Annotated in this window: 55 protein-coding genes and 1 pseudogene (1 of these 56 running past the window's edge); 27 read left to right on the top strand and 29 right to left on the bottom strand. The window is 61.3% G+C overall.

Going from position 1 to position 54,377, the window contains the following annotated elements; translation table 11 throughout:
- Positions 1-177: 177 nt before the first annotated feature.
- Positions 178-1,029: an SDR family oxidoreductase gene (locus PspCFBP13509_RS06655; protein ID WP_065926716.1), complete on the top strand. Its 852-nt coding sequence runs from the start codon at positions 178-180 to the stop codon at positions 1,027-1,029.
- A 64-nt stretch (positions 1,030-1,093) separates the two neighbouring features.
- Here the strand turns inward: PspCFBP13509_RS06655 and PspCFBP13509_RS06650 are convergent, their stop codons facing one another.
- The 6 genes from PspCFBP13509_RS06650 to PspCFBP13509_RS06625 form a co-directional block, all read right to left on the bottom strand.
- A complete protein-coding gene (locus tag PspCFBP13509_RS06650; RefSeq protein WP_065926715.1) occupies positions 1,094-1,837 on the bottom strand; it encodes a hypothetical protein in 744 nt (247 codons plus the stop codon).
- Positions 1,838-1,893: 56 nt separating this feature from the next.
- Positions 1,894-2,274 carry a RidA family protein gene (locus tag PspCFBP13509_RS06645; protein WP_003176922.1) on the bottom strand — a complete coding sequence of 127 codons (381 nt, stop codon included), beginning with the start codon at positions 2,272-2,274 and terminating at the stop codon, positions 1,894-1,896.
- A 24-nt stretch (positions 2,275-2,298) separates the two neighbouring features.
- Complete coding sequence (gene spoT, locus PspCFBP13509_RS06640; protein WP_005792489.1) at positions 2,299-4,404, bottom strand: bifunctional GTP diphosphokinase/guanosine-3',5'-bis pyrophosphate 3'-pyrophosphohydrolase; 2,106 nt, start codon at positions 4,402-4,404, stop codon at positions 2,299-2,301.
- A 60-nt stretch (positions 4,405-4,464) separates the two neighbouring features.
- Complete coding sequence (rpoZ, locus tag PspCFBP13509_RS06635; protein ID WP_017735757.1) at positions 4,465-4,728, bottom strand: DNA-directed RNA polymerase subunit omega; 264 nt, start codon at positions 4,726-4,728, stop codon at positions 4,465-4,467.
- Positions 4,729-4,895: 167 nt separating this feature from the next.
- On the bottom strand, positions 4,896-5,516 hold the full coding sequence (gene gmk / locus PspCFBP13509_RS06630; protein WP_027608284.1) for a guanylate kinase: 621 nt from the start codon (positions 5,514-5,516) through the stop codon (positions 4,896-4,898).
- 10 nt (positions 5,517-5,526) lie between these two features.
- Positions 5,527-6,390 (bottom strand): YicC/YloC family endoribonuclease, encoded by an 864-nt coding sequence (locus PspCFBP13509_RS06625; protein ID WP_065926714.1) that lies wholly within the window; start codon positions 6,388-6,390, stop codon positions 5,527-5,529.
- 204 nt (positions 6,391-6,594) lie between these two features.
- On the opposite strand from PspCFBP13509_RS06625, the gene rph reads away from it, so the two are divergent.
- Both rph and PspCFBP13509_RS06615 read left to right on the top strand, forming a co-directional pair.
- Entirely contained in the window at positions 6,595-7,317 is a 723-nt protein-coding gene (gene rph, locus PspCFBP13509_RS06620) for a ribonuclease PH (protein WP_027608286.1), read from the top strand.
- Between the two features lie 22 nt (positions 7,318-7,339).
- Positions 7,340-7,708, top strand: coding sequence for a DUF4870 domain-containing protein (locus PspCFBP13509_RS06615; RefSeq protein ID WP_027608287.1), 369 nt, complete (start codon positions 7,340-7,342; stop codon positions 7,706-7,708).
- 58 nt (positions 7,709-7,766) lie between these two features.
- Here PspCFBP13509_RS06615 and PspCFBP13509_RS06610 read toward each other — a convergent pair whose 3' ends face one another.
- Entirely contained in the window at positions 7,767-8,546 is a 780-nt protein-coding gene (locus PspCFBP13509_RS06610; RefSeq protein WP_003195493.1) for an exodeoxyribonuclease III, read from the bottom strand.
- 82 nt (positions 8,547-8,628) lie between these two features.
- On the opposite strand from PspCFBP13509_RS06610, the gene pyrE reads away from it, so the two are divergent.
- The gene (pyrE, locus tag PspCFBP13509_RS06605; protein ID WP_074847982.1) at positions 8,629-9,276 is read left to right on the top strand and encodes an orotate phosphoribosyltransferase; all 648 of its coding nucleotides are present in this window, start codon (positions 8,629-8,631) and stop codon (positions 9,274-9,276) included.
- 62 nt (positions 9,277-9,338) lie between these two features.
- Here the strand turns inward: pyrE and argB are convergent, their stop codons facing one another.
- The 4 genes and pseudogenes from argB to coaBC all read right to left on the bottom strand — a co-directional run bounded on the left by argB (position 9,339) and on the right by coaBC (position 13,595).
- Positions 9,339-10,244 (bottom strand): acetylglutamate kinase, encoded by a 906-nt coding sequence (argB, locus tag PspCFBP13509_RS06600; protein ID WP_015886532.1) that lies wholly within the window; start codon positions 10,242-10,244, stop codon positions 9,339-9,341.
- A gap of 18 nt (positions 10,245-10,262) precedes the next feature.
- Positions 10,263-11,684 (bottom strand): annotated as a pseudogene (locus PspCFBP13509_RS06595) (phosphomannomutase/phosphoglucomutase); the annotation flags it as partial.
- A 241-nt stretch (positions 11,685-11,925) separates the two neighbouring features.
- A complete protein-coding gene (gene dut, locus PspCFBP13509_RS06590) occupies positions 11,926-12,381 on the bottom strand; it encodes a dUTP diphosphatase (RefSeq protein WP_065926712.1) in 456 nt (151 codons plus the stop codon).
- 5 nt (positions 12,382-12,386) lie between these two features.
- Positions 12,387-13,595 (bottom strand): bifunctional phosphopantothenoylcysteine decarboxylase/phosphopantothenate--cysteine ligase CoaBC, encoded by a 1,209-nt coding sequence (gene coaBC, locus PspCFBP13509_RS06585; RefSeq protein ID WP_027608291.1) that lies wholly within the window; start codon positions 13,593-13,595, stop codon positions 12,387-12,389.
- A gap of 143 nt (positions 13,596-13,738) precedes the next feature.
- Here coaBC and radC point away from each other — a divergent pair, with 143 nt between their 5' ends.
- Positions 13,739-14,413: a RadC family protein gene (radC, locus tag PspCFBP13509_RS06580; protein WP_065926711.1), complete on the top strand. Its 675-nt coding sequence runs from the start codon at positions 13,739-13,741 to the stop codon at positions 14,411-14,413.
- Positions 14,414-14,441: 28 nt separating this feature from the next.
- Here the strand turns inward: radC and PspCFBP13509_RS06575 are convergent, their stop codons facing one another.
- Positions 14,442-16,034, bottom strand: coding sequence for an ABC transporter substrate-binding protein (locus PspCFBP13509_RS06575; protein ID WP_065926710.1), 1,593 nt, complete (start codon positions 16,032-16,034; stop codon positions 14,442-14,444).
- A 458-nt stretch (positions 16,035-16,492) separates the two neighbouring features.
- On the opposite strand from PspCFBP13509_RS06575, the gene rpmB reads away from it, so the two are divergent.
- Together rpmB and rpmG are read left to right on the top strand one after the other, a co-directional pair.
- On the top strand, positions 16,493-16,726 hold the full coding sequence (gene rpmB, locus PspCFBP13509_RS06570; RefSeq protein ID WP_003176907.1) for a 50S ribosomal protein L28: 234 nt from the start codon (positions 16,493-16,495) through the stop codon (positions 16,724-16,726).
- An 11-nt stretch (positions 16,727-16,737) separates the two neighbouring features.
- Positions 16,738-16,893 (top strand): 50S ribosomal protein L33, encoded by a 156-nt coding sequence (rpmG, locus tag PspCFBP13509_RS06565; RefSeq protein WP_003176906.1) that lies wholly within the window; start codon positions 16,738-16,740, stop codon positions 16,891-16,893.
- 70 nt (positions 16,894-16,963) lie between these two features.
- On the opposite strand, the gene PspCFBP13509_RS06560 is transcribed toward rpmG, so the two are convergent.
- Positions 16,964-17,326 (bottom strand): cupin domain-containing protein, encoded by a 363-nt coding sequence (locus PspCFBP13509_RS06560; protein WP_027608294.1) that lies wholly within the window; start codon positions 17,324-17,326, stop codon positions 16,964-16,966.
- A gap of 230 nt (positions 17,327-17,556) precedes the next feature.
- On the opposite strand from PspCFBP13509_RS06560, the gene PspCFBP13509_RS06555 reads away from it, so the two are divergent.
- Positions 17,557-19,050 (top strand): aldehyde dehydrogenase, encoded by a 1,494-nt coding sequence (locus tag PspCFBP13509_RS06555; RefSeq protein ID WP_027608295.1) that lies wholly within the window; start codon positions 17,557-17,559, stop codon positions 19,048-19,050.
- Between the two features lie 147 nt (positions 19,051-19,197).
- Positions 19,198-20,340, top strand: coding sequence for an MFS transporter (locus PspCFBP13509_RS06550; RefSeq protein WP_137211716.1), 1,143 nt, complete (start codon positions 19,198-19,200; stop codon positions 20,338-20,340).
- Between the two features lie 12 nt (positions 20,341-20,352).
- Here the strand turns inward: PspCFBP13509_RS06550 and PspCFBP13509_RS06545 are convergent, their stop codons facing one another.
- Positions 20,353-21,918 (bottom strand): phospholipase D family protein, encoded by a 1,566-nt coding sequence (locus tag PspCFBP13509_RS06545; RefSeq protein WP_065926708.1) that lies wholly within the window; start codon positions 21,916-21,918, stop codon positions 20,353-20,355.
- Between the two features lie 62 nt (positions 21,919-21,980).
- Positions 21,981-23,405, bottom strand: a complete 1,425-nt coding sequence (locus PspCFBP13509_RS06540) for an aminotransferase-like domain-containing protein (RefSeq protein ID WP_065926707.1) — start codon at positions 23,403-23,405, stop codon at positions 21,981-21,983.
- A 166-nt stretch (positions 23,406-23,571) separates the two neighbouring features.
- Between PspCFBP13509_RS06540 and PspCFBP13509_RS06535 the strand changes: the two genes are divergently transcribed.
- Entirely contained in the window at positions 23,572-23,796 is a 225-nt protein-coding gene (locus tag PspCFBP13509_RS06535; RefSeq protein ID WP_137211715.1) for a DUF1127 domain-containing protein, read from the top strand.
- Here PspCFBP13509_RS06535 and PspCFBP13509_RS06530 read toward each other — a convergent pair whose 3' ends face one another.
- Positions 23,797-25,089, bottom strand: coding sequence for an NAD(P)/FAD-dependent oxidoreductase (locus PspCFBP13509_RS06530; protein WP_137211714.1), 1,293 nt, complete (start codon positions 25,087-25,089; stop codon positions 23,797-23,799).
- A gap of 115 nt (positions 25,090-25,204) precedes the next feature.
- Here PspCFBP13509_RS06530 and PspCFBP13509_RS06525 point away from each other — a divergent pair, with 115 nt between their 5' ends.
- Entirely contained in the window at positions 25,205-25,558 is a 354-nt protein-coding gene (locus tag PspCFBP13509_RS06525) for a YkgJ family cysteine cluster protein (protein ID WP_065926704.1), read from the top strand.
- Here PspCFBP13509_RS06525 and PspCFBP13509_RS06520 read toward each other — a convergent pair.
- Positions 25,555-26,043, bottom strand: coding sequence for an Lrp/AsnC ligand binding domain-containing protein (locus tag PspCFBP13509_RS06520; protein WP_003176896.1), 489 nt, complete (start codon positions 26,041-26,043; stop codon positions 25,555-25,557). The two genes, PspCFBP13509_RS06525 and PspCFBP13509_RS06520, sit on opposite strands and share 4 nt — an antisense overlap.
- 156 nt (positions 26,044-26,199) lie before the next feature.
- Here PspCFBP13509_RS06520 and dadA point away from each other — a divergent pair, with 156 nt between their 5' ends.
- The 6 genes from dadA to PspCFBP13509_RS06490 all read left to right on the top strand — a co-directional run bounded on the left by dadA (position 26,200) and on the right by PspCFBP13509_RS06490 (position 32,296).
- A complete protein-coding gene (gene dadA / locus PspCFBP13509_RS06515) occupies positions 26,200-27,501 on the top strand; it encodes a D-amino acid dehydrogenase (protein ID WP_137211713.1) in 1,302 nt (433 codons plus the stop codon).
- Positions 27,473-27,826, top strand: a complete 354-nt coding sequence (locus PspCFBP13509_RS06510; protein ID WP_065926702.1) for a RidA family protein — start codon at positions 27,473-27,475, stop codon at positions 27,824-27,826. Before dadA ends, PspCFBP13509_RS06510 begins: the two co-directional genes overlap by 29 nt.
- Before the next feature lie 79 nt (positions 27,827-27,905).
- Positions 27,906-28,979, top strand: a complete 1,074-nt coding sequence (gene alr / locus PspCFBP13509_RS06505) for an alanine racemase (RefSeq protein ID WP_065926701.1) — start codon at positions 27,906-27,908, stop codon at positions 28,977-28,979.
- 116 nt (positions 28,980-29,095) lie between these two features.
- A complete protein-coding gene (locus PspCFBP13509_RS06500; RefSeq protein ID WP_003176893.1) occupies positions 29,096-29,644 on the top strand; it encodes a cupin domain-containing protein in 549 nt (182 codons plus the stop codon).
- 182 nt (positions 29,645-29,826) lie between these two features.
- The gene (locus PspCFBP13509_RS06495; protein ID WP_043293857.1) at positions 29,827-30,237 is read left to right on the top strand and encodes a c-type cytochrome; all 411 of its coding nucleotides are present in this window, start codon (positions 29,827-29,829) and stop codon (positions 30,235-30,237) included.
- 136 nt (positions 30,238-30,373) lie between these two features.
- On the top strand, positions 30,374-32,296 hold the full coding sequence (locus tag PspCFBP13509_RS06490) for an acetyl-CoA hydrolase/transferase C-terminal domain-containing protein (RefSeq protein ID WP_137211712.1): 1,923 nt from the start codon (positions 30,374-30,376) through the stop codon (positions 32,294-32,296).
- A gap of 131 nt (positions 32,297-32,427) precedes the next feature.
- Here PspCFBP13509_RS06490 and PspCFBP13509_RS06485 read toward each other — a convergent pair whose 3' ends face one another.
- Together PspCFBP13509_RS06485 and rep are read right to left on the bottom strand one after the other, a co-directional pair.
- On the bottom strand, positions 32,428-33,000 hold the full coding sequence (locus PspCFBP13509_RS06485) for a xanthine phosphoribosyltransferase (RefSeq protein ID WP_053258645.1): 573 nt from the start codon (positions 32,998-33,000) through the stop codon (positions 32,428-32,430).
- Positions 33,001-33,058: 58 nt separating this feature from the next.
- Positions 33,059-35,068, bottom strand: a complete 2,010-nt coding sequence (gene rep, locus PspCFBP13509_RS06480) for a DNA helicase Rep (protein WP_027608306.1) — start codon at positions 35,066-35,068, stop codon at positions 33,059-33,061.
- Positions 35,069-35,323: 255 nt separating this feature from the next.
- On the opposite strand from rep, the gene PspCFBP13509_RS06475 reads away from it, so the two are divergent.
- On the top strand, positions 35,324-36,997 hold the full coding sequence (locus PspCFBP13509_RS06475; protein ID WP_065926694.1) for a putative bifunctional diguanylate cyclase/phosphodiesterase: 1,674 nt from the start codon (positions 35,324-35,326) through the stop codon (positions 36,995-36,997).
- Here the strand turns inward: PspCFBP13509_RS06475 and PspCFBP13509_RS06470 are convergent.
- Positions 36,994-38,406 carry a NorM family multidrug efflux MATE transporter gene (locus PspCFBP13509_RS06470; protein ID WP_065926693.1) on the bottom strand — a complete coding sequence of 471 codons (1,413 nt, stop codon included), beginning with the start codon at positions 38,404-38,406 and terminating at the stop codon, positions 36,994-36,996. The two genes, PspCFBP13509_RS06475 and PspCFBP13509_RS06470, sit on opposite strands and share 4 nt — an antisense overlap.
- A gap of 152 nt (positions 38,407-38,558) precedes the next feature.
- Here PspCFBP13509_RS06470 and PspCFBP13509_RS06465 point away from each other — a divergent pair, with 152 nt between their 5' ends.
- Together PspCFBP13509_RS06465 and PspCFBP13509_RS06460 are read left to right on the top strand one after the other, a co-directional pair.
- Positions 38,559-39,479 (top strand): LysR substrate-binding domain-containing protein, encoded by a 921-nt coding sequence (locus PspCFBP13509_RS06465; RefSeq protein ID WP_065926692.1) that lies wholly within the window; start codon positions 38,559-38,561, stop codon positions 39,477-39,479.
- A 177-nt stretch (positions 39,480-39,656) separates the two neighbouring features.
- The gene (locus PspCFBP13509_RS06460) at positions 39,657-41,633 is read left to right on the top strand and encodes a methyl-accepting chemotaxis protein (protein WP_137211711.1); all 1,977 of its coding nucleotides are present in this window, start codon (positions 39,657-39,659) and stop codon (positions 41,631-41,633) included.
- Between the two features lie 60 nt (positions 41,634-41,693).
- On the opposite strand, the gene PspCFBP13509_RS06455 is transcribed toward PspCFBP13509_RS06460, so the two are convergent.
- Positions 41,694-43,190: a YifB family Mg chelatase-like AAA ATPase gene (locus tag PspCFBP13509_RS06455; RefSeq protein WP_074847967.1), complete on the bottom strand. Its 1,497-nt coding sequence runs from the start codon at positions 43,188-43,190 to the stop codon at positions 41,694-41,696.
- Between the two features lie 215 nt (positions 43,191-43,405).
- Positions 43,406-43,666, bottom strand: coding sequence for an accessory factor UbiK family protein (locus PspCFBP13509_RS06450; protein WP_027608312.1), 261 nt, complete (start codon positions 43,664-43,666; stop codon positions 43,406-43,408).
- A 422-nt stretch (positions 43,667-44,088) separates the two neighbouring features.
- Here PspCFBP13509_RS06450 and glnK point away from each other — a divergent pair, with 422 nt between their 5' ends.
- The 4 genes from glnK (at position 44,089) to sutA (ending at position 46,852) form a co-directional block, all read left to right on the top strand.
- The gene (glnK, locus tag PspCFBP13509_RS06445; protein WP_002555808.1) at positions 44,089-44,427 is read left to right on the top strand and encodes a P-II family nitrogen regulator; all 339 of its coding nucleotides are present in this window, start codon (positions 44,089-44,091) and stop codon (positions 44,425-44,427) included.
- Between the two features lie 34 nt (positions 44,428-44,461).
- The gene (locus tag PspCFBP13509_RS06440) at positions 44,462-45,799 is read left to right on the top strand and encodes an ammonium transporter (protein ID WP_027608313.1); all 1,338 of its coding nucleotides are present in this window, start codon (positions 44,462-44,464) and stop codon (positions 45,797-45,799) included.
- A gap of 199 nt (positions 45,800-45,998) precedes the next feature.
- Positions 45,999-46,424 carry a secondary thiamine-phosphate synthase enzyme YjbQ gene (locus PspCFBP13509_RS06435; protein ID WP_065926688.1) on the top strand — a complete coding sequence of 142 codons (426 nt, stop codon included), beginning with the start codon at positions 45,999-46,001 and terminating at the stop codon, positions 46,422-46,424.
- 101 nt (positions 46,425-46,525) lie between these two features.
- Complete coding sequence (gene sutA, locus PspCFBP13509_RS06430) at positions 46,526-46,852, top strand: transcriptional regulator SutA (RefSeq protein WP_027608315.1); 327 nt, start codon at positions 46,526-46,528, stop codon at positions 46,850-46,852.
- A gap of 195 nt (positions 46,853-47,047) precedes the next feature.
- Here the strand turns inward: sutA and PspCFBP13509_RS06425 are convergent, their stop codons facing one another.
- From PspCFBP13509_RS06425 to lptM, 6 genes are read right to left on the bottom strand one after another with little or no spacing between them, the layout of a single operon-like run.
- On the bottom strand, positions 47,048-47,743 hold the full coding sequence (locus PspCFBP13509_RS06425) for an HAD family hydrolase (RefSeq protein WP_074847965.1): 696 nt from the start codon (positions 47,741-47,743) through the stop codon (positions 47,048-47,050).
- The gene (gene xerC / locus PspCFBP13509_RS06420; RefSeq protein WP_065926686.1) at positions 47,740-48,639 is read right to left on the bottom strand and encodes a tyrosine recombinase XerC; all 900 of its coding nucleotides are present in this window, start codon (positions 48,637-48,639) and stop codon (positions 47,740-47,742) included. The genes PspCFBP13509_RS06425 and xerC overlap by 4 nt, the downstream gene beginning before the upstream one ends.
- 2 nt (positions 48,640-48,641) lie before the next feature.
- Entirely contained in the window at positions 48,642-49,361 is a 720-nt protein-coding gene (locus PspCFBP13509_RS06415; RefSeq protein WP_027608318.1) for a DUF484 family protein, read from the bottom strand.
- Between the two features lie 13 nt (positions 49,362-49,374).
- Entirely contained in the window at positions 49,375-50,205 is an 831-nt protein-coding gene (gene dapF / locus PspCFBP13509_RS06410) for a diaminopimelate epimerase (protein WP_065926685.1), read from the bottom strand.
- Between the two features lie 3 nt (positions 50,206-50,208).
- Entirely contained in the window at positions 50,209-51,456 is a 1,248-nt protein-coding gene (lysA, locus tag PspCFBP13509_RS06405; RefSeq protein ID WP_065926684.1) for a diaminopimelate decarboxylase, read from the bottom strand.
- Positions 51,457-51,465: 9 nt separating this feature from the next.
- On the bottom strand, positions 51,466-51,636 hold the full coding sequence (lptM, locus tag PspCFBP13509_RS06400; RefSeq protein WP_010207449.1) for an LPS translocon maturation chaperone LptM: 171 nt from the start codon (positions 51,634-51,636) through the stop codon (positions 51,466-51,468).
- Positions 51,637-51,874: 238 nt separating this feature from the next.
- On the opposite strand from lptM, the gene cyaY reads away from it, so the two are divergent.
- The 3 genes from cyaY (at position 51,875) to rnk (ending at position 52,970) form a co-directional block, all read left to right on the top strand.
- Entirely contained in the window at positions 51,875-52,207 is a 333-nt protein-coding gene (gene cyaY / locus PspCFBP13509_RS06395) for an iron donor protein CyaY (RefSeq protein ID WP_065926683.1), read from the top strand.
- A gap of 2 nt (positions 52,208-52,209) precedes the next feature.
- Complete coding sequence (locus PspCFBP13509_RS06390) at positions 52,210-52,428, top strand: DUF1289 domain-containing protein (protein WP_027608322.1); 219 nt, start codon at positions 52,210-52,212, stop codon at positions 52,426-52,428.
- 131 nt (positions 52,429-52,559) lie between these two features.
- Positions 52,560-52,970 (top strand): nucleoside diphosphate kinase regulator, encoded by a 411-nt coding sequence (rnk, locus tag PspCFBP13509_RS06385; protein WP_053127715.1) that lies wholly within the window; start codon positions 52,560-52,562, stop codon positions 52,968-52,970.
- Here rnk and PspCFBP13509_RS06380 read toward each other — a convergent pair.
- On the bottom strand, positions 52,967-54,377 hold the 3' end of the coding sequence (locus tag PspCFBP13509_RS06380) for a class I adenylate cyclase (RefSeq protein ID WP_137211710.1). The gene runs 1,430 nt beyond the window's last position; only the last 1,411 of its 2,841 coding nucleotides appear in the window; its start codon lies off the right edge, out of view; its stop codon occupies positions 52,967-52,969. The two genes, rnk and PspCFBP13509_RS06380, sit on opposite strands and share 4 nt — an antisense overlap.

Here is a 54,377-nt window from a genome sequence, read left to right as displayed (position 1 = left end):
TGAGAGAAGAAAATGACTGATCGTCCTTCCAGACCCAAAGGGGTCGAGGACAAATGGGCGGTTATTATTGCAAGTAATTCTTGTTAACAGAAGTAATACAGTAACTTTATTTGCCCTTTTTCTGGCCGCCGGTCTGCTGCGAGGGCTAATCTAGACCTTTAAGAACGGAGTTTTATGATGTCTGTGCCTTCGGTTGTGATTGCCGGATGTGGCGATGTGGGTAGTCGGCTGGCTAGCCAATTGCTGGCCTCGGAATGGGAGGTTCATGGCCTGCGGCGCGATATTTCACGCCTGCCCGACGGGGTGATCGGCATTGCCGGCGACCTGTTCAACAAGGATTGCCCTGACACCTGGCCGATCGGCGGGGTGGATTACCTGGTGTACTGCGCCGCCGCCACCGACCACGATGAGGCCGGTTATCGCGCCGCTTACGTGCAAGGGTTGCAGCATGTGCTGGAGTGGCTGAAGGATTATGGCCAGGAGCCCAGGCACCTGCTGTTTGTGTCCAGCAGCAGCGTATACGGGCAGCAGAATGGCGAGTGGGTCGACGAAACCTCCGAAACCCAGGCCAAGGGTTATTCCGGGCAAGTCATGCTGGAGGCCGAGCAGGTGGCACTTAACAGTGGCATTCCTGCGAGCGTCGTGCGGTTGACCGGTATTTACGGTCCTGGTCGCGAATGGCTGCTGACCCAGGTGCGCCAGGGGTACCGTGTAGCGCTTGATCCACCTTTATACGGCAACCGTATACACGCCGATGATGCGGCGGGCTTGCTGGCATTTTTGCTACGCCACGTGGAGCAGGGCGGTTCGCTGGATAAGGTCTATATCGGCGTCGACGATGCACCGGCGCCCTTGGCCGAGGTGGTGGCCTGGCTGCGTGACTACCTGGGCGTCACTGAGTGGTCCGAGGACGCGAGTGTGCGGCGTGCGGGCAGCAAGCAATGCAGCAATGCCCGGATAAAGGCGCTGGGGTGGACGCCCACGTATGCGAGCTACCGCGAAGGGTACGCAGCCATTCTTAAAGGCTGAAATGCGGTTAAAGATGTGGGAGGGGGTAAGTCCCTCTCCCACATTTGGAGCTGGGTGATGACTGCTATTGTTTTTCAAGCAGCCATTGGCGCGGCCCGGGAGTGAACTGAGGCACTTCATCCGCTTGAGCGGTGTTGACCGCCTGGAAGATCTCCAACTGCTTGCCCTTGCGCACGAAGATCCACGGGTTACCCACGCCGTTGAGCTGCAGCCACATGCTGTCGTAGCCGCCGCTCATGGAGGCACAGTCACCGGCCAGGCACAGAGAGTACCGATCAACATTGGGCAAACCGGCGACCTTGCCGTCAGGCTGGAACTGGACAGTGGCACCGTTGCCGAAGCCGTCGGTGATCTTCCAGTCGCCGCCCATATAGGCTGCGTACAGGGCGCGTTCGAAGTTGGCACCCAGCGGCGCACCTTCCGGTGCAGGTTCCTTGGCGCGGGCAAAGAGCTGCTCGGGCTCGTTGTCGTTGGCCACTTGCAGCAGTTGCCTGCCTTTGCGCTTGAGTTCAGTGGCGGAGCTGCCGTAGAAGTCGACGCTCCAGGCGCCGGACTGTTCGCCGAGCAACTTGCCTTCCGCGACTTCAAAACCGTTGTAGTAACGTGCCTGCGAAGCCTTGGGGTTGACCTCCCATTCGAGGTTCGGGCCATAGCTTTGCAGCGCTTCACGCAAAGGGCCGCCCTTGGCTGCCGCATCGATGGCGACCTGGTTGATCCAGGTGCCGCTCACATCCTGGTTGGCAGGGTTGCTGGCGCAGCCGCCGAGCAACAGGGCGAGCAACGAAGAGGCTACAAGCGCTTTGCGCATCATGAAATCCTTTTAAAACGAAGTCGGCGCAGCCTATGGAGGCTGCGCCGGGTGTTTTACTCGATGACCAGAATTGCGTCCATCTCAACCTGTGCGCCCTTTGGCAGGGCGGCAACACCAATGGCGGCGCGGGCTGGGTAAGGTTGTTCGAAGTACTTGCCCATGATCTCGTTGACCTTGGCGAAGTGGCTCAGGTCGGTGAGGAAGATGTTCAGCTTGACGATGTCCTTGAACGAGCCGCCGGCAGCTTCGGCCACGGACTTTAGGTTTTCGAAGACCTGTACGGTCTGGGCTTCGAAGCCTTCCACCAGTTCCATGGTCTTTGGGTCCAGCGGGATCTGGCCGGACATGTAGACGGTGTTGCCCGCCTTGATGGCCTGGGAGTAAGTACCGATGGCGGCTGGGGCCTTGTCGCTGGTGATAACGGTCTTGGTCATGAATGACTCCTTGTAATGGATGGGCTACGCACGCATGCGGGTGATGCGGATCACACCGGTCAAGGCGCGCAGTTTCTTGATCACGCGGGCCAGGTGCACGCGGTCATGCACGCTGACCACCAGCTGGACCACGCTGATGCGACCATCGCGCTCGTCCATGCTGATTTTCTCGATATTGCCGTCGGCCGCGTTGACGCTGCTGGCCAGCAGGGCGATCAGGCCGCGCTGGTGTTCCAGCTCCACGCGCAGCTCGACGTTGAATTCGCCGGTGACATCCTTGGCCCACGAGAGCTGGATGCATTTTTCCGGGTTGTGACGGATCTCGGTGATGTTGCGGCAGTTGTCGAGGTGAACAACCATGCCCTTGCCAGCCGACAGGTGGCCGACAATCGGGTCGCCAGGGATCGGCGTGCAGCATTTGGCGTAGCTGAGCACCAGGCCCTCTGTGCCGCGAATCGCCAGCGGGCCTTCGGGGCTTGGCAACTGTTCGCCTTCGCCCAGCAGGCGGCGTGCGACCACGTAGGCCATGCGGTTGCCCAGGCCGATATCTTCCAGCAGGTCTTCGATGGTTTCCTGGCGGTACTCGTGGAGCATCGCTTGCACGCGCTCCTGCGCAATCTTGTCCAAGGCGCTGTCGAAGCCGTTGAGCACTTTGTTCAGCAGGCGTTCGCCCAGGCTGATGGACTCGGAGCGGCGCTGCAGTTTCAGCGCGTGGCGGATGTGTGTGCGGGCCTTGCCGGTGACCACGAAGTTGAGCCACGCCGGATTCGGGCGGGCTCCGGGTGCACTGACGATCTCGACCGTGGAGCCGCTTTGCAGCGGTTCGGACAGCGGCGCGAGACGGCGGTTGATCCGGCAGGCAATGCAGCTGTTGCCGACGTCGGTGTGCACCGCGTAGGCAAAGTCGACCGCAGTGGAGCCTTTGGGCAGCTCCATGATGCGGCCTTTGGGCGTGAATACGTAGACCTCGTCCGGGAACAGGTCGATTTTCACGCTTTCGATAAATTCCAGGGAGTTGCCGGCACGTTGCTGCATTTCCAGCACGCCCTTGACCCACTGGCGGGCGCGGGCATGGGTGCCTTTGGGCTGCTCGTCGCCGCTGGATTTGTACAGCCAATGGGCGGCGATGCCGTTGTTGGCCATCTCTTCCATTTCGCGGGTGCGGATCTGGATCTCGATCGGCACCCCGTGCATACCGAACAGTGTGGTATGCAGCGATTGATAGCCGTTGGCCTTGGGAATGGCGATGTAGTCCTTGAAGCGCCCCGGCAGGGGTTTGTACAAATTATGTACAGCACCGAGGACGCGGTAGCAGGTATCGACCTTGTCCACGATGATGCGGAACGCGTACACGTCCATGATCTCGTTGAAGGCCCGGCGCTTGCCGCGCATCTTCTTGTAGATGCCATAGATGTGCTTCTGCCGGCCGCTGACCTCGCCCTCGATCTCGTCGATCGCCAGGCAATGGCTCAGGGATTCTTCGATCTTGTTGACGATTTCCTTGCGGTTGCCCCGGGCGCGCTTGACGGCCTGGTAGATGCGCGCCGAACGCATCGGGTGCATGGCCTTGAAGCCGAGGTCTTCGAACTCGATACGAATGGCGTGCATACCCAGCCGGTTGGCAATGGGCGCGTAGATTTCCAGGGTTTCCTTGGCGATGCGCCGGCGTTTTTCGCCGGACAGCACTTCCAGCGTGCGCATGTTGTGCAGCCGGTCGGCCAGCTTGACCAGGATCACCCGGATGTCCCGGGCCATGGCCATAGCCATTTTCTGGAAGTTTTCCGCCTGGGCTTCGGCCTTGGTCTCGAAGTTCATCTGGGTCAGTTTGCTGACCCCGTCGACCAGTTCGGCCACGGTTTCGCCAAATTGCGCACTGAGCGCTTCCTTGGCAATGCCGGTGTCTTCGATCACGTCATGCAGCATCGCGGCCATCAGGCTCTGATGGTCCATGTGCATGTCGGCCAGGATATTCGCCACCGCAAGAGGATGGGTGACGTACGCCTCACCGCTTCGGCGGCGTTGCCCGTCGTGGGCCTGTTCGGCGTAGAAATACGCTCGGCGGACCAGGTTGACCTGGTCGGGGCCGAGGTAGGCCGATAAGCGATCGGCGAGGGCGTCTATGCTCGGCAAAGTGTGAACTCCTGCCGAAGGCTGTGACCCCGCGCCGTGCTACGTCGACCAGGCATAGGCTTAGACGGCCTCGTTGGACTCGTCCTCGAACGCTGCAAACAACGGTTCGTCTTCAACGATTTCAGCGTTGGCGATGAACTCGTAGCTCATCAGGCCTTCAGCGATTTCACGCAGGGCTACAACGGTAGGCTTGTCGTTTTCCCACTGGACCAGGGGCTCTTTGCCGCCAGTGGCCAGTTGACGGGCACGCTTGGTAGAGAGCATGACCAGCTCAAAGCGGTTTGCCACGTGGTCTAGGCAGTCTTCAACGGTTACGCGGGCCATGATATTCCTCGGAGCGAATGCAAGATGCGCGCTGCCCGGTTGGGCGAGCGGACTGAGCAGTTTAAAAAATCACCAGCGTTTAGGGAAGCGCTGATTTTTCGCAGGCTCTCGCAAAACCGCTGCAAGCGCCAATGTAAAGCCCTTGCAGCGGTTTTGGGAAGGGCCAATCAGCCGAGCAGTTCGGCGAGTAATTTGCCGAAACGCTGCTGTTGACGCTTTTGCTGGAGCTGATTGGCGCGGAAAATCGCCTTCAGGTCATCCAGCGCGTGGGAAAAATCGTCGTTAATGATCAGGTAGTCGTAGTCGACATAGTGGCTCATTTCGCTGACAGCTTCCCGCATGCGGCCTTCGATGATCTCGTCGCTGTCCTGGCCACGGTTGGTCAGGCGCTGGTGCAAGGCTTCGAGCGACGGCGGCAGGATAAAGATCGAGCGTGCCTTGGGCATCAGCTGGCGCACTTGCTCGGCGCCCTGCCAGTCGATTTCCAGGATCAGGTCGTGGCCTTCGTCCAGGGTCTGCTGCAGGTGGCTCTGCGAGGTGCCGTAGAGGTTGCCGAACACCTCGGCGCGCTCGAGGAAGTCGCCATGCTCGATCATCTTGACGAACTCGGTGCGCTCGACGAAGTGATAGTGCACGCCGTTCACCTCGCCCGGACGCATGGCGCGGGTGGTGTGGGAGATCGAGATGCGAATCTGCTCGTCAGCGTCGGTCAGGGCCTTGACCAGACTGCTCTTGCCCGCGCCCGAAGGCGCGGAAATGATGTACAGGGTGCCGGTGCTATGGGTCATGAAGGTTGCCTTACTCAATATTCTGTACTTGTTCGCGCATCTGCTCGATCAACACCTTGAGGTTGACCGCCGCCGTGGTGCTGCGCGGATCGAAAGCCTTGGAGCCCAGTGTATTGGCTTCGCGGTTGAGTTCCTGCATCAGGAAGTCCAGGCGCCGACCAGCGGCGCCGCCGGACTTGAGCACGCGGCGCACTTCGAGGATGTGGGTGCTCAGGCGATCCAGTTCTTCGGCGACATCGCTCTTCTGCGCGAGCAGCACCATTTCCTGCTCCAGGCGCACGGGGTCGAGGTCGGCCTTCATGTCGGTGAAGCGGTCGAGGACCTTCTGGCGTTGGGTGGCGAGCATCTGCGGTACCAGCTCGCGCAAGGTGACCACGTCTGCTTCGATCGACGTCAGGCGCTCGTTGATCAGTCGGGCCAGTTCGGCGCCTTCACGCTCGCGGCCAGCCTTGAGTTCCTTCAATCCCTGGGTGAACAGGGCGAGGGCTTCGGCGTTGAGGGCTTGCGGATCGGAGGCGTCGGCCACCAGCACACCGGGCCAGGCCAGTACTTCCAGAGGGTTCAGTGCGGCGGGCTGCTTGATCAGGCCGGCGACGGTTTCGGCCGCGGCGACCAGTTGCGCAGCGCGCTCGCGGTCTACCTGCAGCGGCTTGCCGGTGGTTTCTTCGGTAAAGCGCAGGGTGCATTCCAGCTTGCCGCGGGAGATGCCCTGGCGCAGTGCCTCACGCACGGCGCCTTCGAGGTCGCGGAAGGATTCCGGCAGGCGCAGGTGCGGCTCCAGGTAGCGGCTGTTGACCGAGCGCAGTTCCCAGCTCAGGGTGCCTTGGGCGCCGGCTTTTTCGACGCGGGCAAAGGCGGTCATGCTGTGCACCATGGAGGTACCTCGCGATGCAGTCCCGCGAAAGCGGGCTGATGGGTAAATTGAAGCCGACAGGCTGCGAAGGCGCGGGATTGTAGCGCAGTGGGGCGGGCGCGCCCAAACCCTGGGCATTCGTAACCAGATTTTTAGCAGTGCCCCGAATCGGCTCGCGGCTCTATAATGCTCGGCAGTTTTTCGTCCTCAGTACAGGTATCCCCTATGAAACGTCCAAGTGGTCGCGTTGCCGATCAGCTCCGCTCGATCCGCATCACCCGCAACTACACCAAACACGCCGAGGGATCCGTACTGGTCGAGTTTGGCGATACCAAGGTTATCTGCACCGTCAGCGTTGAAAATGGCGTGCCGCGCTTCCTCAAGGGCCAGGGCCAGGGTTGGCTGACCGCCGAATACGGCATGCTGCCGCGCGCCACCGGCGAGCGTAACCAGCGTGAAGCCAGCCGTGGCAAGCAAGGCGGCCGCACCCTGGAAATCCAGCGCCTGATCGGTCGCTCCCTGCGCGCGGCCCTGGATATGACCAAGCTGGGCGACGTGACTCTCTACGTCGACTGCGACGTGATCCAGGCCGATGGCGGTACGCGCACCGCCTCCATCACCGGCGCCATGGTGGCGCTGGTCGACGCGCTTAAAGTCATCAAGAAGCGCGGCGGCCTGAAAGGCGGCGACCCACTGAAGCAGATGATCGCCGCCGTATCGGTGGGCATGTACCAGGGCGAGCCGGTGCTGGACCTGGATTACCTGGAAGACTCGGCTGCCGAGACCGATCTGAACGTAGTGATGACCAGCACCGGTGGTTTCATCGAAGTGCAGGGCACCGCCGAAGGTGCGCCATTCCAGCCGGCCGAGCTGAACGCCATGCTGGCCCTGGCCCAGAAAGGCATGACTGAGATCTTCGAACTGCAGAACGCCGCACTGGCTGACTGAGTACGCCTCAAGGAGAAGCGCCATGAATGACAGCCAAATGCCGGTGCCTACGCCTTCCTACGAGGTGCGTCAGGGGGCAATGTTGTGCCATCTTGCTGCGTTCCTGGGGTTTGTATTCCCCTTCGGCAGCGTCGTGGGGCCGCTGATCCTGTGGCAGATGAAAAAAGAAGTGGATCCGTTCATTGACGACCAGGGCAAGGAGGCACTGAATTTCCAGATCACCGTAGCCATCGCCTGGATCATTTGCATCGTGCTGGCCTTCGCGGTCATTGGGTTTTTCCTGATGACGGCCTTGGTCATCGCAAGCGTGGTGCTGACGATCATCGGCGCAATCAAAGCCAACAAAGGGATCGCCTATCGCTATCCCTTGACCTGGCGCCTGGTCAAATAATCGACACCCACAAAAAAACCGACAGCGATGTCGGTTTTTTTGTGCCTGGATAAAGACCCTAGATGGTCAGTGTCCAGTCGTAGTCCACGATCAGCGGCGCGTGCTGCGAGAAGCGCGGCTGGCGCGGCAGGCGTGCACTGCGAACGAACCGGCGCAGACCCGGGGTCAGCAACTGGTAGTCGAAGCGCCAGCCCAGGTTGAGCATCTCAGCCTGTTCATTGTCTGGCCACCAGCTGTACTGGTCGCCTTCGCGGCTGACTTCGCGCAGCGCATCCACATAGCCCATGTTGCCGACAATCTCGTCCATCCAGGCCCGTTCCGGCGCCAGGAAGCCCGGGGATTGCTGGCTGTCACGCCAGTTCTTGATATCCAGCTTCTGTTGCGCCACGTACAGCGAGCCACAGTAAATGTACTCGCGACGTTTGCGTCGCTGTTTATCCAGGTAACGGGCGAAATCGTCCATTAGCTTGAACTTCTGGTTCAAGTCTTCATCGCCGTTCTGCCCCGAAGGAAGCAGCAAGGTCGCGATGCTGACCTTGTCGAAATCGGCTTGCAGGTAGCGCCCGTAGCGGTCGGCTGTCTCGAAGCCGAGGCCGCTGATGACCGCCTTGGGTTGCAACCGCGAGTACAAAGCCACGCCACCTTGGGTGGGCACTTCGGCATCGCAGGCATAAAGGAAGTAGCCATCCAGTTGGAAGGCTGGGTCGTCCAGTTCAAAGGCGGAGGCGCGGGTGTCCTGCAGGCAGATGACGTCGGCATTCTGAGCTTGCAGCCAACTGAGCAAACCACGCTCGACTGCAGCCTGAATACCATTAACGTTCACACTGATGATCCGCATAAATGGCCCCAAAAATCGCGTGCGTGTATGATACACGCCGTCTACCTAATTAGCTAAATCCGTGGTATCTGAGGCTTTTTTCATGCAGGCGTATCAACGCGATTTCATTCGTTTTGCCATCGATCGCGGGGTTTTGCGCTTCGGTGAGTTCACCCTCAAGTCCGGGCGCACCAGCCCGTATTTCTTCAATGCAGGCTTGTTCAACTCGGGTTCGGCCCTGGCTCAGTTGGGGCGCTTCTACGCGGCAGCCATCGTTGAAAGCGATATTTCCTTCGACGTGCTGTTTGGCCCGGCCTACAAGGGCATCCCCCTGGCCGCTGCAACAGCCGTGGCCCTGGCGGAACATCATGGGCGCGATCTGCCATGGTGCTTCAACCGCAAGGAAGCCAAGGCCCATGGCGAAGGCGGCAGCCTGGTGGGCGCGCCGCTTACCGGCGATGTATTGATCATCGATGACGTGATCACGGCCGGTACGGCTATCCGTGAAGTGATGCAGATCATCGCGTCCCAGGACGGCGCCAAGGCCGCCGGTGTGCTGATCGCGCTGAACCGCCAGGAGCGTGGCAACGGTGAGTTGTCGGCGATCCAGGAAGTGGAGCGTGATTTCGGCATTCCAGTGGTCAGCATCGTGTCGTTGAACCAGGTGCTGCAGTTCCTGGAAGACGACCCGCAGCTCAAGCAGCACTTGCCGGCAGTTAAGGCGTATCGCGAGCAGTTCGGCGTTCAGTAATCGCCGAACCATAAAAAAGCCCCGCTCAACCAGGTTGAGCGGGGCTTTTTGTTTTCAGCGTTTTAAGGGCGCTTGCGGTTACTGATCAGCGTGCCCACACCCGTATCGGTGAAGATTTCCAGCAGGATTGCATTCGGTACACGGCCATCCAGGATCAGCGAGCTGCCGACGCCGCCTTGCACCGCTTCCAGCGCGCAACGGATCTTCGGCAGCATGCCGCCGTAGATGGTGCCGTCGGCGATCAGTTCGTCCACTTGTTGAGTGGTCAAACCGGTCAGCACCTTGCCTTCCTTGTCCATCAGGCCGGCAATGTTGGTCAGCAGCATCAGCTTTTCAGCCTTCAATGCTTCGGCCACCTTGCCCGCCACCAGGTCGGCGTTGATGTTGTAGGACTCACCGTTGGCACCCACGCCGATCGGCGCGATCACCGGGATGAAGTCGCCCTTGACCAGCAGGTTCAGCAGGTCGGTGTTGATGCCGATCACTTCGCCTACCTGGCCGATATCGATGATTTCCGGCTGGGTCATTTCCGGCGTCTGACGGGTAACGGTCAGTTTTTTCGCGCGGATCAGCTCGGCGTCCTTGCCGGTCAGGCCAATGGCGCTGCCGCCATGACGGTTGATCAGGTTGACGATGTCTTTGTTCACCTGGCCGCCGAGGACCATCTCCACCACGTCCATGGTCTGCGCGTCAGTGACGCGCATGCCATCGATGAAGTGACTCTCGATCGACAAGCGCTTGAGCAGGTCGCCGATCTGCGGGCCGCCGCCGTGGACCACCACGGGGTTGATTCCCACGGCTTTCATCAACACGATGTCGCGGGCAAAGCCGGTTTTCAGCTCGTCGCTTTCCATGGCATTGCCGCCGTACTTGATCACCAGCGTCTTGCCGACGTAGCGTCGAATATAAGGCAACGCTTCGGACAGGACCTTGGCGGTGTTGGCAGCGGCTTCGCGTTCGAGGGTCATTCAGGGCTCCGGTAAAAATCAGAACGGTAATTGGAGATCAGGGGCAACACGTTTCAACTGGGCGTGGAACACGTCCTTGATGCGCTGCAACTCAGCCTCGGTATCCGCCTCGAAACGCAGCACCAGCACCGGTGTGGTGTTGGACGCGCGAACCAGGCCCCAGCCCTTGGCGTAATCGACTCGCACACCATCAATGGTGGTCAGGTGGGCGCCTTCACCCCATTGCGCATCGTGCAGTGCGTCAATGATGCTGAATTTGCTCTCCTCGGTCACATGGATATTGATCTCTGGCGTAGAAATATCATTCGGGAAGGTCTGAAACAGCGAATCGCAGGTGGATTTTTCCTTGCTGAGGATCTCCAGCAGACGGGCGGCGCTGTAAATGCCGTCGTCAAACCCGAACCAGCGCTCCTTGAAGAACACGTGGCCGCTCATTTCGCCGGCCAACAGCGCGCCGGTTTCCTTCATTTTCTTTTTGATCAACGAGTGACCGGTCTTCCACATTAGCGGACGGCCACCATATTCCTTGATCAGCGGGGTGAGGCGGCGGGTGCACTTCACGTCGAAAATGATCTCGGCACCCGGGTTGCGTGCCACCACATCGCGGGCGAACAGCATCAGCAGGCGGTCCGGGAATACGATCTCGCCGGTTTCGGTCACTACGCCTACACGGTCGCCGTCGCCGTCAAAGGCCAGGCCGACGTCAGCACCGGTTTCCTTGACCTTGGCGATCAGGTCCACCAGGTTTTCCGGCTTGCCTGGGTCCGGGTGGTGGTTGGGGAAGTTGCCATCGACTTCGCAGAACAGCGGGATCACTTCGCAGTTCAAGGCTTCGAGCAGCTGCGGGGCGATCACGCCGGCCGCGCCGTTGCCGCAGTCCACCACCACTTTGAGGCGGCGTGCGAGTTTGACGTCGCCGGTGATTTCATCAGAGTAGCGCTGCAGGATGTCAACTTTGGTGATGCTGCCTTTGCCGCTGGTCAGGTCGTTGGTCTTCAGGCGGGTGTGCAGGGCCTGGATCTGTTCGTTGGCCAGGGTGTCGCCGGCGATGACGATCTTGAAGCCGTTGTAGTCCGACGGGTTATGACTGCCGGTCAGCATTACCCCGGATTTGCCGGCCAGTACATTGGCGGCGTAGTACAGCGCGGGAGTGGGCACCAGGCCCACATCGCTGACATGGCAGCCGCTGTCGGCCAGGCCCTGGATCAGTTGTTCCACCAGTTCCGGACCGGACAGGCGACCGTCACGACCGACCGAGACGTTCGGCTCGTCCTGGGCCAGGCTCTGGGAACCAATGGCGCGGCCAATCCAGTAGGCGGTTTCGGCGGTCAGGGTCTTGGGGACTACGCCACGAATGTCATAGGCGCGAAAGATGCTGTCGGGGAATGTCGGGGCTACTCGGGCTGCGGTACTCATCGCGGGGGGAAACTCCATCTCAAGGGGGGCAAGGCTGGCCTTAATGTGGCTGACCGGCAGGCTCAAACTGAAGGGTATGACGGTGTTTTCGGCAGAGAGTTCGTGGTGCAAAAGTGCCATCGGAGCTTGGCCCCTGTCTTTATTCCTGCGTAATGCATTGATTTCAAATGGGAAATCTCGCTGATAAAGTCCGCGCATTCTTCATCCTGAAAAGCCTTGCGGGGGCATCGAGCCGGGCAAAAGCGCCCGGCCAGGTTCAGCGTAGTCAGTGACTGCCGGAATGCCCAAAACCGCCTGCGCCGCGTTGGGTTTCGTCGAAATCCTGCACCAGTTCGAAGCGCGCCTGCACCACCGGCACCAGTACAAGCTGGGCAATGCGCTCGCCGACAACGATGTTGAACGCCGTCTGGCCACGATTCCAGCACGACACCATCAACTCGCCTTGGTAGTCCGAGTCGATCAGGCCTACCAGGTTACCCAGCACGATACCGTGTTTGTGGCCCAGGCCGGAGCGCGGCAGGATCAGCGCCGCCAGGCCCGGGTCGCCGACGTAGATCGACAGGCCGGTGGGAATCAGGACGGTCTGGCCCGGTTCAAGGACGGTGTCTTGCTTGAGCATGGCGCGCAGGTCCAGGCCGGCGGAACCTGGGGTGGCGTAGGCCGGCAGCGGGAATTCGGTGCCGATGCGGGGGTCGAGGATCTTGGCTTGCAAAGCGTGCATGGAAATTAAACCTGGTTCAGCCGTTGGGCGATAAAAGAGATCAGTTGGCGGGCAATCTTGCCTTTGCTGGTCTGGGCGAAAAGAGTGGCGTGCAGCTCGCGGTCGATCACGCTGCAGGCGTTTTCCTCGCTGTTGAAGCCGATGCTCGGGTTGGCGACATCATTGGCAACGATCAGGTCGAGGTTTTTGTCTTTCAGTTTGCGTGCGGCGTAGTCCAGCAGGTGCTCGGTCTCGGCGGCAAAGCCGACACTGAACGGGCGGTCCGGACGCGTGGCGATTGTGGCCAGGATGTCCGGGTTGCGCACCATTTGCAGGAGCAGCCCGTCACCGCTCGTAGGGTCTTTCTTGAGCTTTTGCGGGGCGACGACTTCAGGGCGGTAGTCTGCAACCGCTGCCGAAGCGATAAACAGGTCACAGGGAATGGCGGCCTCACAGGCGGCCAGCATGTCCCGGGCGCTGACTACGTCGATTCGCGTGACGCGATCGGGGGTCGGCAAGTGCACCGGACCGGTGATCAGGGTAACGCGTGCGCCTGCCTCGACCGCGGCTTCCGCCAAGGCAAAGCCCATTTTTCCTGAGCTATGGTTGGTGATGTAGCGTACCGGGTCGATGTTTTCCTGGGTCGGGCCGGCCGTAATCAGCACGTGCCGGCCGGTCAGGGCCAGGTGCTGGAAGCATTCGGCGGCGCACAATGCCAGGTCGGTGGCTTCGAGCATGCGGCCCATGCCGACATCGCCGCAGGCCTGGCTGCCGGAGGCCGGGCCGAACACCTTGAGGCCACGACTTTGCAGGAGCTGGGTGTTGGCCTGGGTCGCCGGGTCGCGCCACATGGCCTGATTCATGGCCGGGGCGATGGCGACGGTGGCGTCGGTGGCCAGTACCAGGGTGGTCAGCAGATCATCGGCAATGCCTTGTGCCAGGCGCGCGATCAGGTCGGCGGTGGCTGGGGCGATCAGTACCAGGTCGGCCCACTTGGCAAGTTCGATATGACCCATGGCGGCTTCGGCTGCCGGGTCCAGCAGGTCCAGGTGAACCGGGTGACCGGACAAGGCCTGCATGGTCAGCGGAGTAATGAACTCACTGCCGCCGCGGGTCATGACCACGCGCACTTCAGCGCCCTGGTCGAGAAGCCTGCGGACCAGCTCTGCGCTCTTGTAGGCGGCAATGCCGCCGCCGACGCCGAGAACGATGCGTTTCCGATACAGACGCTGCATTGGTTTGCCTTTCCAGTTCAGTGAAGCCAGTTCAGTGACGCCTGCGATGCCCCCTCCCCAGGTGAAATCGCACGCAAAAAAGAGGGCCTACGATAACACAGCGCCCGCCCCGCAACAGCGGCGCACATGCACAGGGAGGTGGAATGAGTATTCGTGATTGGCCGGCGGCAGAGCGGCCGCGAGAGAAGCTTTTGGAGTGGGGTGCTGCGAGTCTGTCCGATGCTGAATTGCTGGCGATCTTCCTGCGCACCGGGGTAACCGGCAGGAGCGCGGTGGATCTGGCGCGCCATCTGCTGGCGCAATTTGGCGGTTTGCGCCCGCTGCTGGAAGCCAGCCAGGCGGTGTTCAGCCAGCAATTGGGCTTGGGGCCGGCGAAGTTTGCGCAGTTGCAGGCGGTACTGGAAATGTCCCGGCGCCATATGGCCGAACGCCTGCGCAGCGATTCGGTGCTGGAAAGCCCGGTGGCCGTGCGCAATTACCTCAAGTCGCTGTTGCGCCATGAGCCCCATGAAGTTTTCGGCTGCCTGTTTCTCGATTCAAAGCATCGGGTGCTGGGGTTCGAAGTGTTGTCCGAGGGGACCATCGACGCTGCCGTGGTCTACCCGCGGCAAGTGGTCAAGCGCGCCCTGGCCTATAACGCGGCGGCGTTGATTCTGTGTCACAACCATCCTTCCGGGAGCGTGGAGCCCAGCGCGGCTGATCGAAAATTGACCAAGCTGCTGCAAAAGGCCCTGGAAGTGGTGGATGTGCGGGTACTGGATCACATCATCGTGGGGGACGGTGATCCGTTGTCGATGGCGGAATATGGCTGGATGTAAGCCCGCCCCCTGGGGGCGGGCCTGGTTCTCAGGGCTTGACGCTGACCTTCGAGAAATCCTGGCGCCCGAACGGGCTCACCTGGTAGCCCTCGACGCTCTTGCGCGCCAGGGCGAACGCCGTCGGGTGCGCCAGCGGCAACCACAGCGCCTGTTGCTGGATCTGCGCCTGGGCCTGCTGGTACAGCTTGCTGCGTACACCTTGTTCGCTGGTGGTCTTGCCGGCGCTGATCAGCTTGTCCAGCGTCGGGTCACAGTAGCGGGCGAAGTTGGTGCCGGATTTAACCGCCGCGCAGGAAAACTGTGGGGTCAGGAAGTTATCCGGGTCGCCGTTGTCGCCGGCCCAGCCCATGAACAGCAGGTCGTGTTCACCCGCTTTGGCGCGGCGAATCAGCTCGCCCCATTCGATCACGCGGATCTCGGCCTGGATGCCCACCTTGGCCAGGTCCGCCTGCAGCAGTTGCGCGCCGAGGTTCGGGTTAGGGTTCAGCAGGCTGCCGGTGGGGCGCGTCCAGAGGGTGGTCTTGAAGCCGTCCTTGAGACCGGCACGGTCCAGCAAGGCCTTGGCCTTGGCGAGGTCCTGTGGATAACCCGGCAAGTCTTTGGCGTAGCTCCAGGTATTGGGCGGGTACGGGCCGTTGGCGGCTTCGGCGGTGCCTTCAAACACCGCCTTGAGGTAGCTGCCCTTGTCGAAGGCCAGGTTAATGGCCTGGCGCACCTCGGGCTTGTCCAACGGTGGGTGCTGGCTGTTGATGGCCACGAATGCGGTCATGAATGCTGCGGTTTTTTCTACCTTGAGTGCGGGGTCCTTTTCGGCCTCGCCCACATCCAGGGGCTTGGGCGACAGGGCGATCTGGCATTCGTTGCGATGCAGTTTCTGCAGGCGCACGTTGGCGTCCGGGGTAATGGCGAAGATCAAGTTATCCACAGCCGGTTTGCCGGCAAAATAGTCCGGGTTGGCCTTGTAGCGCACCACGGCATCTTTCTGGAAACGGCTGAAGATGAACGGCCCGGTGCCGATCGGCTGGCTGTTGAGCTTCTCCGGCGTGCCGGCCTTGAGCAGTTTGTCGGCGTATTCCGCCGGGTAGATCGAGGCAAAGCCCATGCTCAGGGCCGCGAGGAAGGTGGAGTCGGCGTGATCGAGGGTAAAGCGCACGGTCAGCGGGTCGAGGGCATCGATCTTCTTGACCAGCGTTGGCAATTGCAGGGACTGGGCGTGGGGGAAGCCGCTCTGGGCGATCTTGTGCCACGGGTTGGCCGGGTCGAGCATGCGTTCGAAGCTGAAGCGCACGTCTTCGGCGGTCAGGGTGCGGCTTGGGGTGAAATACTCGGTGCGATGGAATTTCACGTCCGGGTGCAGCTTGAAGGTATAGGTCAGGCCATCCGGCGAGACGTCCCAGCTGTCCGCCAGGCTGGGCACCAGTTTGCCGCTGGCCGCGTCGTAGTCCACCAGGCGATTCATCAGCACATCGGCCGAGGCGTTGGTGGTGGTCAGCGAGTTGTATTGCACCACATCGAACCCTTCGGGGCTGGCCTCGGTGCAGACGCTCAAGTTGCTGGCGGCAGAGGCCAGCGGCGCGATAAATAGAGGGGCTAGCAATAGCGGTAGGGCAGCGAGGCGCATGTTCGGTTTCCTTTGCAGATCGAAGGCCCATCTGCGAGTGCAGTCTGGAAAAGCCCTACCGTAGTGGTCTGGTTGATAAATGACTAGCCCATTTTTGCCTGTGCTTTTGCTTCAAATACTGTTTTGATGGCACCCCAGCGCGTTTCGCTGTGCGCTTTATTGCGCGCGCGAGTGCTGTAAATCATTCTGTGCGACGAGCGGTCGGTTGTTACAGCGGCCCCTCCTGGCAACGGTTCGGGCGTCTGTCGCCGAGATTTACGCCGGTAAAAATACACGGGCTGTTGTTGCACATGGGTCTTTCTGGTATAAAGCAGCGCTCTTTTCTAGGGGCCCGGTTCCTTCGCTTGTAGGTGTAGCCGGTAAGACCCTAAAGAAACGCGGCGCCTGGCGCCAAATGACTGAGAGATTAAGCGGCCAACCCATGCCGGGTTGGGCATGTGGTTTTAGAGGGCTGAGGCATGTCGAGAGTCTGTCAAGTTACCGGTAAGGGTCCGGTGACTGGGAATAACATTTCCCACGCAAATAACAAAACCCGTCGTCGTTTCCTGCCGAACCTGCAGCATCACCGCTTCTGGGTTGAAGAAGAGAAACGTTTTGTTCGCCTGCGTGTATCTGCCAAAGGCATGCGTATTATCGACAAGCGTGGCATCACTGTCGTGCTGGCCGAAATCCGCGCCGCTGGCAAGATCTAAGGAGCTCTATCATGCGTGAATTGATTCGAATGATCTCTAGCGCCGGTACTGGTCACTTCTACACTACCGACAAGAACAAGCGTACTACCCCGGACAAGCTCGAAAAGAAAATGTTCGACCCGCGCGTTCGCAAGCACGTGATCTACAAAGAAGGCAAAATCAAGTAATTGATTTTCCTCCTTGTGAAAAAAGCCCGTATCTCACGATACGGGCTTTTTTTTGCGTCGGATTTACTGATCAGGCTTTCTGCTCGAACACCACGTAGATCTTGCGGCACGGCTCCAGCACTTCCCAGGTGCCGCTGAAGCCGGCGGGGATCACGAAGCGGTCGCCGGCACGCAAGGTCTTCGCATTGCCCTCGGCGTCGCGCAATACAGAGACGCCCTGCACGATCTCGCAATACTCATGCTCGCTGTAGTTGACCTGCCACTGCCCGACCTCACCTTCCCAGACACCGGCGTTCATCTGGCCGCACGGGCTGTTGTAATGGTTGTACACCGTTTGTTCGGGATCGCCCTTGAGGATTTTTTCTGCGGCAGGGCGGTAGCGGTCTGGGGCGGTGTTGGCCTGGCTGAAGTCGACGATGTCCTGGATGCTCATGTGCGTGTCCCGTCTGGCCTGCGGTTGGAGAGCCCAAAGTCTATGTTTATTAAAATGAACATCGCAAGGGCGTTTACCGCGGTTATGTCAAATATATTGAAACATCCCTGGCCGCTGGTTTAGGGTGGCAGCTGCCTTTGAGCCGAACAGCTGGCTGGCGGGCAAGCATTCTTTGAGGCTGCCGGGGGACATCGCCTGGCCCTTGTATTCAATAAGAGGAGGACACTCGCATGACCACCCTGACCCGTGCCGACTGGGAACAACGCGCCAAGGATCTGAAGATCGAAGGCCGCGCCTACATCAATGGCGAATACACCGCTGCTGTTTCCGGCGACACCTTCGAATGCATCAGCCCGGTCGATGGTCGCCTGCTGACCAGTGTTGCCAGTTGTGACGCCGCCGATGCCCAGCGCGCCGTAGAAAATGCCCGCGCCACCTTCAATTCCGGTGTCTGGTCGCGCCTCGCGCCGGCCAAACGCAAAGCCACCATGATCCGTTTCGCCGCGCTGCTCAAGGCCAATGCCGAAGAACTGGCGCTGCTCGAAACCCTGGACATGGGCAAGCCGATCAGTGACTCCCTGAACATTGACGTACCCGGCGCGGCAAATGCCCTGAGCTGGAGCGGCGAGGCAATCGACAAGATCTACGACGAAGTCGCAGCCACCCCGCACGATCAGTTGGGGCTGGTGACCCGCGAGCCGGTCGGCGTGGTGGGTGCCATCGTGCCGTGGAACTTCCCGCTGATGATGGCCTGCTGGAAACTCGGCCCGGCGCTGTCCACCGGTAACTCGGTGATCCTCAAGCCGTCCGAAAAATCTCCACTCACCGCCATCCGCATCGCGGCCCTGGCCGTTGAAGCCGGTATTCCGAAAGGCGTGTTCAACGTGCTGCCGGGCTACGGCCACACCGTCGGCAATGCGCTGGCGCTGCACATGGACGTCGACACACTGGTGTTCACCGGTTCGACCAAGATCGCCAAGCAACTGTTGATCCGCTCCGGCGAATCGAACATGAAGCGTGTATGGCTGGAAGCCGGCGGCAAGAGCCCGAACATCGTTTTTGCCGATGCTCCGAACCTGCAAGCCGCTGCCGAATCCGCTGCCAGCGCCATCGCCTTCAACCAGGGTGAAGTCTGCACTGCCGGTTCGCGCCTGCTGGTGGAACGTTCGATCAAGGACACCTTCCTGCCGCTGGTGATCGAGGCCCTCAAGGGCTGGAAGCCCGGCAACCCGCTGGACCCGGCGACCAACGTCGGTGCCCTGGTGGACACCCAGCAGATGAACACCGTGCTGTCGTACATCGAAGCCGGCCACACTGACGGCGCCAAGTTGGTGGCGGGTGGCAAGCGCATCCTGGAAGAGACGGGCGGCACCTACGTCGAGCCGACGATTTTCGACGGTGTAACCAACGCCATGAGAATCGCCCAGGAAGAGATCTTCGGCCCGGTGCTGTCGGTGATCACCTTTGACGGCGCCGAGGAAGCGATCAAGATCGCCAACGACACCCAATACGGCCTCGCCGCTGCGGTGTGGACGTCGGACATTTCCAAGGCGCACCTCACCGCCAAGGCTCTGCGTGCCGGTAGCGTGTGGGTCAACCAATACGACGGCGGCGACATGACCGCACCGTTTGGCGGCTTCAAGCAGTCGGGTAATGGTCGAGACAAGTCGCTGCATGCGTTCGACAAGTACACCGAGCTGAAGGCGACCTGGATCAAGCTGTAAGCAACACCGCAGGCAAATGTGGGAGGGGGCTTGCCCCGATAGCAGTGTGTCAGGCACTAACAGTGCTCAATGATCCACTGCAATCGGGAGCAAGCCCCCTCCCACACTGTTTTGTGTGAACCCATGATTATCCACAGGAGCGTGGCAATGCGTTGGGCGACCTATTTCGCCGTCCTGGCCTCGGTGCTCAGTGTCGGCCTGGCCCTGGGCGTCAGCATGCCGCTGGTCTCCCTGCGCCTGGAGGGCTGGGGCTACGGCAGTTTCGCGATTGGCGTAATGGCCGCCATGCCGGCCTTTGGCGTATTGCTCGGCGCCAAGGTCTCCAGCCGTCTGGCCGCCTGGCTCGGCACCGCGAATCTCATGCGTCTGTGCCTGTGGGCTGGCGCGGTGTCCATCGGTTTGCTGGCCATTCTGCCCAGCTACCCGATATGGCTGGCGTTGCGCCTGATGATCGGGGTGATCCTGACCATCGTGTTTATCCTCGGTGAAAGCTGGATCAACCAGTTGGTGGTGGAGCAGTGGCGTGGCCGGCTGGTGGCGCTGTATGGCTGCAGTTATGCCTTGAGCCAGCTCTCGGGCCCGTTGCTGCTGGGCCTGATCGGCACCGGCCATGACTATGGCTTCTGGGTCGGCGTTGGCCTGCTGGTGGTGGCTCCGTTGGCATTGCTGGGTCGCTCTGGTGCGCCCAGTGCCGAATCGTTCAGCGTGACCTTCGCGGATTTGTGGCGCTTCTGCCTGAGCCTGCCGGCGATTGCCTGGGCGGTGGCGCTGTTCGCCGCGTTTGAGGCGATGATCCTGACGCTGCTGCCGGTGTATTGCCTGCAACAGGGCTTCACTGCCGAAATTGCCTTGACGATGGTCAGCACGGTGGTGGTCGGGGACGCGCTGCTGCAGCTGCCCATCGGGGCACTGGCGGATTATCTGCCACGACGCACGCTGTTTTTGAGTTGCGCACTGCTGTTGCTGGCATCGAGCCTGGCGGTTCCGTTGCTGATGCACACGCTGCTGATCTGGCCAATATGGGTGCTGTTCGGCGCCAGTGCCGGCGGGTTGTTCACGTTGTCGCTGATCCTGATCGGCGAGCGTTATCGTGACGATGCGCTGGTGCGTGCCAATGCCCACATCGCGCAGTTATGGGGTATCGGTTGCCTGATCGGCCCGCTGGTGGCCGGCGCCGGCAGCCAATGGATCAGCGGGCACGCGCTGCCGTGGCTGATGGCGGCCGGGGCCTTGGGCTTGGTGGTGCTGTTGCTGCGCCAAGGCGCATTCGGTGCTGCTCAGCCGGCTTGATCCTCGCTGTTCCTAGAGCATGCGTTCCAGGCCGACCGAGGTGGCGAACCAGGCATTGAACCGTCGCCACCAACTGCCCGGTTCACGGGTCAGGGTGTGCAGTTGGCCGTTGTCCTCGGTCACCCATACCACGTTGCCGTCCTGCAGTTTCGCCTCGTAGCTCAGGGCCGGCGCCATGCCTTGCAGGGCGAGATTGCGCACGTGTTCCGCCAGTTCGGGGCTGTCCACCAGCACGCCGACCTCGGTGTTCCACAGCACGGAGCGCGGGTCGAAATTGAAAGAGCCGACAAACGATTTTTGCCGATCAAAGATCATCGCCTTGCTGTGCAGGCTCGAGTCCGAGCCGCGGAACGTGCCTCGACGAAACAGGTGCGGGCCGCTGCCGCCGCCGTCACCCGGTTGGCGGCGTAGCTCGTAGAGTTTTACCCCGTGCTCCAGCAGCGCCTTGCGGTACGGTGCATAGCCGCCATGTACGGCAGGCACGTCGGTGGCTTCAAGGGAGTTGGTCAACAAGCTCACCGATACGCCCGCGTCGGCGCGCCCCGTCAGGTACACCAGCCCGGGCTGTCCCGGCACGAAGTACGCCGAGATCATCATCAGTTCATGGTTGACGCCTTCCAGCTCCGGGGCCAGTTGCGTGGTCAGCAGCAGGTGCGGGTCCGGGTCGGCCTTGGACAGCACCTTGCTGGGTGCGTCCCACAACGCCTGGTTCCAGGCCCAGATCAGTTCGCGGCGCCAGATGTCCATGCGCGGCTGGGTCTGGTAGGTGCGCAGGCGCGCGTACAGCGCGTGCTTCTGCTGGCGCGATTCGGCCAGCGACGCCTCCAGGCTCAGGCGCGCGGCGGCCAGGTCACCTTTGGAGGGCGTATTGGAGACGAAATCATCAATGGGTTTGCTCAGGGCGCTGTTCCAGTACTGATCGAAACTGTGCCCGAGTTGCTCGGCCACCGGCCCCACGCTGAGCATGTCGATATCGGTGAAGTTCAGGTTGGGTTCGGCGTCGAAATACTCATCCCCCAGGTTGCGCCCACCGACGATGGCCACGCTGTTGTCCGCCAGCCACAGCTTGTTGTGCATGCGCCGGTGTTGCAGCGACAGGTTGAACAGGCGGCCCATGGCGCGCGTCACACCGGTGCTGCGTCCCAGGTGCAGGGGGTTGAACAGGCGAATCTCGATCTTGGGGTGGGCGGCGAGGGTGGCGATGATCTGGTCGAGGCCGTCGCTGGTGGTGTCATCCAGCAGGATGCGCACGCGCACGCCACGGTCGGCGGCCTTGAGCAGTTCATCCACCAGCATCCGCGTGCTGATGCCGTCGTGGACGATGTAGTACTGCAGGTCAAGGCTGGTCTGGGCATTGCGGATCAGCTCGGCGCGGGCCATGAAGGCTTCGCTGCTGTTGGGCAGCAGGCGAAAACCTGAACGACCCTGGTAAGGCGCGGCCTGGGCCTGGATCGAGCGGCCGAACGACGATTGGGCGGCCGGCAGGGCATCGCTGGGTATGCGCGGGGTACTCACCGTGGCGCAGCCGCTCAGGGCCAGGGCTCCCAGCAGGAAAAACGGTAAAAGCCGTCGAATCATCAAGGGAGTCGTGTCCAGGTCAGGGCGGTTGTCGACATATGACGGCGATTTCTTGCGAAAGGTCAGTCCACCGTTTCGGCCAGCATCTTGATCGCGGCAGCGCCGACTTTGCGCACGGCCTCTTCAATCTGGGCGGTAGGCTTGGCAGCGTAGTTCATGCGCAGGCAGTTACGGTACTTGCCCGACGCGGAAAAGATGCTTCCCACAGCCACCTGTACGCCTTGTTCCACCAGTGCGCGGTTGAGCTTGAGGGTGTCGAAGCCTTCCGGCAGTTCTATCCACAGCATGAAGCTGCCTTGTGGGCGGCTGGCGCGGGTGCCGGCAGGGAAGTAGCGGCTGACCCAGTCGAGCATCAGGTCGCGATTACGCTGGTATTGTGTGCGCATCCGTCGCAAATGCGGTTCGAAATGACCCCCTTTGAGAAACTCGGCAATTGCGATCTGCGGCTGCGTGGCGGTGGAGCCGGTGCTGATGTACTTCATGTGCAGTACCCGCTCCAGGTACCGGCCCGGAGCGACCCAACCAATGCGCAGGCCTGGCGCCAGGGTCTTGGAGAACGAACTGCACAGCAGCACACGACCGTCTTCGTCGAAGGATTTGATGGTGCGCGGGCGTGGGTAGCTGTAGGCCAGTTCGCCATACACATCGTCTTCGATGATCGCGACGTCAAAGCGCTGGGCCAGGGTCAGCAATGCGCGTTTGCGCGCTTCCGGCATGATGTAGCCCAGCGGGTTATTGCAGTTGGGGGTCAGCTGGATGACCTTGATCGGCCACTGTTCCAGTGCCAGTTCCAGGGCTTCGAGGCTGATGCCGGTGATCGGGTCGGTGGGGATTTCCAGGGCTTTCATGCCCAGGCCCTTGAGGGTCTGCATGGCCCCGTGGAAGCTGGGCGAGTCCACCGCGACGATATCGCCCGGCTCGCAGATGGCGTGGATGCTGGCGGACAGCGCCTCGTGGCAGCCGGTGGTAATCACGATGTCCTCGGCCGTCAGTTGGCAGCCAGAATCCAATGACAGCCGGGCGATTTGCTCGCGTAGTTCCATACAGCCGAGAATATTGTCGTAATACAGCCCCGGCAGATCCTGGCGCCGGCTGACGCGGGCCAGGCTGCGCAGCAGGGGTTTGAGGGTGGGTGACAATACGTCCGGCATGCCGCGGCCCATCTGTATGACGTCTTTGCGCGGAACGGCGCGAATCAGTTCCAGCACCAGATCCCACTGGGAGATTTCCACCGGGCGCTGGGCCGGGCGGCCGACCTCGGGCAGCGCCGGCAACTCCCGGCCCACCGGTACAAAGTACCCAGACTTGGGCTTGGGCATCGCCAGGCCATTGTCTTCCAGCAACCGATACGCTTGCTGCACGGTGCTCAGGCTGACCCCGTGCTCCACACTCAAGGCGCGTACGGACGGCAGCCGATCTCCGGGGCGATAGAACCCCTGTTCGATGCGTGTGCCCAGTAATTCGGCGAGGTTGACGTAAAGCGTCACGGAGGTCGCTCCCAGGGGACCAGTACAGATAGGGGGAAAATACAGGATTCAGCCGCGCATAGGCAGTGTCTGTATGGATTTAATAAAGGTGGGTTGAATCTGTAATGGTTTTGCCTGCTCGCCCATTCTAGCCACTCATGGCAACAGGCAAATGAGGGGCAGCAAAATGAACGGCATGAGCGATGTGCGGCTGATGTTACACAGTCAGGAATTGCAGGCTGGGCAAGAGCGGGCGACGTCGCCGCGCGAGATCAGCCGCTGGAGCTTGTTCTGGCACCGCCGCCATACGCGCAAGGCCTTGCTGCACTTGACTCGCGAGCAATTGCGCGACGTTGGGTTGACCCTGGAGCAAGCCCGCCAGGAAGGCTTGAAACCCTTCTGGCGCGATTGATCAGACCAGCTCTTTGAGACGGTGCCAGAGCATTCCCAAGGCCAGCAGCGGCGAGCGCAGGTGCTTGCCGCCGGGGAAGGTGATGTGTGGCACCCGGGCGAACAGGTCGAAACGTCCCTGCTGCTGGCCGCTGATGGCTTCGGCCAGCAGTTTGCCCGCCAGGTGTGTGGCGTTGAGGCCGTGGCCTGCGTAGGCCTGGGCGTAATACACGTTGGGCTGATCCGCCAGGCGGCCGATCTGCGGCAGGCGGTTGGCGCCGATGCCGATCATGCCGCCCCATTGGTAATCGATCTTCACGTCGGCCAGCTGTGGGAACACCTGCAGCATCTTTGGCCGCATGTAGGCGCCGATGTCCTTGGGGTCGCGTCCGGAGTAGTGACAGGCGCCGCCGAATAACAGGCGACGGTCGGCGGACAGCCGGAAGTAATCCACCGTCACGCGCTGGTCACACACGGCCATGTTCTGCGGTAGCAGGTTGGCGGCTTGCGCCTGGCTCAACGGTTCGGTGGCGATGATGTAGCTGCCGGCGGGCAGCACCTTGCCGCTCAATTGCGGATTCAGTCCATTGAGGTAGGCATTGCAAGCGAGTACCAGGGTCTTGGCGCGCACAGTGCCTTGGGCGGTGTGCACCTTGACCTCGGGGCCGTAGTCGATGCGCGTGACTTCTGACTGTTCGAACAACTGCACACCCCATTGCTGCGCGGCGGCGGCTTCGCCGAGAGCCAGGTTCAACGGGTGCAGGTGGCCGGAACCCATGTCGATCATGCCGCCCACATAGCGGTCGGAGCCGATGACGCTGCCCATGTCGCTCGCTTGCAGCAAGCGTACTTCGTGGCGATAGCCCAGGCTGCGCAGTTCTTCGGCGTCTTCGGCAAGGCCTTGCAGGTCGCGAGGCTTGTTGGCCAGGTCGCAGTAGCCCCAGGTCAGGTCGCAGGGGATCTGGTAGCGTTCGACACGTTCACGCACGATCTCCACGGCTTCCAGGCCCATCAGCTTCATCTGGCGTACGCCATCGGTGCCGATCACGTTGGTGAACTGCTCCAGGCCATGACCGACGCCGCGAATCAACTGGCCGCCATTGCGCCCGCTGGCGCCCCAGGCGATCTTGCGCGCCTCCAGCAGAACCACGCTGAAGCCGCGCTCAGCCAGCTCCAGGGCCGTGTTGAGCCCTGAGAAACCGCCGCCGATCACGCACACATCAGCGCCCACCTCGCCCGTCAACGCCGGGTAGTCGGGTTGCGGTACGCTGCTGGCGGCGTAGTAGGAAGCGGTGTGCCGGGCGCTGGCGGTCATGGGGAGCATCCCTGTTTGGAAAATTTGACGCAGGATACAGCGGTCGGACGAAGCTGTCTGCGCGGGGCGTTTTGCTTCAGAATCCACCTCTATTCGCCGTTCGGTACCTGTTTCGATGAGTTGCAACAGTCAGAAAATCAGCGCGCTGCGCCGTCAGATTCCTTCGTTCGAGTGCGTCCCCGGCTGCCACGACTGCTGTGGGCCGGTCACCACTTCGCCCGAGGAGATGTCGCGCCTGCCACGCAAGACCGCTGCCGAGCAGGACGCCGCAATGGACGAGCTGAACTGTGTGCACCTGGGCCCCCACGGCTGCACCGTGTATGACGAGCGGCCGCTGATCTGTCGGCTGTTCGGTACCACGAAGACCTTGCCATGCCCCAATGGGCGGGGGCCGGTGGAGCTGATTCATCCACGGGTGGAAAAGCAGATCCATGAATACATGGCGAGCACCCGGCAGGTGCTGGTTTAATCGGGAATAGGCAGGTTGAGGCTCTCCTTGACCTCTTCCATCACGATATAGCTCTTCGATTCCCGCACATGGGGCAACTTGAGCAGGATGTCGCCGAGCAATTTGCGGTACGAGGCCATCTCGGAAATCCGCGCTTTCACCAGGTAGTCGAAGTCCCCCGAGACCAGGTGGCATTCCAGCACATGGGGCAGTTTCAGCACGGCGCGGCGGAACTCTTCAAAGGTGTCGCCGGATTTGTAATCGAGGCTGATCTCGACAAATACCAGCAAACTTCCCTTCAAATGCTGGGGATTGAGCCGCGCGTTGTAACCCATGATGATCCCCTCGCGCTCCAGCCGTCGCACCCGCTCGGTACACGGCGTGGTGGAGAGCCCGACCTTTTCCCCCAGCTCGGTGAACGAAATTCGCCCATCGGTTTGCAGGATGCGCAGGATGTTGCGGTCGATCTTGTCCAGCTCCCGCTTGGTCTGGGTGTTGGTACGCATAGGGGATACGCCTCTGTAAAAAGGGTTTTTGCCGAGAATTGTCGCCAAATATAGGCATTTATATAGTGAAATGCACTGGCGATTGCTTTTTATACTGCGCCCATCATTGCTCGAATAACACACGTCAGCGGCCAAGCCCGCGATGAGGGTATAAAAATGCGCGTTCTGGTCTTGGGTAGCGGCGTCATTGGGGTGACCAGTGCCTACTATTTGGCGCGGGCTGGCTTTGAAGTGGTTGTGGTCGACCGTCAGCCGGCTGCTGCCATGGAAACCAGTTTCGCCAACGCCGGCCAGGTGTCCCCAGGCTATGCATCGCCATGGGCCGCGCCGGGCGTGCCGCTCAAGGCCATCAAGTGGCTGCTGCAACGCCACGCGCCGCTGGCGATCAAGGCCACTGCCGATATCGACCAATACCTGTGGATGGCGCAGATGCTGCGCAACTGCACCGCCAGCCGTTATGCGGTGAACAAGGAGCGCATGGTGCGCCTGTCCGAGTACAGCCGTGACTGCCTCGACGAATTACGTGCGCAAACCGGTATCGCCTACGAAGGCCGCAGCCTCGGGACTACCCAGTTGTTCCGTACCCAGGCCCAGTTGGATGGCGCCGCCAAGGACATTGCCGTTTTGAAAGAGTCCGGTGTGCCGTTCGAGCTGCTCGACCGCGCCGGTATCGCCCGTGTTGAGCCGGCCCTGGCCAGTGTCACCGATATTCTCGCCGGTGCCCTGCGCCTGCCCAACGACCAGACCGGCGACTGCCAGATGTTCACCTCCCGCTTGGCCGAGATGTGCAAGCAGTTGGGCGTGGAGTTCCGCTTCGAACAGGACATCCAGCGCCTCGACTACGCCGGCGACCGCATCAACGGCGTATGGATCGACGGCAAGTTGGAAACCGCCGACCGCTACGTGCTGGCCCTCGGCAGCTACTCGCCGAAGCTGCTCAAGCCGCTGGGGATCAAGGCGCCGGTGTACCCGCTCAAGGGCTACTCGCTGACCGTGCCGATTACCAACTCGGCGATGGCGCCGACGTCGACCATTCTCGACGAGACCTACAAGGTCGCCATCACCCGTTTCGACAACCGCATCCGCGTCGGCGGCATGGCTGAAATAGCCGGTTTTGACCTGTCGCTTAACCCGCGTCGGCGTGAAACCCTGGAGATGATCGTCAACGACCTTTATCCTCAGGGCGGCGATCTGGCCGAAGCCACGTTCTGGACCGGCCTGCGCCCGACCACACCCGACGGCACGCCGATTGTCGGTGCCACGCCGTTCAAGAACCTGTTCCTCAACACCGGCCATGGCACTCTCGGTTGGACCATGGCGTGCGGCTCCGGTCGCCTGTTGGCCGACCTGATGGCGAAGAAAACGCCGCAGATCAGCGCCGAAGGCCTCGATATTTCCCGTTATGGCAACCACCAGGAGTCCGCAAAACATGTCAATCCAGCGCCAGCTCACCAATGAGCGCATGAGCCAGATCGTTGTTCACAGCGGTACCGTGTATCTGGCCGGGCAAGTCGGTGACGACATGAACGCCGGGATCGAACAGCAGACCCGTGAAACCCTGGCCAATATCGAACGTTTGCTGGACTTGGCCGGCACCGACAAAACCAAGCTGCTGTCGGTGACGATCTACCTGAAGGACATCGACGCCGATTTCGCCGGTATGAACGCGGTGTGGGACAAGTGGCTGCCCAAAGGCGTCGCCCCGGCCCGCGCCACGGTTGAAGCCAGGCTGTGCGAACCGGAAATCCTGGTAGAGCTGTCCGTCGTGGCCGCGCTGCCTTAAACAACGCTCCCTCTCCCGGTGCTGACGCTGTTGGTCGGCTCCGGTTTTTCTTCACTTTGCCGCCTAGAAGCCTGCCGCCATGCGTCCTGCCCGTGCCCTGATCGACCTCCAAGCCTTGCGCCACAACTACCAACTGGCCCGTGAAGTCACGGGGGCCAAGGCCCTCGCCGTGGTCAAGGCCGACGCCTACGGCCATGGTGCCGTACGCGTTGCCCAGGCGCTGGAAGCCGAGGCCGACGGGTTTGCCGTGGCGTGCATCGAGGAGGCGCTGGAGTTGCGCGCCGCTGGTATTCGCGCGCCAGTGCTGCTGCTGGAAGGCTTTTTCGAAGCCGACGAGTTGCCGCTGATCGTCGAGCATGATTTCTGGTGCGTGGTGCATTCGCTGTGGCAACTGGAGGCCATCGAACAGGCCCGGTTGAGCGCGCCGCTGACCATCTGGCTCAAGCTCGATTCGGGGATGCACCGCGTTGGCCTGCACCCCAAGGATTACCACGAGGCTTACCAGCGCCTGCTGGCCAGCGGCAAAGTCGCAAAGATTGTGTTGATGAGCCATTTTGCCCGTGCCGATGAACTCGATTGCGTCAGCAGCAACGAGCAAGTGGCGGTATTCGATGCGGCGCGCCAGGGCCTGGTGGCTGAGGTCAGCCTGCGCAACTCGCCGTCGGTGCTGGGCTGGCCGAGCGTATCCAGCGACTGGGTGCGTCCTGGCATTATGCTTTATGGCGCCACACCGTTTGGTGAGGACCAGGCCTTGGCCGCGCGTTTGCAGCCGGTGATGACCCTGGAATCGAAAGTGATCTGCGTGCGTGAACTGCCAGCCGGCGAGCCGGTGGGCTACGGCGCCCGGTTCATCACGCCCAAACCGATGCGTATCGGCGTGGTTGCCATGGGCTATGCCGACGGCTACCCGCGCCATGCGCCCACCGGCACGCCGGTGCTGGTGGCGGGGCAGCGCAGCCAATTGCTGGGTCGCGTGTCCATGGACATGCTGTGTATCGACCTGACGGACGTCCCCGAGGCGGGTCTTGGTTCCACGGTGGAGCTGTGGGGCAAAAATATCCTCGCCAGTGACGTCGCCGCCGCTGCCGAGACCATCCCGTACCAGATCTTCTGCAACCTGCGTCGTGTGCCAAGGCTCTATTCCGGCGCTTGAGCGACAGGGACGAACACAGCTCCCTGGGATTTAGGCCCAAGTGTTGTAAATACTGAACGCTGTCGCCATGATAACGCTCAATTACAACAACGCCTGAATCCTAGGAGGCTCCCGCATTGGACGTCGGTGAACGACTGCAATCCATCCGTAAGCTGAAGGGTCTTTCCCAGCGTGAGCTCGCCAAGCGCGCGGGTGTCACCAACAGCACCATTTCGATGATCGAAAAAAACAGCGTCAGCCCCTCGATCAGTTCCTTGCGCAAGGTGCTGGGCGGCATCCCCATGTCCATGGTCGAGTTCTTTTCCGAGGAGATCCTCCAGGAAATACCGACGCAGATCGTCTATAAAGCCAATGAGCTGATCGACATCTCCGACGGCGCCGTCACCATGAAGCTGGTGGGCCGTGCGCACCCGAGCCGGGCAATTGCGTTTCTCAATGAAATCTACCCGCCTGGCGCCGATACAGGCGAAGAAATGCTCACCCACGAGGGCGAGGAAACCGGGATTCTGGTGGAAGGCCGTCTGGAGTTGGTGGTCGGTCTTGAAACTTTTGTGCTCGAAGCCGGCGATAGCTACTACTTTGAAAGCACCAAGCCTCATCGTTTCCGTAATCCGTTCGATGTGCCGGCGCGACTAATCAGCGCAGCCACACCCGCGAACTTTTAACAAAAGAGGCGTCCTGCCAGCGTTGCAGAGGCTCCCGCAGCTGCATTCCGCGAGGTCTAATCTCCCTTTATTTAATAGGGTTGTTTCGGCCGGACGGGCTAACCGTTATACTTTCGCCGCCTGCGAAACCGTGGCCGCAGGCGTGAATAGCCACCATTGAGGGTGAACGCGTGAATCTAATTATGAAAATGCTGGCTGCACCAGCAACCGTACTGGCCCTATGGGCTGTCAGCGCTCAAGCTGCGACCAACGATGACATTGCCAAGCGCCTGGAGCCGGTTGGCCAAGTCTGCGTCCAGGGCCAGGAGTGCAAGGGCATGGAAGTGGCGGTAGCTGCGGGCGGGGGCGCTGCGAAGACGCCCGACGACATCATCGCCAAGCACTGCAACGCATGCCACGGTACCGGGCTGCTGGGCGCGCCGAAAATCGGCGACACCGCTGCCTGGAAAGAACGCGCCGACCACCAGGGCGGCCTTGATGGCATCCTGGCTAAGGCCATTACCGGTATCAACGCCATGCCGCCTAAAGGCACCTGTGCGGATTGCTCGGATGATGACCTGAAGGGCGCGATCAAGAAGATGTCCGGCCTGTAACCGTCGATCTTCGTCAAAAATGCCGCTTACGAGCGGCTTTTTTGTGGGTGTGATGTGTGTTTCGAGGCTGTTCTTTGCAGCAAAGACCCGCCATTCTCTGTCCAACCCCTAATCATGGAATGTTCAGGAGGGTCGGATGGTGCAGTTGTGTTCAATCGAGCAAGCAGTTGACGATGTACTCGCGCGGCTACCGGCGCATATCCACATGGGCATGCCCCTGGGGCTGGGCAAGCCCAACCTGTTTGCCAATGCACTGTACCGGCGTATCGCCAAGCTGCCGGAGCGGGCGCTGACGATTTACACCGCGTTGAGCCTGGGCCGCCCGACCTTGGGCGATGGCTTGCAGAAACGCTTTCTCGAACCCTTTATCGAGCGGGTGTTTGGTGATTACCCAGAGTTGGAGTTTCTCGCCGCGCTGCATTCAGACAGCCTGCCGAAGAATATCCATGTGCAGCAGTTCTTCATGCAGCCCGGCAGCCTGCTTCATAGCACTTCGGCCCAGCAGGACTATGTCAGCAGCAACTACAGCCATGCCGCCCGCGACATCAACGCCGCCGGCTTGAACCTGGTGGCGCAGTTGGTCGCGAGCAGCGCCGAACACCCGGATCGCCTGAGCCTGAGCTGCAACCCCGACATCACCCTCGACCTGCTGCCCATGATCGCCAAGCGCCGTGAAGCGGGCGAAACCGTCTTGATCGTTGGCCAGGTTCACACCGAGTTGCCCTACATGCCGGGCGACTCGGAGTTGGGCATGGACGCGTTCGACTACCTGATCGATGCAAAGGACAGCACCACACTGTTCTCCACACCGAACATGCCGGTGGGGTTCCAGGACCATTTCATCGGCTTGCATGCCAGCACCCTGGTGCGCGACGGGGGCACCTTGCAGATCGGCATCGGCTCCATGGGGGATGCGCTGACCGCCGCGTTGCTGGCGCGCCAGGCAGACAATGAAGCCTATCGACTGCTGCTGACGGACATCGATGTGTACCAGTGGGCCCCGCTGATCAGCCGGGAAGGCGGTGTCGAGCCCTTCGCCCGTGGCCTCTACGGTTGCAGCGAAATGTTCGTCAACGGCCTGTTGGTGCTGGCGGATGCGGGGATTATCCGGCGCAAGGTCTATCCGGATGTGGCTACCCAGGAGCAAGCCAATGCCGGTTTGCTGGACGATGCGGCGCAGCCCGACGGCGTTTCGATCCACGGCGGTTTCTTCCTGGGGCCGCGCAGTTTTTACCAGCGCCTGCAGGAGATGACCCACGCCAAGCGCCTGGAATTCAATATGACCCGCATCAGCTACATTAACGAGCTGTACGGCCAGGAAGAACTCAAGCGCCTGCAGCGCCAGGATGCACGGTTTATCAACAGCGCGATCACGGTGACGTTGCTGGGCGCAGGCGTGGCCGACCAGTTGGAGGACGGTCGCGTGCTCAGCGGCGTAGGCGGGCAATACAACTTTGTGGCTCAGGGGCATGCGCTGGAGGGCGCGCGCTCGATCCTGATCCTGCGCAGCTGGCGTGAGTCGGCAGGGGAGGTCAGTTCCACTATCGTCTGGGAGTATGGGCATTGCACCATTCCCCGCCACCTGAGGGACATCGTCATCACGGAATACGGTATTGCCGACCTGCGTGGGCAGACGGATGCCAAGGTGATCGAGGCGTTGCTCAATATCACCGACTCACGCTTCCAGGCCGACTTGATCGAACAGGCGCAAAAGGCCGGCAAGTTGCCCAAGGATTTCCAGCTGGATCCGCGCTTTGGCGACAACACGCCGGAGCGGCTCCAGGGTATCCAGGCGCGGCATCGACGTTTGTTCCCGGAGTATCCGCTGGGCAGCGATTTCACGGATGAAGAGCGGGATCTGTTGCGCGCATTGAACTGGCTCAAGAGCAAATTCAAGCTGACGGAGATTCTGGAGTTGGGTAAGGCGGCGCTGGATGCCCCGGAGCCCCAGGCGTTTCCCGAGCATCTGAAGCGGATGGGGTTGGATTCGCCGGAGGGTTTGAAGGAGGATCTCTATCAGCGTCTATTGCTCGCTGGCTTACAAGCAACCGCACACTAAAAACCAACACAGATCAAAATGTGGGAGGGGGCTTGCCCCGATAGCGGTGTATCAGTCCCAAATGTGTTGGCTGACCCGCTGCTATCGGGGGCAAGCCCCCTCCCACCTGTTTAACCGCGTGCAGGCAACGATTATTCGATGAAGGTGACGACGCCACCGGCCAGCGACTTCACCCGCGCCAGCGACTCAACCCGATAACCCTGCGCATCCAACTCCGCACGGCCACCCTGGAACGACTTCTCGATCACAATCCCCAAGCCGGCAACGGTCGCACCGGCCTGCTTGATGATCGAAATCAGCGCCTGGGATGCCTTGCCGTTGGCCAGGAAGTCATCGATCACCAGTACGCGGTCGCTGCTGGTCAGGTGGCGCGGCGAGATCGCCACGGTGCTTTCGACTTTCTTGGTGAAGGAATACACCGTCGCCGACAGCAGGTTTTCGGTCAGGGTCAGGGACTGCTGCTTGCGGGCGAAAATCACCGGCACGCCGAGGTTCAGGCCCGTCATGATCGCCGGTGCGATGCCCGACGCTTCAATGGTGACGATCTTGGTGATGCCCGAGTCCTTGAACCGCGCGGCGAATTCGTCGCCGATCAGTTTCATCAGGGCCGGGTCGATCTGGTGATTCAGAAAGGCGTCGACCTTGAGTACCTGATCGGAAAGCACGATGCCTTCTTCGCGAATTTTCTTGTGCAGTGCTTCCACGGAAAGCTTCCTCTAATGGCGGGTTGTGCGCCGAAAGTAGATTGAAAAGTAGTCGATTCTAGCGCTTTAACATCGCGCGTATATCCGCCAGGGCGGTGTTGCCGCGAACGGCCTTCACCTCGGTCGGGGTGTCGTCATTGCCTTCCCAGGCCAGGTCATCCGGCGGCAATTCGTCCAGGAACCGGCTGGGGGCACAATCGATGATTTCGCCGTATTGCTTGCGCTTGGCGGCAAAGGTGAAGGCCAGTGTCTGACGTGCGCGGGTAATGCCCACGTAGGCCAGGCGCCGTTCTTCCTCAATAGTGTCGGCTTCGATGCTGGAGCGGTGCGGGAGGATTTCCTCTTCCATGCCCATGATGAACACGTAGGGAAATTCCAGGCCCTTGGACGCATGCAAGGTCATCATCTGTACACCTTCGGCGCCGTCTTCCTCTTCCTGCTGACGCTCGAGCATGTCGCGCAGCACCAGCTTGCCGATGGCGTCCTCGACAGTCATTTCGCCGTCTTCGTCTTTTTCCAGGGTGTTCTTCAACGCTTCGATCAGGAACCAGACGTTGCCCATGCGGTAATCCGCGGCCTTGTCGCTGGAACTGTTGGTGCGCAGCCAGTTTTCATAGTCGATGTCCATGACCATGCTGCGCAGGGCGCTGATCGGGTCTTCGCCGGCGCACTGCTCACGTACCTTGTCCATGAAGCGCTTGAAGCGCGACAGGCGATCGGTGAAGCGCGTGTCCAGGTGTTCGCCCAGGCCGATTTCATCGGTGGCGGCGTACATCGAGATCTTGCGTTCGGTGGCGTAGTTGCCGAGCTTTTCCAGGGTGGTGGAACCAATCTCGCGGCGCGGCACGTTGATCACGCGCAGGAAGGCGTTGTCGTCGTCCGGGTTCACGATCAGGCGGAAGTAGGCCATCAGGTCCTTCACTTCCTGGCGTCCGAAAAAGCTGTTGCCGCCTGACAGCCGATACGGGACCTGGTGGTGCTGCAATTTCAGCTCGATCAGCTTGGCTTGGTAGTTGCCGCGATAAAGGATCGCGAAGTCGCTGTAGGGGCGGTCGGTGCGCAGGTGCAGGCTGAGGATTTCCACCGCCACGCGCTCGGCTTCGGCGTCTTCGTTGCGGCAGCGGATCACGCGGATCTCATCGCCGTGGCCCATCTCGCTCCACAGTTGTTTTTCAAACTCGTGGGGGTTGTTCGAGATCAGCACGTTGGCGCAACGCAGGATGCGGCTGGTGGAGCGGTAGTTCTGCTCCAGCATCACCACTTTCAGGGACGGGTAGTCGTCCTTGAGCAGCATCAGGTTTTCCGGGCGGGCGCCGCGCCAGGCGTAGATCGACTGGTCGTCGTCGCCCACCACGGTGAACTGGTTGCGCGTACCGATCAGCAACTTCACCAGCAGGTATTGGCTGGCGTTGGTGTCCTGGTATTCGTCCACCAGCAGGTAGCGCACCTTGTTCTGCCACTTTTCGAGGATGTCGGCGTGTTCCTGGAACAGCTTCACCGGCAGCAGGATCAGGTCGTCGAAGTCCACCGCGTTGAACGCCTTGAGCGTGCGCTGGTAGTGGGTGTAGACGATGGCGGCGGTCTGTTCCTTGGGGTTGCGCGCGTTTTCCAGGGCTTCGGGCGGCAGGATCAGGTCGTTTTTCCAGGCGCCGATCATGTTCTTGATCTCGTCGACGCCGTCGTCGCCTGCGTATTCCTTCTGCATGATATCGGTCATCAGGGCCTTGACGTCGGTCTCGTCGAAGATCGAGAAGCCCGGCTTGTAGCCCAGCCGCACATGCTCCTTGCGGATGATGTTCAGGCCCAGGTTGTGGAAGGTACATACCGTGAGACCACGGCCTTCGCCACCCTTGAGCAGGGTGCCGACACGCTCTTTCATTTCCCGCGCGGCCTTGTTGGTAAAGGTCATGGCGACGATGTATTGGGCGCGGATGCCACAGTTCTGGATCAGGTGCGCGATCTTGCGGGTGATCACACTGGTCTTGCCGGAGCCTGCGCCGGCGAGCACCAATAGAGGGCCGCCGACGTAGTTCACGGCTTCTTGCTGCCGGGGATTGAGTCGGGACATACGGAATTCAGGGAGTCGTTGTTCAAAAGGGCGGGCATTTTAACAGGCTGGCAAGATTCTGCTGCCCTGGATCGACGGTGTGACGTACCACTCGATCTAAATTTGCCGGTTTTGCTACTTTGCCGCAGGATGTCTGGGTTTTTAAGACAATTGCTTACAGCCTGCGTATTTGATAACCACGATCATTGGTGATTATCAGGCCGCACGTCATAATGCCCGCCGCCAACGAATTTTTGCAGAGTCTAGGGAGCTAGCTTGTCTACGCCTGTCGAACCCTTGCGTTTGCTGCTACTGGCCGATACGCCTGAGTGGGCAGCGTTGTTGCGCGAGTGCCTGGCGCCGATGGGCGATGGGGCTGTGCTGATCAGCGCGCCAAACTGGGACTCGGTGAGTCGTCTGTTCGATGACGACGACAGCGCAGTGCTGTTGACCATGCCCAGCCTGCAACCCGGCCCTGGCCGTTGCAGCTTGCCGTGCGTGTTGTTGTTGGAGCAGGAGCCGCTGGTTCCGCCACTGGGCGTCAGTGACTGGCTGATCCGCAATGCGCTGGACGCCGACACGTTGCGTCGTTGCCTGCGCCATGTGCGTGAGCGGGGGGTGCTGGAAAACACCCTGCAACGCCTGGCCGAGCAGGACCCGCTCACCGGCATCGCCAACCGCCAGGGCTTCCAGACCCTGCTGGCCGCACGGTTGGCCGAGAACGAAGGTCGCGGCCTGGCCCTCGGTCACCTGGACCTCGATAATTTCCGCCATGCCAACGATGCCCTCGGCCACCAGGCCGGCGACCGCCTGATCCTGCAAGTGGTCTCGCGGCTCAAGAGCCAGCTGGAAGCCGGCGATCAACTGGCGCGCCTGGGCAGCGACGAATTCGCCCTGCTGATCGATACGCGCCGCGCGCCCCAGCGTGCGGAGTGGATGGCCGAGCGCATCACCGAAGCCATGGCCGAGCCGTATTGGGTGGATGGCGAAAGCCTGCTGATCGGCTGCAGCCTGGGTGTGGCCCATGCCCGCGCCCGTGCCGGCGCCGACCCGCTGATGTGGCACGCCCATATCGCCATGCAGCAAGCCAAGAGCACCCAGGGCTGTACCTTTCATATCTTCAACGAACGCATCAACCGCAACGCGCGCAGCCTGGCCGACCTGGAAAGCGAGCTGCGCCGTGCCTTGCGCCGTGATGAGCTGGAGCTGCATTACCAGCCGCGCCTCGACCTCGACGACGGGCATATCGTCGGCCTGGAAGCCCTGGTGCGCTGGCGCCACGGCGAGCGCGGCCTGTTGCCGCCGAGTGAATTCGTGCCCCTGGCCGAACAGAGCGGCCTGATTGTACCGTTGGGTTACTGGGTGATTTCCCGGGCCCTGCGTGACATGCAAGACCTGCGCGAACGCGGCCTGCCGCCGCTGCATATGGCGGTCAACCTGTCGTTTCGCCAGTTCCAGGACAGCCAGCTGCTTTCTACACTGAGCCGGCTGATCAGCGAGCGCGGCGTGGAAGCGCAATGGTTGGAGTTCGAACTGACCGAAACCGCCGTGATGCGCCGCAGTGACCTGGTCAAGCAGACCATGGACGCCCTTGGTCGCCTGGGTGTGCGGTTTTCCCTGGATGACTTCGGTACCGGTTTCTCGTCGTTTGTGCACCTCAACAGCCTGCCGATTGCCTTGTTGAAGATCGACAAAAGCTTTGTCGGCGGCATGGAGGAGCGCGAAGAGAACCGCAAACTGGTGCACGCGATGATCAACCTGGCGCACAACCTCAATCTGGAAGTGGTGGCCGAAGGTGTGGAAACCCCCGAGCAACTGGCGCTATTGCGGCTGTTCGGCTGCGACCAGGCCCAGGGTTACCTGATCAGCAAGCCGCTGCCGTTGCCGGAGCTGGTGGAATACCTGACCTTCGGCGACGGCAAGCACACCCGCGTGAGCGAGGGTCTCTAGTCGGCCTGTACCGCCTGAAAGCCGGTGTCGGCTTCGGGCGCCGGGCCTTCCCGGCGAATCATCCGCTTCATCTTCGCTTCAAACGCCCAGGTCAGGCTTATCGCGGCGCAGGCCAGTCCCAGTGCCAGGCCCCACCACACGCCGGTTGGCCCCCAGCCCAACGTGAAAGCCATCAGCCAGGCCGAGGGTGCGCCAATCAACCAGTAGCAGCCCGCACCGATCAGGAACGTGGTCTTGGCGTCCTTGAGCCCGCGAATGCAACCCATGGCGATGGTTTGCACGCCGTCGAACAGCTCGAACCACGCGGCGACGGCCAGCAGGCTCACGGCCAGGACGATCACGTCGTGGAACGCCGGGTTGTCGTGGTCGATCAGCAGTCCTATGAGCGGCTCGGAAAACAGCCACAGCACCGCCGCGAATCCCAGCATTATCGCCGCGCCAAAGCCTATGCCGACACGCCCGGCCATGCGTGCGTGCACCAACTGTCCGGCGCCATAATGCTGGCCGATGCGCATGGTCACCGCGTAGGACATCCCCGCCGGCACCATAAAGGCCACCGATACGATTTGCAGGGCGATCTGGTGCGCTGCCAACTGCGTGCTGCCCATGGTGCCCATGCACAGGGCTGCAAAGGCAAACAGCCCGACCTCCACCGCATAGGTGCCGCCGATCGGCAGGCCCAGGCGCCACAACTCGCGCAGATATTGGGTGTTGAGGTGCAGCAGCCCTGTACTCAGCGGGTAGGCGGCATAGGCCCGGTTGCTGCGGATGTACCACATCAACGCCAGCGCCATGCTGTTGGCGACAATCGCCGTGACCAGGCCGATGCCCATCAAGCCGAGCTTGGGCAGGCCGAACATGCCTTCGATCAGTGCGTGGTTGAGCAGGTAGTTGACCACTGTACCGCCGAGGCTGATCACCATCACCGGAGTGGCTTTGCCGATGGCGCTGGTAAAGCCGCGCAGGGCCATGAAGCTCAGGTAGCCGGGCAGGGCAAACGGCAGCATGGTCAGAAATTGCCCGGCCGAATGTACGTTGGTCTCGGTCTGGCCGAACATCAGCAGCACCGGCTTGAGGTTCCACAGCAGCAGGGCCGCCGCCAGGGCCATCAGCCAGGCCAGCCACAGCCCGGCCTGGGTCAGGCGGGTGGCACCTTCGATATCGCCCGCGCCGTGGCGGATCGCAACCAAGGTGCCCACGGCGGCAATCACGCCGATACAGAAAATCGCGACGAACGAATAGCTTGCGGCACCCAGGCCGCCACCGGCCAGGGCTTCGGGGCTCAGGCGCGCCATCATCAGGGTGTCGGTCAACACCATCAGCATGTGCGCCAACTGCGAGGCAATCAACGGCCCTGACAGCCGCAGAATGGCCCAGAGTTCGGTACGTGCCGGATGCTGCATGATCATCACGCTCAAAAAGTCAGAGGGTTGGGGAAGGGCTGATTCTCGGCGCTCTCAGCCCATTGCACAAAGGGATAAATGCGATCGTTTGCATGATTAAAACTCATGCTTGATTGATTCTGGTAGGGTTTCAGTATTGCGCTGTCGGAGCTTTCCTCATGTCTCGTCGTCTTCCTCCTCTTTATGCCTTGCGCGCGTTTGAAGCGGCCTCCCGACACAGCTCTTTCACCCGCGCGGCCGAGGAGTTGTCGATCACCCAAAGTGCGGTGAGCCGACATATCCGCACGCTTGAAGAGCATTTCGCCTGCCGGCTGTTCCAGCGCAATGGCCGCACCTTGCAGCTCACTGAAGCGGCGCGTCTGTTGTTGCCCGGTGTGCGCGAAGGGTTCGCGGCGCTGGAGCGCGCCTGCCATACCTTGAATGCCGAAGATGACATCCTGCGCATGAAGGCCCCCTCCACATTGACCATGCGCTGGCTGCTGGCGCGACTCAGCCGCTTCCGGGCGCTGCAGCCGGGCAATGAGGTGCAACTGACCAGCGCCTGGATGAGCGTGGACGAGGTGGACTTCAACCAGGAGCCGTTCGATTGCGCGGTGTTATTGAGCTACGGGCATTTTCCAGCGGATTGGGAAGCCAGCTATCTGTTCCCCGAGCTGTTGATACCGGTGGGTGCACCGAACCTGTTGAACGACGGTCCTTGGGACGTGACCCGCCTGGCCGGCGCCGAGTTACTGCACCCCACACCCGACCGCCGGGACTGGCGCAATTGGCTGGAGCGCATGGGGCTATCGTCCCAGGTGTCGCTCAAAGGCGGGCAGGTGTTCGATACCTTGGAGCTGGGCATGATCGCCGCCGCCCGCGGTTATGGCGTGTCGATGGGCGACCTGCTGATGGTGGCCGAGGATGTGGCGCAGGGACGCTTGAGCTTGCCGTGGCCGACTGCGGTAGCGAGTGGGGAAAATTACTATTTGGTGTGGCCGAAAACCCGTCCAGGGGGTGAGCGCTTGCGGCGTCTGGCGGATTTCCTCCAGAGCGAGGTGCAGGCCATGGTTTTACCCGACGTCGAACGGCTCAATTGAGGGGTTTTGACTCAGCGACGCAACCGTTTGCGTGATACCCCTGCGATTCGCTCAAGTATTGCAAAACGCCGCCGAAGTAGGTGTGTTGGAACCATCGTGCACCAACGTTTCCCACCAGATAATTTGCCGAGCAGCGCTATGAGATCAGGATGATCCTGGCCTCGGCCAGGAGCTGTCATGTCTCAACCTCGCGCCCGGATTGCCTCCCAGTTAGGTCTCGCGTTAGCCGTGATTTTGGCTGTCGTCATCAGCGGCAGTACTGTTTTCGCCTTGCGTTCCCTCGATTCCGCCAACCTCGATACCCGCGAGGAGCACCTGGCCAGCGAGGCGCGCTTGCTTGCCGACCAACTCAATACCTTCCACAGCACGTTGCGCGAGAGCACCCAGCGTTTGAGCGGGCTGTTTGAAAAACGTTTCGGTGCCGGGTTGAGCGTGCATGTGGACCAACCCGTGAGCGTGGCCGGTGTTCAGACGCCCAGCCTGTACCTGGGCAACGAGGTGTTGAACAACAACTTTGATGAGGTGGACGAGTTCAAGCAAATGTCTGGCGGCGTGGCCACCGTATTTGTGCGCAGTGGCGACGACTTCATCCGTATCAGCACGTCCCTGACCAAGCAGGATGGCAACCGCGCCATCGGCACCGTCCTCGACCGTCAGGGCCCGGCCTACCAGCGCGTTGTGGGTGGGCAGACCTACATCGGCAGGGCGGTGTTGTTCGATCGTTCCTACATGACCCAGTACAGCCCGGTGCGTGACAGCGGCGGTAAGGTTATCGCCGTGCTGTTCATCGGTTTTGACTACACCGATGCGCAGAATGCCCAATTCGAAAACCTCAAGCGCTTCCGAATTGGCCAGACCGGCTCCCTTGCACTGCTGGATGAGCAAAAGCACTGGCTAGTGGCACCCGCCAGCGTGCAGGCGTTGGATCAATCGGTGCCGGTGATGCTGGACCTGGCCAAGACCCCGGGCAAAGGTCGCTTCTGGAGCGACAAGAACGAAGATTTCTATAGCGTTTCGGTACCGTTCGAAGGCGGCCCGTGGGCCGTGGTTGCGAGCATGCCGAAAGCTGAAATCCGCGCGGTGACCTGGGCCGTGGGGATTCGCCTGGTGATCGGCAGCGTGCTGGCGATGTTGCTGGCGGTGGGCGCCACGGTCTGGCTGCTGCGCAGCAAGCTGCAACCGCTGAGTGACTTGGTACACCAGGCCGAAGCCTTGGGTGCGGGCGACTTGAGCGCACGCCTCAACGTATCCAGCCATGACGAAATCGGCCAACTGGCGCGCAGCTTCAATCAGATGGGTGAAGCGCTGTCGACGATGGTTTCCCATATCCGCAAGGCGGCCGAGGAGGTCAATAGTCGGGCCCAGGCGTTGTCCGGTCTGTCCGGTGGGGCCTATGACGGCATGGAGCAGCAGTCCGGCGAAATCACCAGCATGGCCGGCGCGGTGGAAGAGTTCAGTGCCACCTCGCTGAACATTGCCGACAACATGGGCAACACCGAGCGCCTGGCCCAAGAAAATGCCCAGCAAACCCGCATTGGTCGCAATTCGATGCAGGAGGCGTCGTCGTCGCTGGAACATATCGCGACCGCGCTGAACAGCACGGCCACAGTGATCAATACCCTGGGCCAGCGCTCCCAGGAAATCGGCGGCATCGTCGGTGTGATCACGTCCATCGCCGAACAGACCAACCTGTTGGCGCTCAACGCGGCCATCGAGGCTGCACGCGCTGGTGAACAGGGCCGTGGGTTTGCCGTGGTGGCTGATGAAGTACGCAACCTGGCATCGCGCACCCGCGAAGCCACCGATGAAATTTCCGGGATGATCCAGAGCATCCAGCGGGAAACCGGTAACGCCATCAGCACTATGGAACACGGCAACACGCTGATGCAGGAAGGCTTGTCGCGCAACGCCGACGTAGCCTCGGCCCTGGCGCGCATTGATGAGCAGAGCCGCTCGGCCGGCCAGCAATTCGCCGCGATCACCACCGCCACCCAAGAGCAGAGCAGCACCGCGACCTTGCGCAGCAGCAACTTGCAGAGCATTGCGCTGGCCAACAGCGAGCAACGTGAAGTGGTGTCCAACCTGGCGATTACCGCCAAGGAACTGGAGACGTTGGCGGCGAGCCTGCGCCATGAGGTGGATCGCTTTCGCTGAGCCACCGTTTTCCAAGATGTGGGAGGCTTGCCCCCTTCCACATTTGGCGCTGCGCCAAGCTTAAGTGATCGCCGCCGGGCGGTATTGCAGGGCCTCTTTCAGGTGGTCGCGGGTGATGGTCTCTACCTGATCCAGATCCGCCAGGGTGCGCGCCACCTTGAGCAGTCGATGGGCCGCGCGCAGCGATAGGGTCAGTCGTTCACAGGCCGTTTCCAGCCAGTTTTCATCCACCTTCGTGAGCTTGCAGTGCTCGCGCAGCCCCGGCAGATCAAGAAAGGCATTCGCACAGCCCTGGCGCTTTTGCTGATGCTCGCGAGCCTGGGCGACCCGCGCTGAGGCATGGGCGGTATCCTCGCCCGCCTGTTGGATCGGGTTCAGTGCCGTCGTTTCCCTCGCCACGGTCAGGTGCAAGTCAATCCGGTCCAGCAGCGGCCCCGAGAGCTTGTTGCGATACCGCTGAATCTGCTCCGGCGTACAACGACAGCGCCCGCTGGGTTCGCCCATATAGCCGCAAGGGCAGGGGTTCATCGCCGCCACCAGTTGAAAGCGTGCCGGGAAACTTACGCGGTCGCGGGCGCGGGAAATCACGATATGCCCCGACTCCAGCGGTTCGCGCAAAACCTCCAGCACCTTGCGATCAAACTCCGGCAGCTCATCCAGGAACAGCACGCCATGGTGAGCCAGGGTGATTTCCCCAGGCTGTGGTTTCGAGCCGCCGCCCACCAGCGCCGGCCCTGACGCAGAGTGGTGTGGCTGGCGAAACGGCCGGTGTGGCCAATGGCTCAGCGGCGCGAGGCTGACGACGGACTGGATCGCCGCCACCTCAAGAGCTTCCTGTTCGCTCAAGGGGGGCAACAGGCCGGGCAGGCGACTGGCGAGCAAGGTCTTGCCGGTGCCCGGTGGGCCGCTGAACAACAGGTTATGCGCACCCGCTGCGGCGATCAGCAGGGCGCGCTTTGCCGACAATTGGCCCTGCACTTCGCTCAAGTCTGGGTAGGGTTTGTTCAGGTACAGCAAACCATCGGACTTGTAGGGCTCAATCGGCACGTGCCCATTGAGGTGCGCCACCACTTGCAACAAGTGGTCTACCGCAATCACCTTCAACCCCGACGCCAGGCACGCCTCCTCGGCATTCGCCCGAGGCACTATCACGGTGCGCCCGGCCTTGCGCGCCGCCAAAGCCGCCGGTAGCACGCCTTTCACCGCACGCACTTCACCGGACAACGCCAACTCACCCAGGCATTCAATGTCATCGAGCATCAACGCTGGCACCTGCACGCTGGCGGCGAGGATCCCCAGGGCAATCGCCAGGTCAAAACGCCCGCCGTCCTTGGGCAGGTCGGCGGGCGCGAGGTTGAGGGTGATGCGGCGCGCGGGGTATTGCAGGGCCGAGTTGAGGATGGCGCTGCGCACGCGGTCTTTGCTTTCCTTGACGGCGGTTTCGGGCAAACCCACCAGTGTGAGGGACGGCAAGCCATTGGCCATATGCACTTCGACGGTGACGGCAGGGGCTTCGACGCCGATCTGGGCGCGGCTGTGGACGATGGCGAGGGACATGCTCGTTCCTTGAAAGGGGAGGCCGCTTCCTGCGGTTTTTCAAGGGTAGACGAGGTAGGGAAGAGCGAGGCGGGGAGGTTTTACAGAACGTATCCAGAGCAAAAGGTAGAGCGAATGTGGGAGGGGGCTTGCTCCCGATAGCGGGGGGGCAGTCAGCATTGATACCGGCTGATACACCGCCATCGGGAGCAAGCCCCCTCCCACACTGATCGCATTTATTCGGCTGGAGGGGTCAACCGCGCTTCCAGTTCTGCGACTTTCGCTTCCAGGCTCTCCAGCCGCGCACGGGTGCGGGCGAGCACCACCATCTGGCTATCAAACTCTTCCCGGCTCACCAGGTCGAGCTTGCTGAAACCGCTTTGCAGCAAGGCCTTGAACTGGCTTTCGATTTCATTGCGGGGCAGCGGGGTGTCGCCGCTGAACAGGCGAGAGGCGTGGCCGCTCAGGGCGTCGAGGAGGTCTTTGGGCGCGAGCATGGGAAATATTCCGGAAAACTGTTGGCGGGCAGTGTATCACGCAGCGTCTATAGTCTTTTTCACGGCCGGGGTCGCACGCTTTTCGCGCATCAGGCCGGGCGCCTATGCACCGTTTTCGTGCGCATTGCGGGCGCCAGATAGCCCCGCTGGTGGGCTTAAGTGGGCAAAGGACTGATTTCAGTGATTTTTACGGAGCTGGCAAGGTTTCTGCTTAGACGATCATGACCCATGCACTGATGCAGTCGCTGTGACGAATGCAGTGCGCCGACGGATCAGGGGTACAGGTTTCGTCACCAGTGGTTCGCTGGCGTCGCAATGGCAACTGCCCTTGCGACGATGCGTTACAAAGCCAGGCACTGCGCTTAGACTTGAGACGGGTTTGTTTTCCTGGGGCAAGTCCACCAATTCGGGAGAGAGTTTTCATGAAGCTAGTCACTGCCATCATCAAGCCGTTCAAGTTGGACGATGTACGCGAGTCGTTGTCCGAGATCGGCGTGCAGGGCATTACCGTTACTGAGGTCAAGGGCTTCGGTCGGCAGAAGGGTCACACCGAGCTGTATCGCGGCGCGGAATATGTAGTGGATTTCCTGCCGAAGGTGAAGATTGATGTCGCCATTGACGACAAGGATCTTGACCGGGTTATCGAGGCGATAACCAAGGCCGCCAACACCGGCAAGATCGGTGACGGCAAGATCTTCGTGGTCAATCTGGAACAGGCTATTCGCATCCGTACCGGCGAAACCGATACCGACGCAATCTAAGCCGCCAAACCCCAACGCCCCAGGAGAAAACAATATGACTCTGCGTAAATTCGCAGGGCTCGGAGCCCTGTTGTCCATCGTAATGCCAAGCCTGGCCATGGCGGCAGACGAAGTGGCTGCTCCAGTCCTCAACTCCGGTGACACCGCCTGGATGCTCACATCCACCGCGCTGGTGCTGTTCATGACCATTCCAGGCCTGGCGCTGTTCTACGGCGGCATGGTGCGCTCCAAAAATATTCTGTCGGTGATGATGCAGTGCTTCGCCATCACCGGCCTGATCAGCATCCTGTGGGTTGTCTACGGCTACAGCATCGCGTTCGATACCACCGGTATGGAACAGGGTGTGGTCAACTTCAACTCCTTCTTCGGCGGCATGGGCAAGGCGTTCCTGGCGGGTGTGACCCCGGCCAGCATCACCGGGCCGGCTGCGCTGTTCCCGGAAGCCGTGTTCATCACCTTCCAGATGACCTTCGCCATCATCACCCCGGCGCTGATCGTCGGTGCGTTCGCCGAACGCATGAAGTTCTCCGCCATGCTGATCTTCATGGCTATCTGGTTCACTCTGGTCTATGCGCCAATCGCCCACATGGTGTGGAGCGGCAACGGTGGCCTGCTGTGGGACTGGGGCGTGCTGGACTTCGCCGGCGGCACCGTGGTGCACATCAATGCCGGTGTCGCTGGCCTGGTGGCGTGCATCGTGCTCGGCAAGCGTAAAGGCTTCCCGACCACTCCAATGGCGCCTCACAACCTGGGTTACACCCTGGTGGGTGCGGCCATGCTGTGGGTCGGCTGGTTCGGCTTCAACGCTGGCTCTGCGGCTGCGGCCAACGGCACCGCCGGCATGGCGATGCTGGTGACTCAGATTGCTACCGCTGCTGCAGCCCTGGGCTGGATGTTCGCCGAGTGGATTACTCACGGTAAGCCAAGCGCACTGGGCATCGCCTCGGGTGTAGTGGCTGGCCTGGTCGCCGTTACACCGGCCGCCGGCACTGTTGGTCCGATGGGCGCCCTGGTGATCGGCCTGGTGGCCGGTGTGATCTGCTTCTTCTGCGCCACCAGCCTCAAGCGCAAGCTGGGCTACGACGACTCCCTGGACGCATTCGGCGTGCACGGTATCGGCGGTATCGTCGGTGCGATCCTCACCGGTGTGTTTGCAGCCCCTGCATTGGGCGGCTTCGGCACCGTGACTGACATCGCAGCTCAAGTCTGGATCCAGTGCAAAGGTGTCGGCTTCACCGTGATCTATACCGCCATCGTCACCTTCATCATCCTCAAGGTGCTGGACGCGGTCATGGGCCTGCGGGTTACCGAAGAGGAAGAGGCTGTCGGCCTCGACCTGGCGCAACACAACGAACGCGGCTACAACCTGTAAGTACGCGAAAAAAAGATGCCCGGCTTGCCGGGCATTTTTTTGCCTGGCGTTTGTCAGTCATAACAAGCTGTGCCGGTTTTTGCGCAGAGTTTGTCATGCACTTTCCAGCGTGCGAATGTCTTACAGGCACGTAGGCGTATTCGGCACTTTGTTTTTTCCCAGAGCGCGCTAGAATGCGCGCCGATGGGCGGAGAACTGTATGTGGCAACAGACCCTGATTACCCTGCGGGCCAAGCCCCGGGGCTTTCACCTGGTGACTGACGAGTTGCTTGCCGGCTTGCCTGAGCTGAAGGCCTGCCGCGTGGGCCTGTTGCACCTGTGGCTGCAGCACACCTCGGCCTCGTTGACGGTCAACGAGAATGCCGATCCGGCGGTTCGTCGTGACTTCGAGCGTTTTTTCAACTCGCTGGTGCCGCAAGGTTACGCCGGGTTCGAACACAACGACGAAGGTCCGGATGATCTGCCGGCGCACTTCAAGGCCAGTCTCCTGGGCTGCCAGCTGAGTTTGCCGGTCAAGGCCGGCCGCTTGGCGATGGGGACCTGGCAAGGTGTTTATCTGGGCGAGCACCGTGATCATGGCGGTGCTCGTAAAGTCCTCGCCACCTTGCACGGTGATGGGGCATAAGCCACTGGTTATCCGGTGGATGTGATTTTTTTCCGGCAACCTCGACAGAGGGCGAAGCTGGGCTATAACTAATCTGCTTTTCGCAAGTCATGAGGTAGAACATGAGCGACGATGATCTGGAAAACGACGAACTCGAAGTAGGTGACGAAGACGACACCGAAGAAGGTCTTGAAGCGGCGGCGGAAGACGTTGCTGAGGACGACGGTGGTGATGACGCTCCTGTTCCAGCTGCCAAGGGCAAAGCCAAGGCTGCTGTTTCGGTAGATGAATTGCCGAGCGTTGAGGCCAAGAACAAAGAGCGCGATGCCCTGGCCCGTGCGATGGAAGAGTTTCTTGCCAAAGGCGGCAAAGTGGTCGAAGTCGAGCCCAATGTGGTTGCTGACCCGCCCAAGAAGCCGGATAACAAGTACGGCAGCCGACCTATCTAAGGTCAGCCACCTGCTTGTAAGAAAAAGCCCGCCGTCGCTGCGGGTTTTTTCATGCCTGTAATAACCGGCTACAGGTTACCCCCAATCAAGTGTGGGAGGGGGCTTGCTCCCGATTACAGTAGGTCAGTCAATACATCTGGAGACTGATACACCGCTATCGGGAGCAAGCCCCCTCCCACATTTTTCTCACCCGTGTTACTGCCAGCTGCGAAGTAACTCCGGCAACTCCGTCAGGCTGCGAATCTGTGCATCCGGGAGTTTATCCCCTTCCCACACCTTGCCCGACGGGTTGAACCACACTGCCCGCAGCCCCGCCTGCTGAGCCCCGGCAATGTCGTCCCCAGGGTGGTCGCCAACATGCACCGCCGCACTGGCATCTACTCCGCCGCGCTGCAGCGCTTCCTGGAACAGCCGCGCATCCGGCTTGGCGATGCCAATATCTTCAGCGCGTAGCGCAAAGTGAAAGTAGTCCGCCAGGCCAACACGCTGCACATCGGCATTGCCATTGGTGATCACACCCAGCAGAAAATGCTGGCGCAGCGCTTGCAGCATCGGCTCGGCCTCAGGGAAAGGCGTGAGCTGATGGCGGGCGTGAATGAACGCTTCGAAACACACATCGGCCATTTCCGTGGCCTCAGGCTGTGGATAACCGGCCTCTTCAAACGCATGTATCAACACCCGATGGCGCAGGATACTGATGCGGTGTTTGAGTTCGGGATGCCGTTGCAGCACCTGTTGGCGCAGGCTGGCGAAATGCTCCAGGGGCAGGTCGCCCACCTTGGCGGCATGGGTGGCCAGCCATTCGCGCATCGACGCTTCGGCGCTGATGATGACGGGTACGTTGTCCCAGAGCGTGTCGTCCAGGTCGAAGGTGATCAGCTTGATGTTCATGAGTCGCCGTCCTTGATGCGTTTGGCCCGTGGATGGGCGCTGTCGTAGACCGTTGCCAGGTGCTGGAAGTCCAGATGGGTATAGATCTGCGTGGTCTTGATGTCGGAATGGCCAAGCAGTTCCTGCACGGCGCGCAGGTCCTGGGACGATTCCAGCATATGGCTGGCAAAGGAGTGCCGCAGCATATGTGGATGCAGGTTCTGCCCCAGCTCGCGCTCGCCGGCAGCCTTGACCCGTACCTGGATGGCGCGCGGCCCCAGGCGCCGCCCTTGCTGGCTGATAAACACCGCGTCGTCCACCGGATTGGCCAGGGCGCGCAGCGGCAGCCACAGTTGCAGGGCTTCGCGGGCTTTCCTGCCTACCGGCAGCACCCGAGTCTTGCTGCCTTTGCCGAGCACTTGCACCAGGCCGTCGGCCAGGTCCAGTTGATCGAGGTTCAGGCCCGTCAGCTCCGATAGGCGCAGGCCTGAAGAGTAGAACAGTTCGAGGATCGCCTGGTCGCGATGGGCGAGGAAATCGTCCTCCACGGCGCCATCGAGCAATTGCAGGGCACGGTCGGTGTCCAGGGTCTTGGGCAGACGTCGTTCGCCTTTCGGCGGGGACAGGCCGCTGGCCGGGTCGTGGTCGCAGAGGCCTTCGCGATTGAGGTAGTGATACAGGCCACGCACCGCCGACAGCAGGCGCGACAGACTGCGCGAGGACTGGCCCGCCTGGTGCAGCCGTGCGATCAGGCTGCGCAGGCCCTGGATATCCAGGGTCTTCCAGCTGGTGACCTGCTGTTTTTCGCAATACGCCAGGACCTTGTTCAAGTCCCGTCGGTAAGCCTCCAGGGTATGGGGTGACACCTGGCGCTCGTTACGCAGGTGAGCGCAGTAAGCGTCCAGTTGCCGTTCCATGGCTAGCGCACCGCGCGCAGGGCGGTGGTGTGGCGCGGAAGGACGCGGCCCAGTACTTCGGCGATATAGGTGAGGAACAAAGTGCCCACCGAGCTCTTGTAGTGCGCGGGATCGCGGCTGGCGATGGCCAGGACGCCGTGCAGGCCTTGATGGCTGAGAGCGACGACGGCGGTAGAGCCGATCTGCTTGCGCTGTTCGGCGCCGAACAGGAAGTCCAGCTCGTGCTCGCGCAGGGTGCCGCTGATGGTCTTGCCTTCGGAAAGCAGGCCGCCGATCGCGGTTTGCGCGTCGCCGCCACTGACCCAGCGACCCACCGGCATCGGGTTGTCGCTGAACAGGATCAGGCTGACAAACGGCACCTGGAAGTCCTGGCGCAGGCTGTCTTCCACGGCGATGACCGTTTCTTCCAGGCTGGTGGCGTCCATCAGGGTAAGAATCAGACGGCGGGTTTTCTCGAATAGACGGTCGTTGTCGCGGGCGACATCCATCAGGTGCGAGAGCTTGTGGCGCATTTCGATATTGCGCTCGCGCAGGATCTTCATCTGTCGCTCCACCAACGACACGGTGTCGCCGCGCTGGTGGGGGATGCGCAGGGCCGGGAGCAGTTCTTCGTGTTCGACGAAGAAGTCCGGATTAGCCTCAAGGTACGCCGCGACGGCAGCGGCCTCCAGACTTTCGCTCGGGGTAGTTGCTTGTGCGGGTACTTGAGGCTTATCGGTCATTGGCTTGGCTCACTCATAGACGGACCTGTCCTTCGTATACGCGCGAGGCCGGCCCGGTCATCATCACCGGGTGGCCAGGGCCTGCCCACTCGATGGACAGGCGTCCACCGGGCAGGTCGATCAACAGGGGCGAATCCATCCACCCCTGGCTGATCGCGGCCACGGCAGCGGCGCAAGCACCGGTACCGCAGGCCTGGGTTTCGCCGGCGCCGCGTTCCCACACGCGCAATTGCGCGCGGGAACGGTCGATCACCTGCAGGAAACCCACATTGACCCGCGCCGGAAAGCGCGGGTGGTGTTCGATCTTCGGCCCCAGTTCATGCACGGGGGCAGTGTTGATGTCGTTGACCCGTAGCACCGCATGGGGGTTGCCCATGGACACGGCAGCGATGTCGACGGTCTGGCCGTCAACGTCCAGCGGGTAGCTGGCGGCCTGCTCGGTCGCCTGGAACGGAATATCCGCCGGCACCAGGCGCGGCGCGCCCATGTTGACGCTGATCTGGCCGTCGCTGCGGATATCCAGCTCGATCACGCCGCTCTTGGTCTCGACGCGAATCTGCCGCTTGGCGGTCAGGCGCTTGTCCAGCACAAAGCGTGCAAAGCAGCGCGCACCGTTGCCGCACTGTTCCACTTCGGAGCCGTCGGAGTTGAAGATCCGATAACGGAAATCCACCTCCGGGTTGCTTGGCGCCTCGACGATCAGCAATTGGTCGAAGCCAATCCCGGTATGCCGGTCGCCCCACTGTTTAGCGTGCTTGGGCAGGATGTGCGCGTGCTGGCTGACCAGGTCGAGGACCATGAAATCATTGCCCAGCCCGTGCATCTTGGTAAAACGCAGCAGCATGGCTTACTCCGGCAGCAGGCTTTCGCCAGCATACAACTCGGCTACCGTCTCGCGGCGACGCACTTCCAACGCTTGATCACCGTCCACCAACACCTCGGCGGTACGTCCGCGGGTGTTGTAGTTGGAACTCATGACAAACCCGTAGGCACCGGCCGAATGCACGGCCAGCAGGTCGCCTTCTTCCAGGGCCAGTTGACGATCCTTGGCCAGGAAGTCGCCGGTCTCGCAGATCGGGCCGACGATGTCATAGGCGCGTGCTTCGCTGTTGCGAGGCGTCACCGCGGTGACATTCATCCAGGCCTGGTACAGCGCCGGGCGGATCAGGTCGTTCATCGCCGCATCGACGATGGCGAAGTCCTTGTGCTCGGTGTGCTTGAGGTACTCGACCTGGGTCAGCAGCACGCCGGCATTGGCGACGATATAGCGGCCCGGCTCGAACATCAGCGTCAGGTCGCGGCCTTCGATGCGCTCGCGCACGGCCTGGATATAGTCGGCGATCGCCGGTGGCTCTTCATCGCGATAACGCACGCCCACGCCACCACCGAGGTCGATGTGGTGCAGGTAGATGCCGCATTCGCCCAGGCGGTCGATCAATGCCAGCAGGCGGTCGAGGGCATCCAGGAACGGCGGCAGTGTGGTCAGTTGCGAGCCGATATGGCAGTCGACACCCAGCACTTCCAGGTTCGGCAGCTGGGCGGCACGGATGTACACGTCTTCGGCGTCGGCAATGGCGATGCCGAACTTGTTCTCTTTGAGACCGGTGGAAATGTACGGGTGGGTGCCGGCATCGACGTCCGGGTTGACGCGCAGTGAGATCGGCGCACGAACACCCATCTCGGCGGCGACGACTTGCAGGCGTTCCAGCTCGTCGGTGGACTCTACGTTGAAGCAATGTACGCCGACTTCCAGGGCTCGGCGCATGTCTTCGCGGCTCTTGCCTACGCCGGAGAACACGATCTTGTCAGCCTGGCCGCCGGCGGCCAGGACCCGTTCCAGCTCGCCACGGGAGACGATGTCGAAACCGGCGCCCAGACGCGCCAGGACATTCAGTACACCCAGGTTGGAGTTGGCCTTGACGGCGTAGCACACCAGGTGCGGTACGCCATCGAGAGGGTCGGTGAACGAGCGGTATTGGGCTTCGATATGCGCACGGGAGTACACGTAGGTCGGGGTACCAAAGCGCTGGGCAATCGCGGACAACGCCACGCCTTCCGCGAACAGCTCGCCGTCCCGGTAGTTAAAAGCGTCCATGGAGCTCCCTTATTCGTAGGTGTCGTGCTTATGCGCTTTGGAGGGCTTTTGCGACGATTGCGCCTGTTCATTCGGGTCTTTGCTGTCATCGGGCAGGTACAGCGGGCCTTTTTGACCACAGGCACTAACGAGGCAAGCGACCGCGACGAGCGCAGCAAGGGAAGAGATCAGGCGCTTCATGGCGAAATCCTTGAATATGCATTAATTGCGCCCGAGTATACCGACCACCCGCCAGCTTGCCTATGCGCTGAAATACCCGTCCGGCGGGGGTTTGCCGAGATGGTCGGGAAGCGGACTACGCTGGTTGAGGATATTTCACGCCGTCAATCGTGTTGAAATCGGTATCCTTTGCAATCGGCGGGGCTCGCCCGTATCGTGCGGCGCTTGAGCAAAACCAGACACTTTCGAGGTTGCCACAATGAGTTTGACCGAAGCCCGTTTTCACGACCTGGTGGATGCCACCCAAGAGAAGCTGGAAGATATTTTCGACGACAGCGACCTGGATGTGGATCTGGAAAACTCGGCCGGTGTGCTGACCGTCAAGTTCGAGAGTGGCCAGCAACTGATCTTCAGCCGCCAGGAGCCGCTGCGTCAGCTGTGGCTGGCGGCGCGCTCCGGTGGCGTCCACTTCGACTACGACGAAGAAAGCGGCAAATGGCAGTGTGACAAGAGTGAAGAGTTGCTGGGCGAGATGCTCGCGCGCCTGGTCCACGAATATACCGGCGCCGAGCTGGATTTCGACGAGATCTGACCGTGACCCAGCCTGCGCCTGTACGCCCGCCCAAGCCGCTGTTCAGTAATGTCAGCCCGGCGGTGCCGTCACCTTGTATCAGTTTGTGTCGCCTGGACGAGCAAAAAGTCTGCCTCGGCTGCTTCCGCCATGTGGAAGACATCCGTGAATGGCGCTCCGCCGATGATCAGCGGCGCCGAGTGATCGTGGCCCAGGCCGAGCAACGCAAGGCCGCGCCTTGAGCCCGTCTTGTTTATTTACGGTGCTGTGGTAGTGTCCGGATACGCCTCAACTCATCGAGGCCCGTGAGAACCCCGCCTTTTCCTGGCGGGGTTTTGCTTTTTTGTGCAGAAAAAAGGAGTCTGCCTGAATCATGACCGCACCTTCCATCATCCTCACCCGTCTTGATGTGCAGCGTCTTGAGCAATTGATCGACCGTATGGACGAGACGCAGCCGGGCGTTATTGCACTGCAAGCCGAACTCGACCGCGCCGAAGAAGTGGTTGGCCACGATGAAGTGCCTGCAACGGTCGTGACCATGAACTCCAGTGTGCATTGCCGTGAGCAAGGCAGCGGCAAGGACTACCACCTGACCCTGGTCTACCCGAAAGATGCGAATGCCGATGAAGGCAAGATTTCGGTCCTGGCCCCGGTGGGCAGTGCCTTGCTTGGCCTGCAGGTAGGGCAGCACATCGATTGGCCGGCACCGGGCGGCAAGACCCTCAAGCTTGAGCTGCTCAGTGTTGATGGTCAGCCCAAGGATGGCGGCGCCTTCCCTCTCTAGACCTGGCTCAGCGCCTCATTCAGCGCGAGCTCCAGCTCGGCCTTGTAGCGCAGGTACAAATTGCTTGGGCTTTGCACATCACCGAGCAGCCCCGACAGGTCGAGGTCGGTGATGTAGCAGCGGTAGCGCTCGGTTTCCCGGCGTTGCCCGACGATTTCCTGGGCGACCACTGCAAACAGTTGGTCGCCAAACTCCAGCTCGGAAAACTCCCGCTGATTGCAGTACAGGGTTATGCCCACCTGGCCCGGCGCCGCCTTGCCGATAATCGCCTGCACGTCATAAAACGGTTTGTTCGCGGGGTTCTGCGGGGCTGGCCGCGGCTCCACCCCACGCGCGCGCGTGCTGCCTGACGGCAGCAGTTGGTAGTACAAGATTTGCACCTCACCCAACGGTTGTTGCGTGTCCAGGGGCGACAGTGCTTCCCGGCGATAGATGATCGACTGCAAAAAGCGCTGCAACGGCGCCAACAGGCTCTGCTCATCATGAAACGGCAAGCGTTGCTGCCAGAGCGCGTTGAATTCATCCAGCACATACAGCTCGGCGAAGCCTTCGTTGACCCGGTAGAACACTTGCACGCAATCGGCCATGCCCATGGGCAGCAACAGCGCCAGGTCGTGGTCTTCCAGGGCCATGGCATCCAGGTGCAACGGGCTGTAGCTGGCCAATTCTTCGCTGAGGTAGGCGACCAGCGCATCCTGGGTCGCCAGTGATACGTGGGTGGCCTGGCCGGGCATCAACTCCATCACGTGATAGTGCTGCTGTACCTGGAGCAAGTAGCGGTGATTGCCCTGACCCAGCAGCAGGTTCTGTGCGGTGTCGAAGATTTCTTCCACTCGCTGGGCAATGAACTGCGCGCGGTTGTGACAGAAGCAGCGCACCCGCAGCCGAGGCAGATGATCCGACGGCAGTTGATTGAGGTAGTCGCGCAGGCAATCGAGCAGGGCATGGGGGCCGTCGTAGCGGCTGACCATCACCTCGTTCCAGCTGTTGAGCGTGACCTGATCGAGGGTCAGTACCAGGTTGTCTCGCACACCGGCATAGCTCAGGGAGTCGGTGCGCTCGGTGGTCATCAGGATATTCAGGTCGCGATGATGCTTGAGCGGGTCGACGCCGACGTTGATCAGCAGCAACACTTCCTCGGGCACCGCCGAGCGCAGCAGGCGCGCTTCATCAACGCTGGCCAGGGGTAGGGCGATAGCCTGCTGCAGGCTGCCCAGCAGGTTGAACAGCTCGAATTCGGTCATGTCGCTGGTGCCGGGGTGCAGCGCCAGGCGCGTGCTGCTGTCGATGACGCCGTTGCGGTGGCACCAGGTGAGCATTTCCAACAGGTCGCGGCTGCGCTTGATCGGCGCGAAGTGCTCCCATTCCAGGGCTGTGAGATTACCGTTGTACAGGCCCCAGTGGTGC

Origin of the sequence: Pseudomonas sp. CFBP13509, from assembly GCF_005233485.1 — a bacterium.
In the GTDB taxonomy this organism is placed as follows: Bacteria; Pseudomonadota; Gammaproteobacteria; order Pseudomonadales; family Pseudomonadaceae; genus Aquipseudomonas; species Aquipseudomonas marginalis.
The sequence above is the reverse complement of the archived record's forward strand: the minus strand, read 5'-3'. Positions and strand labels throughout refer to the sequence as shown.

Excerpts from the sequence above, each read along its gene's own strand:
- PspCFBP13509_RS06655 (WP_065926716.1), top strand. The coding sequence starts at position 178 with ATGTCTGTGCCTTCGGTTGTGATTGCCGGATGTGGCGATGTGGGTAGT.
- PspCFBP13509_RS06650 (WP_065926715.1), bottom strand. The coding sequence starts at position 1,837 with ATGCGCAAAGCGCTTGTAGCCTCTTCGTTGCTCGCCCTGTTGCTCGGC.
- PspCFBP13509_RS06645 (WP_003176922.1), bottom strand. The coding sequence starts at position 2,274 with ATGACCAAGACCGTTATCACCAGCGACAAGGCCCCAGCCGCCATCGGT.
- rpoZ (WP_017735757.1), bottom strand. The coding sequence starts at position 4,728 with ATGGCCCGCGTAACCGTTGAAGACTGCCTAGACCACGTGGCAAACCGC.
- gmk (WP_027608284.1), bottom strand. The coding sequence starts at position 5,516 with ATGACCCATAGCACCGGCACCCTGTACATCATTTCCGCGCCTTCGGGC.
- PspCFBP13509_RS06625 (WP_065926714.1), bottom strand. The coding sequence starts at position 6,390 with ATGGTGCACAGCATGACCGCCTTTGCCCGCGTCGAAAAAGCCGGCGCC.
- rph (WP_027608286.1), top strand. The coding sequence starts at position 6,595 with ATGAAACGTCCAAGTGGTCGCGTTGCCGATCAGCTCCGCTCGATCCGC.
- PspCFBP13509_RS06615 (WP_027608287.1), top strand. The coding sequence starts at position 7,340 with ATGAATGACAGCCAAATGCCGGTGCCTACGCCTTCCTACGAGGTGCGT.
- PspCFBP13509_RS06610 (WP_003195493.1), bottom strand. The coding sequence starts at position 8,546 with ATGCGGATCATCAGTGTGAACGTTAATGGTATTCAGGCTGCAGTCGAG.
- pyrE (WP_074847982.1), top strand. The coding sequence starts at position 8,629 with ATGCAGGCGTATCAACGCGATTTCATTCGTTTTGCCATCGATCGCGGG.
- argB (WP_015886532.1), bottom strand. The coding sequence starts at position 10,244 with ATGACCCTCGAACGCGAAGCCGCTGCCAACACCGCCAAGGTCCTGTCC.
- dut (WP_065926712.1), bottom strand. The coding sequence starts at position 12,381 with ATGCACGCTTTGCAAGCCAAGATCCTCGACCCCCGCATCGGCACCGAA.
- coaBC (WP_027608291.1), bottom strand. The coding sequence starts at position 13,595 with ATGCAGCGTCTGTATCGGAAACGCATCGTTCTCGGCGTCGGCGGCGGC.
- radC (WP_065926711.1), top strand. The coding sequence starts at position 13,739 with ATGAGTATTCGTGATTGGCCGGCGGCAGAGCGGCCGCGAGAGAAGCTT.
- PspCFBP13509_RS06575 (WP_065926710.1), bottom strand. The coding sequence starts at position 16,034 with ATGCGCCTCGCTGCCCTACCGCTATTGCTAGCCCCTCTATTTATCGCG.
- rpmB (WP_003176907.1), top strand. The coding sequence starts at position 16,493 with ATGTCGAGAGTCTGTCAAGTTACCGGTAAGGGTCCGGTGACTGGGAAT.
- rpmG (WP_003176906.1), top strand. The coding sequence starts at position 16,738 with ATGCGTGAATTGATTCGAATGATCTCTAGCGCCGGTACTGGTCACTTC.
- PspCFBP13509_RS06560 (WP_027608294.1), bottom strand. The coding sequence starts at position 17,326 with ATGAGCATCCAGGACATCGTCGACTTCAGCCAGGCCAACACCGCCCCA.
- PspCFBP13509_RS06555 (WP_027608295.1), top strand. The coding sequence starts at position 17,557 with ATGACCACCCTGACCCGTGCCGACTGGGAACAACGCGCCAAGGATCTG.
- PspCFBP13509_RS06550 (WP_137211716.1), top strand. The coding sequence starts at position 19,198 with ATGCGTTGGGCGACCTATTTCGCCGTCCTGGCCTCGGTGCTCAGTGTC.
- PspCFBP13509_RS06545 (WP_065926708.1), bottom strand. The coding sequence starts at position 21,918 with ATGATTCGACGGCTTTTACCGTTTTTCCTGCTGGGAGCCCTGGCCCTG.
- PspCFBP13509_RS06535 (WP_137211715.1), top strand. The coding sequence starts at position 23,572 with ATGAACGGCATGAGCGATGTGCGGCTGATGTTACACAGTCAGGAATTG.
- PspCFBP13509_RS06530 (WP_137211714.1), bottom strand. The coding sequence starts at position 25,089 with ATGACCGCCAGCGCCCGGCACACCGCTTCCTACTACGCCGCCAGCAGC.
- PspCFBP13509_RS06525 (WP_065926704.1), top strand. The coding sequence starts at position 25,205 with ATGAGTTGCAACAGTCAGAAAATCAGCGCGCTGCGCCGTCAGATTCCT.
- PspCFBP13509_RS06520 (WP_003176896.1), bottom strand. The coding sequence starts at position 26,043 with ATGCGTACCAACACCCAGACCAAGCGGGAGCTGGACAAGATCGACCGC.
- dadA (WP_137211713.1), top strand. The coding sequence starts at position 26,200 with ATGCGCGTTCTGGTCTTGGGTAGCGGCGTCATTGGGGTGACCAGTGCC.
- PspCFBP13509_RS06510 (WP_065926702.1), top strand. The coding sequence starts at position 27,473 with ATGTCAATCCAGCGCCAGCTCACCAATGAGCGCATGAGCCAGATCGTT.
- alr (WP_065926701.1), top strand. The coding sequence starts at position 27,906 with ATGCGTCCTGCCCGTGCCCTGATCGACCTCCAAGCCTTGCGCCACAAC.
- PspCFBP13509_RS06495 (WP_043293857.1), top strand. The coding sequence starts at position 29,827 with ATGAAAATGCTGGCTGCACCAGCAACCGTACTGGCCCTATGGGCTGTC.
- PspCFBP13509_RS06490 (WP_137211712.1), top strand. The coding sequence starts at position 30,374 with ATGGTGCAGTTGTGTTCAATCGAGCAAGCAGTTGACGATGTACTCGCG.
- rep (WP_027608306.1), bottom strand. The coding sequence starts at position 35,068 with ATGTCCCGACTCAATCCCCGGCAGCAAGAAGCCGTGAACTACGTCGGC.
- PspCFBP13509_RS06470 (WP_065926693.1), bottom strand. The coding sequence starts at position 38,406 with ATGATCATGCAGCATCCGGCACGTACCGAACTCTGGGCCATTCTGCGG.
- PspCFBP13509_RS06465 (WP_065926692.1), top strand. The coding sequence starts at position 38,559 with ATGTCTCGTCGTCTTCCTCCTCTTTATGCCTTGCGCGCGTTTGAAGCG.
- PspCFBP13509_RS06460 (WP_137211711.1), top strand. The coding sequence starts at position 39,657 with ATGTCTCAACCTCGCGCCCGGATTGCCTCCCAGTTAGGTCTCGCGTTA.
- PspCFBP13509_RS06455 (WP_074847967.1), bottom strand. The coding sequence starts at position 43,190 with ATGTCCCTCGCCATCGTCCACAGCCGCGCCCAGATCGGCGTCGAAGCC.
- PspCFBP13509_RS06450 (WP_027608312.1), bottom strand. The coding sequence starts at position 43,666 with ATGCTCGCGCCCAAAGACCTCCTCGACGCCCTGAGCGGCCACGCCTCT.
- glnK (WP_002555808.1), top strand. The coding sequence starts at position 44,089 with ATGAAGCTAGTCACTGCCATCATCAAGCCGTTCAAGTTGGACGATGTA.
- PspCFBP13509_RS06440 (WP_027608313.1), top strand. The coding sequence starts at position 44,462 with ATGACTCTGCGTAAATTCGCAGGGCTCGGAGCCCTGTTGTCCATCGTA.
- PspCFBP13509_RS06435 (WP_065926688.1), top strand. The coding sequence starts at position 45,999 with ATGTGGCAACAGACCCTGATTACCCTGCGGGCCAAGCCCCGGGGCTTT.
- sutA (WP_027608315.1), top strand. The coding sequence starts at position 46,526 with ATGAGCGACGATGATCTGGAAAACGACGAACTCGAAGTAGGTGACGAA.
- PspCFBP13509_RS06425 (WP_074847965.1), bottom strand. The coding sequence starts at position 47,743 with ATGAACATCAAGCTGATCACCTTCGACCTGGACGACACGCTCTGGGAC.
- xerC (WP_065926686.1), bottom strand. The coding sequence starts at position 48,639 with ATGGAACGGCAACTGGACGCTTACTGCGCTCACCTGCGTAACGAGCGC.
- PspCFBP13509_RS06415 (WP_027608318.1), bottom strand. The coding sequence starts at position 49,361 with ATGACCGATAAGCCTCAAGTACCCGCACAAGCAACTACCCCGAGCGAA.
- dapF (WP_065926685.1), bottom strand. The coding sequence starts at position 50,205 with ATGCTGCTGCGTTTTACCAAGATGCACGGGCTGGGCAATGATTTCATG.
- lysA (WP_065926684.1), bottom strand. The coding sequence starts at position 51,456 with ATGGACGCTTTTAACTACCGGGACGGCGAGCTGTTCGCGGAAGGCGTG.
- lptM (WP_010207449.1), bottom strand. The coding sequence starts at position 51,636 with ATGAAGCGCCTGATCTCTTCCCTTGCTGCGCTCGTCGCGGTCGCTTGC.
- cyaY (WP_065926683.1), top strand. The coding sequence starts at position 51,875 with ATGAGTTTGACCGAAGCCCGTTTTCACGACCTGGTGGATGCCACCCAA.
- rnk (WP_053127715.1), top strand. The coding sequence starts at position 52,560 with ATGACCGCACCTTCCATCATCCTCACCCGTCTTGATGTGCAGCGTCTT.